Annotated in this window: 52 protein-coding genes, 1 tRNA gene and 1 pseudogene (1 of these 54 running past the window's edge); 40 read left to right on the top strand and 14 right to left on the bottom strand. The window is 64.1% G+C overall.

Features of this window, described 5'->3' with window-relative positions; translation table 11 throughout:
* The 3 genes in view from KVY23_RS18975 to KVY23_RS18965 are tightly spaced (at most 10 nt apart) and all read left to right on the top strand, a layout consistent with a single transcriptional unit that may run on beyond the window.
* Nucleotides 1-974: the 3' portion of an ABC transporter ATP-binding protein gene (locus KVY23_RS18975; RefSeq protein WP_230557803.1), read on the top strand. It extends 175 nt beyond the left edge of the window; the window shows 974 of its 1,149 coding nt (coding positions 176-1,149); its start codon lies beyond the left edge, outside the window; it ends in the stop codon at nt 972-974.
* A gap of 10 nt (nt 975-984) precedes the next feature.
* Entirely contained in the window at nt 985-2,715 is a 1,731-nt protein-coding gene (locus KVY23_RS18970; protein ID WP_230557802.1) for a dihydroxyacetone kinase family protein, read from the top strand.
* Nucleotides 2,712-3,212 carry a ribose-5-phosphate isomerase gene (locus KVY23_RS18965; RefSeq protein ID WP_230557801.1) on the top strand — a complete coding sequence of 167 codons (501 nt, stop codon included), beginning with the start codon at nt 2,712-2,714 and terminating at the stop codon, nt 3,210-3,212. The genes KVY23_RS18970 and KVY23_RS18965 overlap by 4 nt, the downstream gene beginning before the upstream one ends.
* Nucleotides 3,213-3,234: 22 nt before the next feature.
* On the opposite strand, the gene KVY23_RS18960 is transcribed toward KVY23_RS18965, so the two are convergent.
* The 3 genes from KVY23_RS18960 to KVY23_RS18950 form a co-directional block, all read right to left on the bottom strand.
* Entirely contained in the window at nt 3,235-4,050 is an 816-nt protein-coding gene (locus KVY23_RS18960; RefSeq protein WP_230557800.1) for a shikimate 5-dehydrogenase, read from the bottom strand.
* Nucleotides 4,051-4,066: 16 nt separating this feature from the next.
* The gene (locus KVY23_RS18955; protein ID WP_230557828.1) at nt 4,067-4,771 is read right to left on the bottom strand and encodes an HNH endonuclease family protein; all 705 of its coding nucleotides are present in this window, start codon (nt 4,769-4,771) and stop codon (nt 4,067-4,069) included.
* A 159-nt stretch (nt 4,772-4,930) separates the two neighbouring features.
* Complete coding sequence (locus tag KVY23_RS18950; protein ID WP_230557799.1) at nt 4,931-5,836, bottom strand: NADP-dependent oxidoreductase; 906 nt, start codon at nt 5,834-5,836, stop codon at nt 4,931-4,933.
* A 140-nt stretch (nt 5,837-5,976) separates the two neighbouring features.
* Between KVY23_RS18950 and KVY23_RS18945 the strand changes: the two genes are divergently transcribed.
* The 7 genes from KVY23_RS18945 (at nt 5,977) to KVY23_RS18915 (ending at nt 15,033) form a co-directional block, all read left to right on the top strand.
* Nucleotides 5,977-8,784: a DEAD/DEAH box helicase gene (locus tag KVY23_RS18945; RefSeq protein WP_230557798.1), complete on the top strand. Its 2,808-nt coding sequence runs from the start codon at nt 5,977-5,979 to the stop codon at nt 8,782-8,784.
* On the top strand, nt 8,784-9,536 hold the full coding sequence (locus KVY23_RS18940) for an SWIM zinc finger family protein (protein ID WP_230557797.1): 753 nt from the start codon (nt 8,784-8,786) through the stop codon (nt 9,534-9,536). The genes KVY23_RS18945 and KVY23_RS18940 overlap by 1 nt, the downstream gene beginning before the upstream one ends.
* A gap of 91 nt (nt 9,537-9,627) precedes the next feature.
* Nucleotides 9,628-11,172 (top strand): CoA-acylating methylmalonate-semialdehyde dehydrogenase, encoded by a 1,545-nt coding sequence (locus KVY23_RS18935; RefSeq protein ID WP_269418614.1) that lies wholly within the window; start codon nt 9,628-9,630, stop codon nt 11,170-11,172.
* 3 nt (nt 11,173-11,175) lie between these two features.
* A complete protein-coding gene (locus KVY23_RS18930) occupies nt 11,176-12,315 on the top strand; it encodes an isobutyryl-CoA dehydrogenase (RefSeq protein ID WP_230557796.1) in 1,140 nt (379 codons plus the stop codon).
* Entirely contained in the window at nt 12,312-13,355 is a 1,044-nt protein-coding gene (locus tag KVY23_RS18925) for an enoyl-CoA hydratase/isomerase family protein (protein ID WP_230557795.1), read from the top strand. The genes KVY23_RS18930 and KVY23_RS18925 overlap by 4 nt, the downstream gene beginning before the upstream one ends.
* On the top strand, nt 13,352-14,260 hold the full coding sequence (mmsB, locus tag KVY23_RS18920; RefSeq protein WP_230557794.1) for a 3-hydroxyisobutyrate dehydrogenase: 909 nt from the start codon (nt 13,352-13,354) through the stop codon (nt 14,258-14,260). Before KVY23_RS18925 ends, mmsB begins: the two co-directional genes overlap by 4 nt.
* Nucleotides 14,257-15,033 carry an enoyl-CoA hydratase gene (locus tag KVY23_RS18915; protein ID WP_075837477.1) on the top strand — a complete coding sequence of 259 codons (777 nt, stop codon included), beginning with the start codon at nt 14,257-14,259 and terminating at the stop codon, nt 15,031-15,033. Before mmsB ends, KVY23_RS18915 begins: the two co-directional genes overlap by 4 nt.
* Here the strand turns inward: KVY23_RS18915 and KVY23_RS18910 are convergent.
* The 6 genes and pseudogenes from KVY23_RS18910 to KVY23_RS18885 all read right to left on the bottom strand — a co-directional run bounded on the left by KVY23_RS18910 (nt 15,009) and on the right by KVY23_RS18885 (nt 20,238).
* Complete coding sequence (locus tag KVY23_RS18910; RefSeq protein WP_230557793.1) at nt 15,009-15,842, bottom strand: hypothetical protein; 834 nt, start codon at nt 15,840-15,842, stop codon at nt 15,009-15,011. The two genes, KVY23_RS18915 and KVY23_RS18910, sit on opposite strands and share 25 nt — an antisense overlap.
* 78 nt (nt 15,843-15,920) lie before the next feature.
* On the bottom strand, nt 15,921-16,454 hold the full coding sequence (locus KVY23_RS18905) for a MarR family winged helix-turn-helix transcriptional regulator (RefSeq protein WP_075837635.1): 534 nt from the start codon (nt 16,452-16,454) through the stop codon (nt 15,921-15,923).
* 52 nt (nt 16,455-16,506) lie between these two features.
* Nucleotides 16,507-17,097, bottom strand: coding sequence for a bifunctional 2-polyprenyl-6-hydroxyphenol methylase/3-demethylubiquinol 3-O-methyltransferase UbiG (locus KVY23_RS18900; protein ID WP_230557792.1), 591 nt, complete (start codon nt 17,095-17,097; stop codon nt 16,507-16,509).
* Nucleotides 17,098-17,106: 9 nt separating this feature from the next.
* A pseudogene (locus tag KVY23_RS18895) lies at nt 17,107-18,274 on the bottom strand (sulfotransferase).
* A gap of 9 nt (nt 18,275-18,283) precedes the next feature.
* Complete coding sequence (locus tag KVY23_RS18890; RefSeq protein ID WP_230557791.1) at nt 18,284-19,081, bottom strand: SDR family oxidoreductase; 798 nt, start codon at nt 19,079-19,081, stop codon at nt 18,284-18,286.
* The gene (locus KVY23_RS18885) at nt 19,078-20,238 is read right to left on the bottom strand and encodes a hypothetical protein (RefSeq protein WP_075837636.1); all 1,161 of its coding nucleotides are present in this window, start codon (nt 20,236-20,238) and stop codon (nt 19,078-19,080) included. The genes KVY23_RS18890 and KVY23_RS18885 overlap by 4 nt, the downstream gene beginning before the upstream one ends.
* Nucleotides 20,239-20,327: 89 nt before the next feature.
* Between KVY23_RS18885 and KVY23_RS18880 the strand changes: the two genes are divergently transcribed.
* Genes KVY23_RS18880 through KVY23_RS18865 form a run of 4 tightly spaced genes read left to right on the top strand, consistent with a single transcriptional unit; the run spans nt 20,328 to nt 25,187 of the window.
* Nucleotides 20,328-21,224, top strand: a complete 897-nt coding sequence (locus KVY23_RS18880; RefSeq protein WP_230557790.1) for an IclR family transcriptional regulator — start codon at nt 20,328-20,330, stop codon at nt 21,222-21,224.
* A gap of 59 nt (nt 21,225-21,283) precedes the next feature.
* The gene (cysD, locus tag KVY23_RS18875) at nt 21,284-22,231 is read left to right on the top strand and encodes a sulfate adenylyltransferase subunit CysD (protein ID WP_230557789.1); all 948 of its coding nucleotides are present in this window, start codon (nt 21,284-21,286) and stop codon (nt 22,229-22,231) included.
* Nucleotides 22,231-24,072: an adenylyl-sulfate kinase gene (cysC, locus tag KVY23_RS18870; RefSeq protein ID WP_230557788.1), complete on the top strand. Its 1,842-nt coding sequence runs from the start codon at nt 22,231-22,233 to the stop codon at nt 24,070-24,072. The genes cysD and cysC overlap by 1 nt, the downstream gene beginning before the upstream one ends.
* Nucleotides 24,069-25,187: a 3'(2'),5'-bisphosphate nucleotidase CysQ gene (locus KVY23_RS18865; RefSeq protein WP_230557787.1), complete on the top strand. Its 1,119-nt coding sequence runs from the start codon at nt 24,069-24,071 to the stop codon at nt 25,185-25,187. Before cysC ends, KVY23_RS18865 begins: the two co-directional genes overlap by 4 nt.
* Here the strand turns inward: KVY23_RS18865 and KVY23_RS18860 are convergent.
* Nucleotides 25,184-26,074 (bottom strand): hypothetical protein, encoded by an 891-nt coding sequence (locus KVY23_RS18860; RefSeq protein ID WP_230557786.1) that lies wholly within the window; start codon nt 26,072-26,074, stop codon nt 25,184-25,186. The genes KVY23_RS18865 and KVY23_RS18860 overlap by 4 nt on opposite strands.
* Before the next feature lie 78 nt (nt 26,075-26,152).
* Nucleotides 26,153-26,225: transfer RNA gene (locus KVY23_RS18855), tRNA-Arg, on the bottom strand.
* Nucleotides 26,226-26,366: 141 nt separating this feature from the next.
* Between KVY23_RS18855 and KVY23_RS18850 the strand changes: the two genes are divergently transcribed.
* Nucleotides 26,367-28,760: a phosphoketolase gene (locus tag KVY23_RS18850; protein ID WP_230557785.1), complete on the top strand. Its 2,394-nt coding sequence runs from the start codon at nt 26,367-26,369 to the stop codon at nt 28,758-28,760.
* Nucleotides 28,761-28,779: 19 nt separating this feature from the next.
* On the opposite strand, the gene KVY23_RS18845 is transcribed toward KVY23_RS18850, so the two are convergent.
* Complete coding sequence (locus KVY23_RS18845) at nt 28,780-29,505, bottom strand: DUF305 domain-containing protein (protein ID WP_230557784.1); 726 nt, start codon at nt 29,503-29,505, stop codon at nt 28,780-28,782.
* A complete protein-coding gene (locus KVY23_RS18840; RefSeq protein WP_230557783.1) occupies nt 29,502-30,413 on the bottom strand; it encodes a DUF3105 domain-containing protein in 912 nt (303 codons plus the stop codon). The genes KVY23_RS18845 and KVY23_RS18840 overlap by 4 nt, the downstream gene beginning before the upstream one ends.
* Nucleotides 30,414-30,657: 244 nt before the next feature.
* Between KVY23_RS18840 and argS the strand changes: the two genes are divergently transcribed.
* The 23 genes from argS to KVY23_RS18725 all read left to right on the top strand — a co-directional run bounded on the left by argS (nt 30,658) and on the right by KVY23_RS18725 (nt 54,549).
* A complete protein-coding gene (gene argS / locus KVY23_RS18835) occupies nt 30,658-32,310 on the top strand; it encodes an arginine--tRNA ligase (protein WP_230557782.1) in 1,653 nt (550 codons plus the stop codon).
* Entirely contained in the window at nt 32,307-33,728 is a 1,422-nt protein-coding gene (gene lysA, locus KVY23_RS18830) for a diaminopimelate decarboxylase (RefSeq protein ID WP_075837497.1), read from the top strand. The genes argS and lysA overlap by 4 nt, the downstream gene beginning before the upstream one ends.
* Nucleotides 33,725-35,023 carry a homoserine dehydrogenase gene (locus tag KVY23_RS18825; protein WP_230557781.1) on the top strand — a complete coding sequence of 433 codons (1,299 nt, stop codon included), beginning with the start codon at nt 33,725-33,727 and terminating at the stop codon, nt 35,021-35,023. The genes lysA and KVY23_RS18825 overlap by 4 nt, the downstream gene beginning before the upstream one ends.
* Nucleotides 35,020-36,087, top strand: a complete 1,068-nt coding sequence (gene thrC / locus KVY23_RS18820) for a threonine synthase (protein WP_230557780.1) — start codon at nt 35,020-35,022, stop codon at nt 36,085-36,087. Before KVY23_RS18825 ends, thrC begins: the two co-directional genes overlap by 4 nt.
* Nucleotides 36,088-36,104: 17 nt before the next feature.
* The gene (thrB, locus tag KVY23_RS18815; protein WP_230557779.1) at nt 36,105-37,037 is read left to right on the top strand and encodes a homoserine kinase; all 933 of its coding nucleotides are present in this window, start codon (nt 36,105-36,107) and stop codon (nt 37,035-37,037) included.
* A 307-nt stretch (nt 37,038-37,344) separates the two neighbouring features.
* Nucleotides 37,345-39,510 (top strand): transcription termination factor Rho, encoded by a 2,166-nt coding sequence (gene rho, locus KVY23_RS18810; RefSeq protein WP_374108745.1) that lies wholly within the window; start codon nt 37,345-37,347, stop codon nt 39,508-39,510.
* A gap of 166 nt (nt 39,511-39,676) precedes the next feature.
* A complete protein-coding gene (gene rpmE / locus KVY23_RS18805; RefSeq protein ID WP_075837499.1) occupies nt 39,677-39,910 on the top strand; it encodes a 50S ribosomal protein L31 in 234 nt (77 codons plus the stop codon).
* 135 nt (nt 39,911-40,045) lie between these two features.
* On the top strand, nt 40,046-41,122 hold the full coding sequence (gene prfA, locus KVY23_RS18800; protein WP_230557778.1) for a peptide chain release factor 1: 1,077 nt from the start codon (nt 40,046-40,048) through the stop codon (nt 41,120-41,122).
* 27 nt (nt 41,123-41,149) lie between these two features.
* Nucleotides 41,150-41,956 carry an SHOCT domain-containing protein gene (locus KVY23_RS18795; RefSeq protein ID WP_230557777.1) on the top strand — a complete coding sequence of 269 codons (807 nt, stop codon included), beginning with the start codon at nt 41,150-41,152 and terminating at the stop codon, nt 41,954-41,956.
* A 41-nt stretch (nt 41,957-41,997) separates the two neighbouring features.
* The gene (gene prmC / locus KVY23_RS18790; RefSeq protein WP_230557776.1) at nt 41,998-42,957 is read left to right on the top strand and encodes a peptide chain release factor N(5)-glutamine methyltransferase; all 960 of its coding nucleotides are present in this window, start codon (nt 41,998-42,000) and stop codon (nt 42,955-42,957) included.
* A 12-nt stretch (nt 42,958-42,969) separates the two neighbouring features.
* Nucleotides 42,970-43,638: an L-threonylcarbamoyladenylate synthase gene (locus KVY23_RS18785; RefSeq protein WP_075837505.1), complete on the top strand. Its 669-nt coding sequence runs from the start codon at nt 42,970-42,972 to the stop codon at nt 43,636-43,638.
* Nucleotides 43,635-44,918 carry a serine hydroxymethyltransferase gene (gene glyA, locus KVY23_RS18780; protein WP_294638114.1) on the top strand — a complete coding sequence of 428 codons (1,284 nt, stop codon included), beginning with the start codon at nt 43,635-43,637 and terminating at the stop codon, nt 44,916-44,918. Before KVY23_RS18785 ends, glyA begins: the two co-directional genes overlap by 4 nt.
* Nucleotides 44,915-46,129, top strand: coding sequence for a glycosyltransferase family 4 protein (locus KVY23_RS18775; protein WP_075837509.1), 1,215 nt, complete (start codon nt 44,915-44,917; stop codon nt 46,127-46,129). The genes glyA and KVY23_RS18775 overlap by 4 nt, the downstream gene beginning before the upstream one ends.
* 73 nt (nt 46,130-46,202) lie before the next feature.
* Complete coding sequence (locus KVY23_RS18770; RefSeq protein ID WP_187346665.1) at nt 46,203-46,613, top strand: hypothetical protein; 411 nt, start codon at nt 46,203-46,205, stop codon at nt 46,611-46,613.
* A 408-nt stretch (nt 46,614-47,021) separates the two neighbouring features.
* Nucleotides 47,022-47,747, top strand: a complete 726-nt coding sequence (atpB, locus tag KVY23_RS18765) for a F0F1 ATP synthase subunit A (protein ID WP_230557775.1) — start codon at nt 47,022-47,024, stop codon at nt 47,745-47,747.
* A gap of 72 nt (nt 47,748-47,819) precedes the next feature.
* The gene (locus KVY23_RS18760; protein WP_075837514.1) at nt 47,820-48,071 is read left to right on the top strand and encodes an ATP synthase F0 subunit C; all 252 of its coding nucleotides are present in this window, start codon (nt 47,820-47,822) and stop codon (nt 48,069-48,071) included.
* A 6-nt stretch (nt 48,072-48,077) separates the two neighbouring features.
* A complete protein-coding gene (locus tag KVY23_RS18755) occupies nt 48,078-48,638 on the top strand; it encodes a F0F1 ATP synthase subunit B (RefSeq protein WP_206508275.1) in 561 nt (186 codons plus the stop codon).
* 7 nt (nt 48,639-48,645) lie between these two features.
* On the top strand, nt 48,646-49,473 hold the full coding sequence (locus KVY23_RS18750) for a F0F1 ATP synthase subunit delta (protein WP_230557825.1): 828 nt from the start codon (nt 48,646-48,648) through the stop codon (nt 49,471-49,473).
* 93 nt (nt 49,474-49,566) lie between these two features.
* The gene (gene atpA, locus KVY23_RS18745) at nt 49,567-51,210 is read left to right on the top strand and encodes a F0F1 ATP synthase subunit alpha (protein WP_206508276.1); all 1,644 of its coding nucleotides are present in this window, start codon (nt 49,567-49,569) and stop codon (nt 51,208-51,210) included.
* A 53-nt stretch (nt 51,211-51,263) separates the two neighbouring features.
* A complete protein-coding gene (locus tag KVY23_RS18740) occupies nt 51,264-52,238 on the top strand; it encodes a F0F1 ATP synthase subunit gamma (protein ID WP_075837516.1) in 975 nt (324 codons plus the stop codon).
* 3 nt (nt 52,239-52,241) lie between these two features.
* Nucleotides 52,242-53,690 (top strand): F0F1 ATP synthase subunit beta, encoded by a 1,449-nt coding sequence (atpD, locus tag KVY23_RS18735; RefSeq protein ID WP_075837518.1) that lies wholly within the window; start codon nt 52,242-52,244, stop codon nt 53,688-53,690.
* Between the two features lie 29 nt (nt 53,691-53,719).
* Nucleotides 53,720-54,079 (top strand): F0F1 ATP synthase subunit epsilon, encoded by a 360-nt coding sequence (locus KVY23_RS18730; protein ID WP_206508277.1) that lies wholly within the window; start codon nt 53,720-53,722, stop codon nt 54,077-54,079.
* A gap of 32 nt (nt 54,080-54,111) precedes the next feature.
* Nucleotides 54,112-54,549, top strand: a complete 438-nt coding sequence (locus KVY23_RS18725; RefSeq protein ID WP_230557774.1) for a DUF2550 domain-containing protein — start codon at nt 54,112-54,114, stop codon at nt 54,547-54,549.
* 10 nt (nt 54,550-54,559) lie between these two features.
* Here KVY23_RS18725 and KVY23_RS18720 read toward each other — a convergent pair whose 3' ends face one another.
* Nucleotides 54,560-55,147 (bottom strand): cob(I)yrinic acid a,c-diamide adenosyltransferase, encoded by a 588-nt coding sequence (locus KVY23_RS18720; protein WP_230557773.1) that lies wholly within the window; start codon nt 55,145-55,147, stop codon nt 54,560-54,562.
* 55 nt (nt 55,148-55,202) lie between these two features.
* Between KVY23_RS18720 and murA the strand changes: the two genes are divergently transcribed.
* Complete coding sequence (gene murA, locus KVY23_RS18715; RefSeq protein WP_075837521.1) at nt 55,203-56,456, top strand: UDP-N-acetylglucosamine 1-carboxyvinyltransferase; 1,254 nt, start codon at nt 55,203-55,205, stop codon at nt 56,454-56,456.
* A gap of 158 nt (nt 56,457-56,614) precedes the next feature.
* Nucleotides 56,615-57,298, top strand: a complete 684-nt coding sequence (locus KVY23_RS18710) for a pyridoxamine 5'-phosphate oxidase family protein (protein ID WP_230557772.1) — start codon at nt 56,615-56,617, stop codon at nt 57,296-57,298.
* The last annotated feature ends 373 nt before the right edge of the window (nt 57,299-57,671 follow it).

Below are 57,671 nucleotides of genomic sequence, written 5' to 3'. Positions count from 1 at the left end.
AGACCACAACCCTGCGCATGATAGCGGGTCTCGAGACCGTCACCAGCGGTCAGATTCGAATCGGTGACCGGACCATCACCGATCTGCCGCCGGCCAAACGTGAGGTCGGAGTCGGGTTCGAGAGCTACGCGCTCTACCCCCCACTGTCCATTCGGCAGAACCTTGCATACGGACTGAAGGCCCGCAAGGTCAAGGGCGCCGACGCGCTCGTCGACGCAATCGCGCAGCGACTCGAGATGGAGGATCTTCTCGACCTTCGTCCGGCGGGCCTGTCGAGCGGGCAGAAGCAACGCGTCGCACTCGCGCGTGCCCTCGTGCGCAATCCTCCGGTGCTGTTGCTCGACGAACCGCTCTCGCACCTCGATGCCTCTGCGCGTCAGCGTGTTCGGCGTGAACTCAAGATGCTGCAGCGCGAATTCGGCTACACCACTATCGTCGTCACCCACGATCAGGTCGAGGCGCTCAGTCTCGCCGACCGTCTCGCAGTGATGAACGGAGGCGTCATTCAACAGTTCGGTACTCCGGACGAGGTGTTCGACGATCCCGCCAACCTGTTTGTCGCGGGATTCGTCGGTGAACCGCAGATCAACATCGTCGACGGTGTCGTGCGGCGCGACGGTTCGCGAGCATCCGTCGAGATCGGCAACGGGACCCTCGCGGTGAACGTGCGCGAGGTCGTCGACGGCACCGAAGTGAAGGTCGGCATCAGGCCGCAGGACGCCTCGATCCTCGCGGGGGCGCCGACGGAAGGACACATCGCCGTCTCGGTGGACTACTTCGAGCACCTGATGGAGTTCGGTCAGGCCTCTGTTTCCGCTTCGGGCAGCGCCTCTGTGCCTACTGCCGGCAGCGCCTCGATGCTCGTTCAGACTCCCGCCCGCGAGACCTACCGCACCCATGACCGGTGTGCGTTCACGGCTCCGGCCGAACGGATCTACCTGTTCGACCGCGAGTCCGGACTTCGACTTCGATGAAGGATCTGTCATGACCCGACTGTTCAACGATCCAGCGACGTTCACCGAGGACATGCTCGAGGGATTTCTCGACGCGAACTCGCGCTACGTCTGCGGTGTTCCCGGTGGCGTAGTTCGAGCGAGCACGACGCCGACAGGTAAGGCGACCGTGGTCGTCGGCGGTGGATCCGGCCACTACCCGGCCTTCTGCGGTGTCGTGGGTAAAGGATTCGCCGACGGCGCAGTGGTGGGCAATATCTTCACCTCGCCGTCCGCCGAGGACGCAGCCTCGGTAGCGCGTGCCGTCGACAACGGTGGCGGTGTGTTGTTGACGACCGGTAACTATGCCGGTGACGTCATGAATTTCGGCCTCGCAGTGCAGAAGCTGCGATCGGAGGGCATCGACGCGCGGTATCTCGCTGTCACCGACGACATCGCCAGCGCGCCTGCCGACCAGATCGCCAAGCGGCGTGGCATTGCCGGCGACTTCACCGTGTTCCGGTGCGCGTCGGCAGCCGCCGACGCCGGCTCGAACATCGATGATGTCGAACGGGTCGGGATTGCCGCGAATGATGCCACCCGCACCCTCGGTGTCGCTTTCGATGGGTGCACGATGCCCGGTGCCGCCGATCCGCTGTTCACCGTGCAGACGGGAACCATGGACCTCGGCCTCGGCATTCACGGCGAACCTGGAGTGTCATCACACGAGATGCCCTCCGCGGCCGATCTCGCCGCACTTCTTGTCGACGGGGTTCTTGCAGAGAAACCGATAGGCAGCAGTGATCGCATCGCAGTGATCCTCAACGGACTCGGCCGCACCAAGTACGAGGAGCTGTTCGTCGTGTGGCAGAGCGTGGCGCGGCTGCTTCGCGCGGCCGGACACACGATCGTCGACCCGGAGGTCGGGGAACTGGTCACCAGTCTCGACATGGCTGGTTGTTCGCTCACCGTGATGTGGCTCGACGACGAGCTCGAAAAGTATTGGACGGCACCGGCCGACACCCCGGCGTATCGAAAGGGAATCGTTGCTTCGGACACCGGTGAGCGGCGAGCGGCAGGCGCTGCCGCTGCGGCCGGGGTGGAGACCATGCCCGAGTCCGACGAGCAGTCCCGCGAGTGCGCGCGGCTGGCGACACGATCGCTCGAGGCCCTGGCCGAACGGATGGCGACGGCGGAGGGCGAGCTCGGCCGAATAGATGCCGTGGCAGGAGACGGCGACCACGGCCGCGGCATGGTCAAGGGGACTGCGGCGGCCACACTCGCGGCAGCTGATGCAGCCGCCCGCGGCGGCGGCGTGGGCTCGGTGCTGGTCGCCGCCGGCTCCGCGTGGGCCGCAAGGGCCGGCGGTACCTCCGGTGTGTTGTGGGGCGCAGCACTCACCGCCATCGGAAACGTGCTCGGCAACAACGGAACCCCGGACGACACAACTGTTTCGGAAGCACTTCGAGCGGGGTACGACGCGCTGACGGCACTCGGCGGTGCATCGCTCGGCGACAAGACGATGTTGGACGCGCTCGATCCGTTCGTCGGCGCCGTCGAACGCAGCGTTCGCGACGGCAAAGATTGGCGATCGGCCTGGGTGGAAGCCGTTCCCGTCGCACAGTCAGCCGCCGAAGGAACAGCGTCCATGCGCCCCAAGATCGGTCGAGCCCGTCCACTTGCCGAACGAAGCGTCGGCACCCCCGATGCAGGGGCGATCTCGCTCGCGATGTGCGTCGCCACCGTCTCCGCCGTCATCATCGATCAGGAAGTGTCCTTGTGAACAAGCTGCGCATTGTCGTCGGATGTGACGACGCAGGATTGCAGTACAAGCAAGCCCTGCTGGCCGATCTCGAGCAGGACGAACGAGTCGGGTCGGTGACGGATGTCGGCGTCGGAACCGACGAGCACACTGCGTATCCGCACGTCGCGGTCACGGCCGCCCGCTTGATCGCCGACGGTGACGCCGACCGCGCGCTCCTGGTGTGCGGCACCGGACTGGGTGTGGCGATCAGCGCCAACAAGGTCCCCGGCATTCGCGCCGTCACCGCACACGACAGCTTCTCCGTCGAACGCGCCGTCCTCAGCAACGACGCCCAGGTGCTGTGCATGGGTCAGCGTGTCATCGGCATCGAACTGGCGCGGCGATTGGCGAAGGAGTGGCTCGGATACACCTTCGATCCGCAGTCTGCATCCGCAGCGAAGGTCGCTGTCATAGGCGAGTACGAATCCGGCGTACTCGCCACCGCAGAGGATGCAGTGAAGGCGGCCTGCGACTGACGGTTGTGCTGGTTCAACCGGCTCAGCGGCGTGAGAACTCCGAGGCCCGGCGGATCTGATCGTCCGTCGGGCGCACACCGGTGTAGAGCACGAATTGCTCGGCGGCCTGCAGTGCAATGACCTCGGCCCCCGTGACGACGGGTATGCCGGCGGTGCGAGCAGCGGTGATCAACGGTGTCTCCGACGGCATTGCCACCACATCGAACACAGCGCTCGCCGAGTGGATCTGCTCGTCGGTGTACGGCGAGGCGTCGGCATCCGGGCCGCCGGCCATGCCTACGGGCGTGACGTTGACGAGTAGGTCCGCCGGGAGCGCCTCGCGAGAGAAGCGGTAGCCGTAGGCCTGGGCCAGCGCCGGCCCGGTTTCGGTGTTGCGCGCGATCACCGTTCCGTTCGTGAACCCCGAATCGCGGAGTGCGGCAATGACTGCCTTGGCCATGCCGCCGCTTCCCGTCACAGCCACCGAGAAGTCATGGGAGAAGCCGGAGCTTCGCAACAGGCTCGCGACGGCCTGATAGTCGGTGTTGTACGCGTGCAGTTCGCCGTCTTCGTTGACGATGGTGTTGACCGATTCGATGGCGCTCGCCGACTCGTGCATCACGTCCACGAGGTCGATGACAGCCTCTTTGAACGGCATGGACACCGCGCAGCCACGAACTCCGAGAGCGCGCACACCACCCACCGCAGCAGCCAGATCGGTTGTGGTGAAGGCTTTGTAGATGTAGTTCAGCTCGAGTTCGTCGTAGAGGTAGTTGTGGAAGCGGGTGCCCACATTGCTGGGGCGGCCCGACAGCGACATGCACAGTTGGGTCTCACGGTTGAGGAACTCTCGCGACATCGTCGACACCCTACCCTCAGCACCGCTCGGCGACAGCGGCGAGCGTGTGCTGGTCTGCCTCGGTGATCGGCAACGTGTACTGCGCGGCGACGGACAGATACTTGCCCGCATAGAAGCAATGGTAGGCCGCGTTCGGCGGCAGCCATTGTGCCGGAGTGGCGTCGCTCTTGGACTGGTTCTGCGATCCGTCCACCGCCATCAGATTGAACTCGATGTCGTTGGCGAAGCGGATGCGTTGGTCGAGAGACCAACCGTAGGCGCCCATGTCCCAGGCCGCGGCGAGTGGATAGATGTGGTCGATCTGAATCTTCGATGCGTCCGCTTTGGCGAACTGCACGAGCTCGCCCGTGTACGGATCGGCCAGTACACCGGAAATCACGACGCAGTTTCGGGTGCCCTCGCGGAACTGCACCTCGGTCAGCGACAGCGCCAACACGTTGTCGCGGGTGCCACACCCGTCGTGTCCGCCGGGGCCGTCGTAGTCGTCGGTCCAAGCGGGTCCGAACACGCATCCCTCACCCTGTTTGCAGCCGCGCTCGTAGCCGACGGGGTCGGGCCGGGCGGCAACGATCTGCACCATCGTGAGCAGTTCCTCGATCGAAGCCCGTGTGGGGCTGCCCGGCGCCGGTGGCGCCGGTGCCAGGCCGGGGATGCCGCTGGGTGCGCAGGACCCGAGCGAGGACAAAGCCGACAGTGCCACCGCGACCACGATCAACAGCAGCGCTGTACGCAGTTTCTTCACTCACGCCCCATCGTCGAACCGTTCGTCTCGCCGGGTTACCCCGCCGAGACAGCTTCATCGAGACAGAGTGTGCCGCATGGCACCGACAGGATCACCGCCCCGACCCATGCAACTGCGAAACTCATGCAACGGCGCAACTCATGCAACTTCGATGACCACCTTGCCCAGCACGTGCCCGGTCTCGACGAGTGCCAAGGCTTCGCCGGCCCGCTCGAGCGGGAACAGATGATCTATCCGAGGGTGAATCACACCTGTCGAGGCCGATTCGGCGAGACGGGCGAACGCGGCGGTGGATCTATCGCGTTCGACACCCGATCCGCCGAGAGTCATTGCCGTCACCGGATCCGCCACACTGATGATCTTGGCCCCGGACAGCACCAGCGATGCTGCGTTGCGCAGGGTGTCGCCGCCGACGAGATCGAGAATCCCGTCGACGGTCTCGGTTATCTCTGCAGCAAACCTCTCGCCCGATTCGACGAACCGCGCACCGAGGCTTCTCACCCAATCGCGTTTGCTCTCACTCGCCACGGCGATGGTGTCGACCCCGTCGGCGCGCGCGAGTTGTAGAGCCGCCGAACCCACTCCGCCGCCCGCACCGAGCACGAGCAGCGTGTCCTCCTTCCGCAAGGCGAGAGCGTTCAGTGCGTCGTACGCGGTCCCCGCGGCAACTGGCAAGGTGGCCGCCGTGGCGAATGTGATCGCCTCGGGCTTGTGGGCTGTGTTCGAGGCATTGAGCACCGTGTACTGCGCGTAGGCACCGTGACCCGATGCGGTCGCGCCGAAGACGTGATCGCCCACCGAGAACCCGTCGGCGTGCGGTCCTACCTGAACAACTGTGCCGGCCACCTCCCGGCCGAGAACCGCAGGCAGACTCGTCTGCACCGTGTCCTTTCGGTTGCCCGCCCGAACCTTCCAGTCGGCCGGATTGACCCCGGCCGCGTGCACTGCAACCAGTAGCTGCCCCTGACCGGGGTCGGCGATGGGAATGTCGAGAAAGTACTCGGTTTCAGGTCCGCCGTACTCACTGAATCCATAAGCGATCATCTACATACTGTGTCAAATGTCCGAATGGGCAGTTGGTGCGGTGACCCATTCACGCTGCAAATCGGCGAATTCCCAGCATCGCGGTCGGCAAGTGGAACGCCACACTCGGGTGCGTTCGGCTGTGGTGATTGGATGGACGGATGCTTCACGGTCTCTGGTCTCCAGGCGCTGGACTGAAGCTGTGGGACGACGAGACCCACACCGGTTCCGAGCCGGATCTGCCGTCGGCGCACGCACATGTCCTGGGCCGCACGTTCCGTCATCGAGTGGAGGTCTCCTTTCCTCCCGCCGGCGGTCAGTCCCACTCCGCGAAAATTCCTGCAATCGGGCTCGCACCGGCCGATGCCGCGGACCTGCTGCTCCGTACCCCGGAGGAGCACGCCGGAATCTCCGGAGACCTCCGCTACCTGGCGCATGTCGCCCGCGGAATCGAGCGCTGGGTGCGCGGCGGACGCGTCGTGCCGACGCTCGTGCTGCTCGACGGTCAGTGGTGGCCGAGGTGGCGGCTGGTCGGCGGCGAACGCCAGCGCGCATGGGCGAGCGAGCTGGCGGTGGCGATGCCGGCGGTCCAGCGGGCCGTGGGCAGACCCAAGGCGGTGCTCGACGACATCCTTGCCGAGCTCACCGATCCCATCGTCAGATCCGTTCTGGGGCGACCGAGCGCCGAGCATCCTCTGCTGACGGCACTGGTCCGTGACGATGTATACGTCGAGGGCACACAACAGGCCGCCGGCTTGCTCGACAAGTGGCGCGCGAGTCTCACCGTCGACGAACCCTCACTCGTGCTGCGACTACTGGAACCCGATGACGATGCCGAAGGAACCGAGGACGAGGCGTTGTGGACCCTGCAGGTCTGTCTTCGTGCCGAAGGTGAAGCTCCCGTTCCGGTCCCGATGAACCGCAGGATGGACGCGGCTCTGCTGAGCACGGCTGTGCGGAAGCTCGGCGAGGCGGTGAGTGCTTATCCGCTGCTGCGTGAGCTCCCCAAGCAGGAGGGCACCCTGGATCTGCTGTTGCCGACGTCGGTCGTCATCGACCTCGTCGAACACGGAGCCGCGGCCATGCAGGCGACCGGCACCACGATTCTGCTGCCACGAGCCTGGACGCGGCTCGACCCGTCGATGCGTCTACGCGTCGAGTCACCCCCGGTGACCAAGGCCGCAGCCGACCGTGCCGTCGGAATGGACGAGCTCGTGTCCTACGACTGGCAGCTTCAGCTCGGCGACATGGTGCTGACCGAGGCCGAGATGCATCGGCTCGCGGTGGCGAAGGGAGATTTGGTTCGACTGCGGGGGCAGTGGGTGCTCGCCGACGGTGGCCAGCTGGCGCGGGCCGCGAAATACGTTGCCGAACATCACGGTGACGGGACGCCGCTGGGCGCGTTGATGCGCGAGATGACACTGGCCGACCCGCCGCCCGCGCCGGTGCAGGACATTCGCGCGGGTGGGTGGGCCGCGGCGCTGCTCGAACCGGGCGCGGTGCCGGAGCAGATCGCGTTGCCGGCCGGGGTGAACGCAACTCTGCGCCCCTACCAGCAACGCGGCCTGGACTGGTTGGTCTACATGAGCAGACTCGATCTGGGCGCTGTCCTGGCCGACGATATGGGCCTGGGTAAGACGCTGCAGGTGCTGGCTCTGCTCGCGCACGAGCAGAGCCCGACTCCCACGTTGCTGGTCGCGCCCATGTCGGTGGTGGGCAACTGGCAGCGTGAGGCAGCCAAGTTCACCCCGGCTCTGCGCGTGATGGTGCATCACGGGCCGGCGCGTCTGACCGGCGTCGAGTTCGACGCGGCTGTCCTCGAACACGATCTCGTCGTGACGACGTATGCGCTCATGGCCAAGGATCGTGCGCAACTCGGCGAACAGAGCTGGCGCCGACTGGTACTGGACGAGGCGCAGCACATCAAGAATTCCGGCACCGTCCAGGCCAAGGCGGCGGTCGCCATTCCCGCCGAGCACAAGCTCGCTCTGACCGGTACGCCGGTGGAGAACCGACTCGACGAACTACGCTCGATCCTCGATTTCGCGAACCCCGGAATGTTGGGCAAGCCCGCCGATTTCCGCAAGCGTTTCTCGGTGCCCATCGAGCGCGAGCAGGACGAGGGTGCGGTCTCTCGGCTGCGCGCGATCACCTCACCTTTCGTGTTGCGCCGGGTCAAGACCGACCCGTCCGTCATCTCGGATCTGCCGGAGAAGAACGAGATGACGGTGCGGTCCAATCTGTCCGCCGAGCAGGCTGCGCTGTACAAAGCAGTCGTCGACGACATGCTCGCGCAGATCGCCGACGCGAAAGGCATGAAGCGCAAGGGGGCGGTGCTGTCGGCGCTGACACGGCTCAAACAAGTGTGCAACCATCCGGCGCATTTCCTCTCCGACGGCTCGCCGGTGCTCAAGCGAGGCCAGCACCGCTCCGGCAAAATCGCGCTGGTGGAGGACATGCTGGATTCGATTCTCGGTGAGCACGAGAAAGCGTTGCTGTTCACACAGTTTCGGGAGTTCGGTGAACTCGTTGCACCGTATTTCGCGGAGCGGTTCGGCACCGCTGTCCCGTTCCTGCACGGCGGGGTCAGCAAGACCAAGCGCGACGCCATGGTCGAGTCGTTCCAGAGCGAGGACGGCCCGCCGATCATGATGCTCTCGCTCAAGGCCGGTGGCACCGGCCTGAACCTGACAGCAGCCAATCACGTTGTGCATCTGGATCGCTGGTGGAACCCCGCCGTCGAGAATCAGGCGACGGACCGCGCTTTTCGTATCGGTCAGCGCAAGAACGTTCAGGTTCAGAAGTTGCTGTGCGTCGGAACGGTCGAGGAGCGCATCGACTCGATGCTGGTGTCCAAGCAGGACTTGGCCGATCTTGCGGTCGGTACCGGGGAGAACTGGGTGACGGAGATGAACACCGCGGAGCTTCGTGAGCTGTTTCGTCTCGGCGAGGATGCGGTGGGTGAGTGATGGCCGATTTCAGTCAGTACGGGAAGCGTCGAAAGGCCAAGGGGGGCATTGAGTCCCGAAACAAGCGCGGCGCGTTCGGGCAGACCTGGTGGGGACGGCACTTCGTCACCGCCATGGAGGATCTGGCCGATCCGGGGCGGATTGCACGCGGTCGGACGTACGCGCGTCAGGGGCAGGTCCTCAATCTCGGTGTCGAACGCGGTCAGTTCTACGGCGAGGTGCAGGGTAGCCAGCTCGAGCCGTTCTCGGCCTCCGTCACCGTCGAACCGCTCACGCAGGGCGAGGTTGCGGCATTGGTGGGCCGAGTGAAATCCAATCCGGGCATGCTCGCGGAACTGGCCTCCAATGCGATTCCGCAGGCGTTGGCGTCGACGCTGTTGCCGCACGATCGGGGGCAACTCGATTTCGACTGTTCCTGCCCCGACGACGGGTGGCCGTGCAAGCACGCTGCTGCGCTGATGTACATCGCGGCCGAGCACATCGACTCCTCGGCGGCGACCATCCTCACTCTGCGCGGGGTGGACCTCGATGAACTCATCGAAGGTGTCGGAGACGCGGAGGTGGAGTTCGATCGCGACGACTGGTTCGGCGATGCCACGCGGCTGCCCGCGCTGCCTATGGTCGACTTCTCGCCGGCGATGGACGACCTCGACCCGCTGCTTCTGCGGCGGGTGCTTCGCGCGGGCGGCGCTGAGGAGAACGAGGTCAGCCGGGCTGTCGCCGATCTGAAAGCGTTCTACACCCGCCTGTAGGCGCCTTCGGCGCATGTGAGTGGAAGTACATAGCCCGCTATGTACTTCCACTCACGTAGAGAATGGACATACGTGGACATCCAACTATAGGATGAGCACACTTAATTTCTCGTATCTGAACAGGACGGATCTCATGCGCGAACTCACGCATTTCATCGGCGGCAAGCACGTCTCCGGCGAGTCGGGCAACTTCGGCGACGTCTTCGACCCCAACACCGGCGAGGTTCAGGCCAAGGTGCCTCTCGCCAGTGATGCCGAGGTCGAGGCGGCCATCGCCGACGCCGCACAGGCGCAGGTCGAATGGGCGAGCTGGAATCCGCAGCGACGCGCCCGCGTCCTGATGAAGTTCCTGGCGCTGATCAATCGCGATATGGACGAGTTGGCTCGGCTGCTCTCGAGTGAGCACGGCAAGACCATCGCCGACGCCAAGGGTGATGTGCAGCGAGGACTCGAGGTCGTCGAGTTCGCCACCGGCATTCCGCACCTGCTCAAGGGCGAGTACACCGAGGGCGCAGGCGGCGGAATCGATGTCTACTCGATGCGTCAGCCGCTCGGCGTCGTCGCCGGCATCACCCCGTTCAACTTCCCGGCAATGATCCCGCTGTGGAAGGCCGGACCCGCGATCGCCTGCGGCAACGCCTTCATTCTCAAGCCGTCCGAGCGTGACCCGTCCGTACCGCTCAAGCTGGCCGAACTCTTCCTCGAAGCAGGCCTTCCGCCAGGGGTGTTCAACGTCGTCAACGGCGGCAAGAACGCCGTCGACGTGCTGCTCAACGACGATCGCGTCAAGGCCGTCGGCTTTGTCGGATCCACCCCCATCGCGCAGTACATCTATGAGACGGCAGCCAAGAACGGTAAGCGCGCACAGTGCTTCGGCGGCGCCAAGAACCACGCCCTCGTCATGCCCGATGCCGACCTCGACCAGGTCGCCGACGCGCTGCTCGGTGCCGCGTACGGATCCGCAGGCGAGCGTTGCATGGCCATCTCGGTTGCCGTTCCCGTCGGCGAGGAGACCGCAGACGCCCTGGTCGCCAAGCTGACCGAGCGTGTCGCGAAGCTGAAGATCGGCCGCTCCGACGACGAGGACGCAGACTTCGGTCCGCTTGTCGGCAGCGACGCGTTGAAGCGGGTCAACGACTACACCCAGATCGGTGTGGACGAGGGCGCCGAGCTCGTCGTCGACGGCCGTGGCTTCAGTCTCGAAGGCCACGAGAACGGATTCTTCGCCGGTGCAACGCTGTTCGACAAAGTGACGACCGACATGCGGATCTACAAGGAAGAAATCTTCGGACCGGTCCTGATCGTCGTGCGGGCGAAGGACTACGAGGACGCGCTGCGTTTGCCGTCCGAGCACGAGTACGGCAACGGCGTCTCGATCTTCACCCGAGACGGTGACACCGCTCGTGACTTCTGCTCGCGGGTCCAGGTCGGCATGGTCGGGGTCAACGTTCCGATCCCCGTGCCGATCGCGTACCACACGTTCGGCGGCTGGAAGAAGTCCGGATTCGGCGATCTGAACCAGCACGGACCGGACTCGGTGCGGTTCTACACCAAGACCAAGACCGTCACTCAACGCTGGCCGTCCGGCAAGAAAGAGGCTGCTGCAAACCACTTCGTCATCCCGAACATGGACTGACGCATGTTCACACTCACGGAGGACGAGCGGGCGATCAACGAGACGGTCAGGGACTTCGCCGACGAGTTCCTCGCCCCGAACGCTGTCGAATGGGACCAGAGCAAACACTTCCCGGTGGACGTGCTGCGCAAAGCCGCCGGCTTGGGAATGGGCGGAATCTACATCGGCGAGGACGTCGGTGGTTCCGGGCTGACCAGGCTCGACGCGGCCCGGATCTTCGAGCAACTCGCCACGGGTGACCCGTCCATCGCTGCGTACATCTCCATCCACAATATGGTCGCGTGGATGATCGACACCTACGGCAACGAGGAGCAGCGTCGCCGCTGGGTGCCGGGCCTGTGCTCGATGGACCAGTTGGGCAGCTACTGCCTGACCGAGCCCGGCGCCGGTTCGGATGCGGCGGCATTGAGTACCAAGGCTGTGCGCGACGGCGACGACTACATCCTCAACGGCGTCAAGCAGTTCATCTCGGGCGCGGGAACATCGGATGTCTACGTCGTGATGGTGCGGACCGGTGACGCCGGACCGAAGGGGATTTCGGCGATCATCGTCCCGAAGGAGTCGGAGGGTCTGTCCTTCGGCGCCAACGAGAAGAAGATGGGATGGAACGCCCAGCCGACGAGGCAGGTTGTCTTCGAGGATGTTCGGGTGCCGGTGGCGAACCTGCTGGGCAACGAGGGGGACGGCTTCCGGATCGCGATGAACGGCCTCAACGGTGGCCGGCTCAACATCGCGGCATGTTCGATCGGGGGCGCGCAGAGTGCACTCGACAAGGCTGTTGCGTATCTGCTCGAACGCCGGGCATTCGGTGCCCGGTTGCTCGACGCGCAAGCGTTGCAGTTTCGTCTCGCTGACATGAAGACCGAGCTCGAAGCCGCGCGCACGATGCTACTGCGCGCTGCCGACGCGTTGCAGAACGACGCTCCCGACAAAGTCGAACTGTGTGCAATGGCAAAGAGATTCGCCACCGATACCGGTTTCGAGGTCGCGAACGACGCACTGCAGTTGCTCGGCGGCTACGGTTACCTCGCGGAGTACGGTGTGGAGAAGATCGTTCGCGATCTGCGTGTGCACCAAATCCTCGAAGGAAGCAACGAGATCATGCGAGTCGTCGTGGCTCGCTCGATTGTGGGAGCAGCATGACAGAGCCTCAGGTTATGTTCGACGAGCGTGGTGGTGTCGGCCGTATCACGCTGAACCGCCCGAAAGCCATCAATGCGCTGAACCATGCGATGGTGCGTGAGATTGCGCCGCAGCTCGACGCGTGGGCCGCGGACGAGAGCATCGACACGGTGCTGTTGGTGGGAGCCGGCGAGCGCGGTCTCTGCGCGGGCGGCGACATCGTGTCGATCTATCACGACGCGAAGGATGGCGGGACCGGGACGAAGGACTTCTGGCGTGAGGAGTACATCCTCAATGCGGCGATCGCTCGGTTCTCCAAGCCGTATGTCGCGATCATGGACGGCGTCGTCATGGGTGGTGGCGTCGGATTGTCTGCGCATGCGAACACTCGCATCGTCACCGAACGCTCCAAGATCGCGATGCCCGAGGTCGGGATCGGTTTCATCCCCGACGTCGGTGGCACGTACCTGCTCGCCCGTGCGCCGGGTGAACTCGGCACGCATCTCGCTCTGACGACGGCGCGTATGGACGCAGCCGACGCCATCGCGGCCGGCTTCGCAGATCACTTCATGCCCTCGGAGAACTTGGAGAAGTTCTACCAGGCGCTGGAGTCCGGTTCGGTCTCGGATGCATTGTCCGAGTTCACCGAGCCTGCACCGGAATCGACGCTGGCCGGTGCTCGCGCATGGATCGACGAGGCCTACAGTGCCGACACCGTCGAGGAGATCCTCGATCGTCTTCGTCGCAGCGCCGCGCCCGAGGCACAGAAGGCAGCCGGCGACATCGAGTCGAAGTCGCCCGTCGCCCTCAAAGTGACGTTGAAGTCGCTGCGCAGTGCCGCCCAGGCATCCTCGCTCGAGCAGGTGTTGAACGAGGAGTACCGGGTTTCTCTCGCGAGTCTGAGCTCACACGATCTCGTCGAAGGGATTCGCGCGCAGGTCGTGGAGAAGGACCGAAACCCCGCGTGGTCACCGGCGACTCTCGCAGACGTGACACAGGACGATGTCGATCGGTACTTCGAGCCCCTGGGCGACGCCGAACTGAAACTGGAGACAGCATGAGTGAGAAGACAATTGGGTTCATCGGTCTCGGCCATATGGGCGGACCGATGGCGGCGAACCTCGTCGCAGCCGGGTACACCGTGCAGGGTTTCGACCTGGTGCCGGCCGCGCTCGAGCAGGCGAAGTCCGACGGGGTCACCGTCGTCGACTCGGCGCTCGCGGCCGTGCAGGATGCTTCCATCGTGGTCACGATGCTTCCCAACGGGCGTCTCGTCCTCGACCTGTATGCGGATCTGCTGCCCGCTGCGGCGCCCGGCACGTTGTTCGTCGATTCCTCGACAATCGATGTCGCCGATGCGCACGCCGCGCACAAGATGGTTCAGGCGGCCGGTCACCGCGGGCTCGACGCACCTGTCTCGGGTGGCGTCGGGGGAGCGGCGGCCGGAACACTGACGTTCATGGTCGGTGGATCGGAGGACGATTTCGCCTCCGCTGCTGAGATTCTCGATGTCATGGGCCGAAAGGTCGTGCACTGCGGCGCAGCAGGGAACGGTCAGGCGGCGAAGATCTGCAACAACATGATTCTCGGTGTCTCGATGATCGCGATCAGCGAGGCCTTCGTTCTCGGCGAGAAGTTGGGTCTGAGCAACCAGGCGTTGTTCGACGTTGCCTCGACCGCTTCGGGCCAGTGCTGGGCCCTGACGACCAACTGTCCGGTACCCGGTCCCGTTCCCACCAGTCCCGCCAACAATGACTACAAGCCCGGTTTCGCGGCGGCGTTGATGGACAAGGATCTGTCACTCGCGGCGAACGCGCTGCGAGACAACGGAGTCGACGGTGTGCTCGGTCTGCAGGCCGCCGAGTTGTACGCGCGGTTCAAGGGTGAATCGGGTGGCGGCACCGACGTCGATTTCTCCGGCATCATCAACGATATCCGCGCACGATCGACAGGACCCAATTCATGAGCGAGTACGAGACCATCCTGGTCGAACGCCGGGGACGCGTAGGAATCATCACGCTCAACCGTCCGAAAGCACTCAACGCGTTGAACTCGCAGTTGATGCGTGAAGTCGTCTCCGTCGTCGACGATTTCGATCGTGACGAGGGCATCGGGGCGATCCTCGTCACCGGTTCGGAAAAGGCATTCGCGGCCGGTGCGGACATCAAGGAGATGCAGCCGAAGTCGTACATGGACGTCTATCTCGACGATTTCTTCACTGCGTGGGATCGGCTGTCTGCGGCGCGCACTCCGCTGGTGGCCGCGGTTTCCGGTTACGCCCTCGGCGGCGGATGCGAGTTGGCGATGCTGTGCGACGTGCTCATCGCGGCTGACACCGCGGTGTTCGGTCAACCCGAGATCAAGCTGGGTGTCATCCCGGGTATCGGTGGTTCGCAGCGCCTCACTCGTGCGGTGGGCAAGGCCAAGGCCATGGAGATGTGCCTGACGGGTCGCAACATGAAGGTCGAGGAGGCCGAGCGTGCGGGCCTGGTGTCGCGAATCGTTCCGGCTGCGGATCTACTCGACGACGCCATCGCCACCGCCACCACCATTGCCGAGATGTCGCTGCCGATCGCGATGATGGCCAAGGAAGCGGTGAACCGTTCCTACGAGAGCACTCTCGCCGAGGGTGTTCGGTTCGAGCGTCGGTTGTTCCACTCGACATTCGCGACGGAGGACCAGAAGGAAGGGATGGCGGCGTTCGTCGACAAGCGTCAACCGACGTTCGTCAACCGCTGACCGCTCGACAGTAGGGCCGCCCCGCGCGCGGACACGAGCTCGGGGCGGTGCGGAATCACGATGCGAGGGCCGAGTTTCGACTCGAAGGCCACCGCGATCGATGCGATGTTCGCGCCGCCCCCGAGCAGCACGATCGATGCCGGTTCGATACCGGACAGTTCGATGGTTTGCTCGACGATCATCCTCGCGTACCGAACCGGCCCGGCGGTGATGTCGTCGAAATCTCTGCGCGTGAACACGTGATTGCCACGGCCGTCCAGGTCGCGAGCATTGACGACCCCGCCCTCGCTCAATCTCTCCTTGATCGACCGCGCCGTATCGACATCGGTGCGAACACCGTGGACGGCGAGGTGGCGTCGGACCAGTTGGTCGAGGTCGTCTCCGCCGAAGGACGTGGCCCGCTGCGAGGTGACCATGGCTCCCCTCGCCAGATCGACGACGGATACGCTCATCCCGGTGCTGCCCAGATCGCACAGCACTGTGGCCCCGTGTGCGGGAACGGTTCCGGTGAAACGAAGGTAGCGGAGCTGAGCTATGGTATCGGGCACCAACTGGGCCGAACCCACATCTTCACGCGCATCGAACTCGTCGCCCGAGCGGTAGGCGATCGCCGAATGCTCGACGTGCACATCGAGTGTGGACGCAACTGCATGAAGAGCTGAAATAGCGTCGACGACGGTCGATGGCAGCGATCGGTCTCGTCGGCGACGAACCGTCCGGGTCGCAAGCGGCGCGCGGTGCGGACTGTCCAGGTGAGTCAGAATTGCTCGCGCACCGTGTGCACCCGCCCCGACACCCACTACCAACATCGAGCTACTCCCACCTGGCGCGACCCCCCGCCGCGTTCCGGATTCATTTCATCACGGATCGACGCCGGTCGGCGCGTCTCACCAGGTAGGCGCCGTGCCGGTGTCGTCGAAATCACCGGCTGCCCTCCTGAGTTCGGCAAGGATTCGAACCAGCGAGGTGAGCTTGTCGTCGCTGAGGCCCGGCTTCGCGAACACCTGATCGTTGAGCCTTTCCGTGGCATCGACCGCCAGCTTGCGACCGGATTCGGTGATCTCCACCAGCGTCGTCCGACGGTCGCTCGGATGCGGCGTCCTGCGAACGTATCCTGCTGTCTCGAGCCGGTCCACCGCATTGGTGACACTGGTGGGATGAACCTGTAAGCGTGCGCTGGCCTTCGCCATCGGCAGGGCGCCGTTCTTGGTGAAGGTGAGCAAGGTCAGCAACTCGTATCGCGAGAACGTCAACCCGGTGGGTTTGAGAACTTCCTCCACACGGGCGAGCATGATCTGCTGAGCACGCATCAGCGAGGTGACTGCAGCCATGCCGTCGGCGACATTTCCCCACCCGTGCTTGGTCCACTGACGATGAGCCTCTGCGATGGGGTCGAGTGGAAGGCGCGACGAAGCAGACATGCTGTCCATCCTCCCACGACGATGGCCTGTGAGACGCTTCCGATGGCTCGGGTCAGCGCGCGGCGGAAGGCTTGCGCGCGACGCTGACGGCGAACTTGGCATCGCCGTGCCACGGCCTCAGATCCCACGTCGAAAAGCGGTGCTCCAATTCGAGCCCGACCGCGGCCAGATCCTCGTCGAACTGGCCCACGGTGTACCCCCGGTCGGTGGCGAACCCGGCGACGAACACCCCGCCAGGAACGAGATGAGCGGCGAAGTTCGACAGCGCCGCGCGCTCGGTCCCCGGCGTCATGAACACCATGACATTGCCGGCAGTGACGACGGCATCGAACTGAACGCCCAGGTCGAGCTCGGTCAGATCGGCCTGGTGGACGGTGAGGTCGGTGTGCGCTCGGGCGGCTTCGACGAACACCGGATCGAGGTCGACGGCGGTAACCCGATGGCCCCGACGCGCCAACTCGGCGCCGAGTCGTGCGGTGCCGCAACCGGCATCGAGCACCGAACTCTTTCGCGCCAGCAGCGCATCGAGCATCCGCGCTTCTCCGTGCAGATCCGCGCCGCGCTTTTCGAGCTCCGCGAACCGTTCCACGTACTGCCGGGATTGGGCCTCGGTGTTTTCGCTCTGCCAGCGTGTGGGGGCCATGCATCGAGCTTATCGGTGCTCCCCGGAACGCCGCTGCTCCCCGAACCGCCTGTCCACCTCGTCGCCGTCGAGCCCGAACTCTTCGAGGGTGTACTTGTGCGAGGGACGTCTGGCACCTGTTCGACTCTCGGCGTCGATCGCGTCCATCGCGAGACGCGCGTCCTCGCTCATGCCCAGTCCGAAATGCCGATACACCTGTTCCACCGTGCCGAGCGGGTCGGCGACGAACTCGTGATAGTCGACGTCGAAGAACTGTGCGGGGTTCGCTTCGGCCCTCGCGGCGGCGAAGGTGTGCAACCCGCGTTCCCAGAGGTCGAGCTGTGTTCGCCCGATCACGCTACCGGTGAACTTGGTGCTCCAGCCCGCGGTTGCGTGCTCGGCCAAGCTGCAGGTAGATGGCATGATCGTGCGGGCCTCCCGGTGTGTCTGGATTACCAGGGCGTCGGGATAGACCGTCAAAAGGTCCTCCAGCGCGAACAGGTGGCTCGGATTCTTCAGCACCCACCGCCGCTCCGAGTCGTGCAATCCGATCAGCTGCAGGTTCCGGCGGTGACGTGCGTAGGCATTAGTGCCAACTTTGCTCGGCCAGCCACGAGGAGTACGTCGGCAGGTACGCCAGGCACTCGTAGGCGACCGATTGCACCGATTGGCGCAGCAGCTGCCAGCATTCTTCGACCTCGCCGGCAGACATGTAGTGCACCCCCATGAACTCGGGATGTTCTGTGTGGTGTTGCGCGAAGCCCTGCTCGATGTGTGCGAACACCGGATTGGTGGCCCACGTTTCCCGAGGAGGTCGAGGCTGTGGCACCTCGGTGAGCCACATCTCGAGTCCCTGATGAGCGGGGTCGGCCGTCAGCAGCCGATGCAGCGCAGTGGTACCTGTTCGGGGGAGCCCGGTGACGAAGATCGGGCGCTCGATCGAGACCTCGGCATGCTCGGGGTACTGCTTCCACGCCGATTCGCTCAACAGGCGGGCGACCAACGCCCCGCGTAGAAAGAAGCGACTCATCTTCGACCCGAGCGGAGTGAGCTCGGCATCTCGCCGGTACGACTCGAGCAGCACTTCCAGCGCCTCGCTGTAGTCGTCGGTTCCGAAGTCGGTGAGGCCGCTGGCCCTGCTCGCCGAGGCGTGCAGGTCCTCTGCGGTGCCGACATCCGTGCGTTCGGTACTGGTCACATCGAGCTCCTAGTGGTGGTATTCGCCGCAGTTGACGTCGAGGCATTGACCGGTGATGGCGCGGGCCCCGGGCGAGGCGAGAAACACCACGGCGTCGGCGATCTCGTCGGGTTCGGGTAGGCGTCGCAGGTCGATGCCGGCGGCTGTCTGCTGGTAGATCTGTTCGCTGGTGGTGCCGTACTTGCGCGCCGCGTGCGCGAAGTACCCCTTGAGTGTTTCGCCCCAGATGTAGCCCGGTGCAACGGTGTTGACGCGGATGCCCTGTGGGCCGAGCTCGCTGGCGAGGGTCTGCGACATCGCGAGCAACGCCGCCTTGGCGATCTTGTAGCTCCCGTACTTGGGCTGCGAGTGCCGGATGACGGCGGAGTTGATCATCACTATCGAGCCGCCGGATTCGGCCAAGGCCGGGGTGAACAGCTGGCAGAGCCGAAGTGTGCCGAACAACGACAACTCGAGGCCGTTGCGGATGACAGAGGGATCGGTGTGCGCGAAATCCTTCATCGACGGGTTCGCGAAGGCATTGTTGACCAGGGCATCGACATGGCCGAATGCGTCGATGGCCGCGGTGACCAGGGCCGCCGACGAGTCCTCGTCCGTGATATCGGTGGTCACCGTGACTGCTCGGCGCCCCAGCGCGCCCACTTCCCCGGCCACCGACTCCATACACGTGGTGGAGCGAGCCGCGAGGACAACATCTGCGCCGGCGGCGGCGCTTTGTAGCGCGATCGATCGACCGAGGGAGGGGCCGACGCCCGAGACCACGACCACCTTGCCGGCGAGCGCGCCGGTTCCCATTCCGCCGGTCATCCCAGCATCCGTTCGTCGACGCCCCGGCGTCGGGCGGCGATTCTTCGTGCGAAATCCTCGGGGGTGATCGTGTTCTGCTCGTAGTAGGGCAGTCGCGAGGGCACATCGTCGATGTCGACGACTTCGACGGTGGGGCCGTCGGCCGAGGTCAGCTCTCGTGACACTCGTTGCCAGCGGATCTGCGCGTAGCCGCGTGCGTGTCCGGTGGTCTCGATCCAGTTCGCCACATGCGGGTTCTGCTCACTGACAACGAGTCTCATCATGCCGTCGGGGTCGGTCTGAGCTTGATCGGAGGTCAGCGAGGTTTGGTGGTGGATGTAGTCGAGCGAGACGTACCACATGCTGCCGAGCTGGAATCCCTGATACGGCGCATCGGATTTCGGAACGGTGACGATCATGGCCTGGTCCGCCTGCAATTGGTAGTGACCGGCCGAGGAGTATTGGGTGCTCAAGCCGCCTGGTGTCAGGCGTGGTTCGGTCAGGGTGTTGACCTCGAGCTTCAGGTAGAACCAGTGCGGAAACTGCAGAAACGTGTTCAACCTGCCGAGGAGCATCTTTCCGGCCGTCGCATATCGTTTTGCCACGTCGTTCTTCGTCGGCCGGTTCGGTTCCTCGCGCTCCTCGCCGACGCGGCGAATGGTCAGCGTGCCGCGCGCGGCCGACCAGTCGTTGTACACCTCTCGCACCACGAGCATCGACGATCCTTCACCCAGGGTGAAGTGGTTGGCCTGCTCGGACGGGCGGCCGAAGTGCAGCTCGAAGGTGCCGTCGGATGCGATGTCGATGGAGCGATCGTCGAATGCGGTGAGACTGTCGGGAACGTCGACGGGCGAGTAGTCTCCCGCCAGAATTTGAAAACTCAGATCTGTTGTGGTGCCTCGTCTTCCGGCGACGACATACTCGTGATCGGCGTCGATGTTGGCGTGGAAGTACAGGGTGTCGGGGTTGTCCAACCCCATCTTGGTGTAGGGCCCGGTGGAGGAGGCGAAGAAGGGGAATCGGGGGTCGTAGGCCCACGCCATCTGAATCGACGCGCGGATGCTCCCCGCCAGGTACTCGTAGCCTTCCACCAGGTCCTGCTCGGTGAGTATGTGTGGCGCGGCTTCGATGATCTTCTCGGCTGCTGCGATCGCGTCGGTCAGGGGGTCGGTGGGCACGCCCATCTCCTCGGATTATTGGTACATATATGTACCGGTGTGGTAGAACTGGTTCGAATCGACAATAGAACTTGTTCTAGTGAGGGTCAATGAGTACGCGCTCGTCTCCACCCACCGACCGTGTCGTGTCGGTCCTGAACTACCTCGTCGCGCGGAGCGGGCGCAGGTTCGGGCTCTCGGAACTCGCGCGGGCTCTCGAGCTGAGCAAACCGACATGCCTGGGCATCCTCACCTCGCTGGTCGAGGCGGGCTACCTGGTCCGCGACCCGGTCTCGGTCACCTACGGTCTGGGTCCGGCGCTGATCGCCGCCGGTCGCGCCGCACAGAACGGTTTCGCCATCGGACCGGTGGCGCGCAAGCATCTCGCCGAACTCAGCGAGAGGTACGACACGACGTGCACGGCATCTGCGGTCGTATCGGATCGGATCACCGTGCTCGAGTCGGTCGAACCGAATTCACGCCGCGGGTCGGGACGGATCGGTCAGGCGTACCCGTTCGCCCCGCCCATCGGTCTGATGTACGTCCTGTGGGATGCCGACGACAGGCTCGAGGCCTGGTTGAATCGCGAACCGACACTGCCCGTGCGCATCGACACCGAGCACCTTGCGCGGGTGGTGGAGGAGTGTCGCAGCAGCGGCTACCTCGTGGAGACGCTCACCGCGGTCGGGCAGAAACTGCATTCGGTGATGGCAGGGGTTGCTGCCGACGAATTACCGAAGGAGGTGCGTGAACTTCTCGGAGAGATGGTTTCGGGGTTGGGGGAACGGGTCTACCTGGGAATGCGGGAGGCGCAATCGGACGCGGTGCACGAGGTCAGTGTGATCGCCGCCCCCACCTACGACGCCCACGGTGCACAGGCGTTGGTGCTGACGTTGCATGTCGGAGCCGCCATCACCGGCGCGGAGATCGTCGAGCGAGGGCAGTCTCTCGTCGCGGCGGCGGAGGCGATCACCCTCGAAGTCGGAGGGCATTCGCCGAACCGTTGATTTGTGCAGGAACACGTTCTATTGTTCTCCTCATAGGAATCTACCGGGGCGGTCCAAATATGGACCGAAAGGCAACGGAAGGGCGGCCAGTGGCGACGTCGATCCACCACGAACTCACGCACCTCGCGGCTCTGGAAGCCGAGGCCGTGCACATCTTCAGGGAGGTTGCTGCCACTGCGGAGCGTCCGGTTCTGCTCTTCTCCGGCGGCAAGGACTCGGTCGTGATGCTCCATGTCGCGGCCAAGGCGTTCTGGCCGGCCCGTGTGCCGTTCGCTGTGATGCACATCGATACCGGTCACAACTTCGACGAGGTGATCGAGTTCCGCGACCGCGCCGTCGCCGAGTCCGGTGTCAAGCTGATCGTCGCGAGTGTGCAGGACGACATCGATGCGGGGCGCTCACAGGAAGAGATCGGGCCTCGGGCCTCTCGAAATCGCTTGCAGACCCGAACCCTGCTGCGCGCAATCGCGGAGAACTCCTTCGATGCCGTCTTCGGCGGCGCACGACGCGACGAGGAGAAGGCGCGTGCCAAGGAGCGGGTGTTCAGTTTTCGAGACGAACACGGGCAATGGGATCCACGCGCGCAACGACCCGAGCTGTGGCAGCTGTACAACGGACGACACCGGCGCGGTGAACACATCCGTGTATTCCCGCTGTCGAACTGGACCGAGCTCGACATCTGGCAGTACATTGCCGCGGAGGGTATCGAACTGCCGAACATCTACTACGCACATCGGCGTCCGGTCGTCCCGAGAGACGGAATGCTCCTGGCCGCAACCAGATTCGTGACACTGCTACCGGGCGATGAAGTCTTCGACTCGACCGTACGGTTCCGCACCGTCGGTGACGCGACCTGCACCGGGTGCGTGCAGTCCTCCGCCGCCAACGCTACGGAGGTGGCGGTGGAAGTGGCCGCGAGCAGAATTACCGAGCGCGGTGCCACGCGAGCCGACGATCGAATCTCCGAGGCCGGTATGGAAGACCGAAAGAAAGAAGGGTACTTCTGATGTCCGAGTTGCTGAGGGTGGCGACGGCAGGGAGCGTCGACGACGGCAAGTCCACGCTGATCGGGCGGCTGCTCTACGACTCGAAGTCGATCTTCGAGGACCAGCTCGAGGCTATCGAGAAGACGAGCAGGGAACGCGGAGGTACCAGCGCAGACCTGGCTCTGTTGACGGATGGGCTGCGCGCCGAACGCGAACAGGGCATCACCATCGACGTGGCACATCGTTACTTCGCCACCCCCAAGAGAAAATTCATCATCGCCGATACGCCCGGGCATGTGCAGTACACCCGCAACATGGTCACCGGCGCCTCGACTGCCGACCTGGCCCTGATCCTCGTCGATGCGCGCTACGGCATCGTCGAGCAGACCAGGCGACACGCCTTCCTATCGTCTCTGCTGGGAATCGCGCACCTGGTGCTGTGCGTCAACAAAATGGATCTCGTCGACTGGTCCCGAGAACGATTCGACGAGATCCGATCCGACTTCGAATCGTTCGCAGCCAAACTGGATGTACCGGATCTGACGTTCATACCCATGTCCGCGCTCGACGGCGACAACGTGGTGCACCGGACCGCGAGAATGAGCTGGTACGAGGGTGGTTCGCTACTGCACCACCTCGAAGAGGTCCACATCGCCTCCGATCGCAATCTCATCGACGCCCGATTCCCGGTGCAATACGTCGTGCGCCCCCGGACCGGATCGAGCGAACACGCCGACTTCCGTGGCTACGCCGGAACTGTGGCCAGTGGCGTATTCGCACCGGGAGACGAGGTCGTGGTGCTGCCTTCCGGCTTCACCACGACCGTGGCTGCGGTGTGGGGCCCGGGAGGCGTCCCGCTGGAGCAGGGTTTCGCCCGATCCGCGTTGTGTCTGGAGTTGACGGACGCCATCGACGTCGGACGTGGGGACATGCTGTGCCGCCCGAACAACCGGCCCATGGTGGGTACGGATATCGACGCGATGATCTGCTGGATGTCCGAGAGTGCGCAGTTACGGCAGGGCGACAGATATCTGCTGATGCACACCACCGCCACGACCACGGCTCGAATCGATGCACTCGAGTACCGGCTCGACATCGACACACTGCACCGCGACGTGTCAGCGCAGTCCCTTGCACTCAACGACATCGGCCGCATTCGCATTCGAACGACCCAGCCACTGCTGTTCGATCCGTACCGACGCAACCGGGTCACCGGAAGCTTCCTGCTCGTCGACGAGGCAACCGGTGCCACCGTTGCCGGCGGAATGATTTCCGGCCCTGCACTTTCCGCGTCGAAGGTGGTATGGCATTCATCGAGGGTCGCGCGCGGCGACCGCGCGACCCGAGGCGCGACGGTGTGGCTCACCGGGCTCTCCGGGTCGGGCAAGTCCACGATCGCAGCAGAGGTAGAGCGGTTGCTCGTCGCGTCCGGTCGACCCGCCTACCTGCTCGACGGCGACAACGTGCGGCACGGGTTGAACTCCGACCTCGGCTTCGACGCACGTAGCCGGGACGAGAACGTCCGTCGGGTGGCGGAGGTTGCGCACCTGTTCGCTGATGCCGGTCTGATTGCCGTCGTGTGCTTGATCAGCCCGTACCGAGACGGCCGAGACTCCGCTCGCAGGCTGCACGAGGGGGCGGGTCTGCCGTTCTACGAGATTTTCGTCGACACACCGCTCGACGTATGCGAGACCCGAGACCCGAAGGGCATGTATGCGAAAGCCCGCGCCGGCGAGATCACCGGTTTCACCGGAGTCGACGATCCCTACGAGGCTCCGCAGCGAGCCGATCTCGTGATTCGCCCCTCCGACGGTGATCCGGCGGCGCAGGCAGCCCGCATCGTGGAACTGTTGAGCTCATGAGTACACCGTTCACCGAAGACACACTTCTCGCCGACGACGCACTTCTTGCAGCCGAGATGGCGGGGGCCGCGGGACGGCTACTGCTCGAGGTCCGCGAACGTGAGCGCGGAAGAACCACCGGACGCGAACTAGGGCGACTCGGCGACGCCGAGGCCAATGACCTCATCGTCTCCAGGCTCGGGCGCGAACGTCCGGATGACGCGATCCTGTCCGAGGAGTCCGCCGACGACCCGGCCCGGCTCGATGCCTCTCGAGTGTGGATCATCGATCCACTGGACGGGTCGCGCGAGTACGGAATGGAGGGCCGTGACGACTGGGCGGTCCACGTCGGACTGTGGGAGACCGGCCGAGGCATGACGGCGTGCGCGGTGGCTCAGCCAGCGCTCGACACGGTGTATTCCACTGCGCAGGTTACTCTTCCGTCCCAGCGTACGAGCCGACCGACGCTGGTTGTCAGTGACAGTCGTCCGCCCTACTACATCGATGCGCTCGCTGCTGAGGTTGGCGGCGAGGTGATCCGTATGGGATCTGCAGGTGCAAAGGCGATGGCCGTCGTACGCGGCGATGTCGATGCGTACGTGCACTCCGGTGGGCAGTGGGAGTGGGACTCCGCGGCCCCGGTGGGGGTGGCGCTCGCTGCGGGACTGCACTGTTCGCGTATCGACGGATCGCCCCTGCTCTACAACCGATCGCACCCGTATCTACCTGATCTGCTGATTTGTCGGCCCGAGTTGGCGCAGGCGCTCGTGTCGGGCATTTCCATCCATGCGACGCGCGAGGCCGATTCCGGACGCGTCGCGATGGCTCGTGAATATATCGACGCCCTCGTCAGTCACGACGCCACGAAGCTACGTTTGGGTCAGGCGTGCCTGCGCGTGGAGAACGGCAAGAATACCGGTGACACAGGGCAATTCATCAGCAATGATCTGGAACAGGGCCAGCAGTACAGGCCCATCTCCGGAGTGCGTGACGTGCGGTTTCGGGAATGGGGTACCAGTGTCGTCGCACGCTACCTTCTCGATCTCGACGGCGGAATGACGGTTGCGGTCACCGAACACTTCGAGATACCGGCAGGCGACATCACGGCGATCACCGCCGTCATCGAACCCGGTTAGCCACCCAGCTCGTCGACTGTGCGTTCCAACTCGGCCGTCCTGGTCCGTGCGTCGTCCAGAACACGTGCCAGACGACGTGATTCGCGATCGGTCGACTTCTCCGCTTTGCGCGCGTCGGCTTCCTGGGTTTCGAGTTCGTGGAGCTCCGCGCGGAGCCGAGTGAGACGATCCTTGATTTCGGCGAGCTGCGTGACGGCGCTCTCCGCATCCGACTGCGCGTCCTCGGCCGCGATGCGCGCGGCGTCCTCGTCCTCGCGTGCCTCTTCGAGGTTCGCGAGCTCCTCGATGAGGGCCTCATTGTTGCGCGCGTCCTCGCTGTTCGAATCCGATTCCTCTGCGGCAACTTCGAGGTTTTCGTCTTCATGATCATCCGACTCGTCGGGTTCGGGCGCCAAAGCCAATATGGCGGGTCCGAAGCCGCTGTAGGACTCCGCGGTGACCACCCTCCCTGCGCGGACACGTTCAGCGATTTCGGGATCGGCGAGAGCGGCGCCGAGCGTCTGTCCGACCTCCCTGACCGCATCCTCGGTGCTCGACCGCCCGTGCGCGGCTGCCAGTTCCGCGGCACGGCGAGACAACAGCCGAATCGACTGCTGACGTCGGGCGGAGAGCGATCGGAGTTCTTCGGCATCCGAACGTCGTTGCGCGCTACGCAGGCTGTCACCCAGATCGAACAGTTCCGCAATGTCCTCGGGCTCTGCGCGCACGAGTAGGTTGACCATCCATCCGACGGTGGTGGGTTTGCGTAGCTTCCCGATTGCTGCTGCCAGTCTGCGATCGCCGGACTTCTTCGCCGAATCAGCGGCAGCCTTACGCGCGGCGACGAACTCGGTGGGATCGACGGAATAGATCTCGAATGCTGCGTCGTCGAGTTGGGAATCGGACACCGTGCAAGTCTCGCATCATCGGTGCCTCTCCGGAGAGACTGCAGTAGAGATGCTTACGGTAGCGCAAGAGTAGATGGGTGCCCCCGGCAGGATTCGAACCTGCGGCCTTTCGCTCCGGAGGCGAACGCTCTATCCCCTGAGCTACGGGGGCCCGCCGTGGTCGGCGCGCCTGTGGGCGGGTCCAACAGTAGCGCATCGCATGCGTCACCTGAAATCACCCTCGTTGTCACATGGGAGGAGGACAGTACAGAGGTACGCCACAGACGAGGCCTGCACATCGAAGGGATGCCCGATGACCGAGCACGTGTACTCGAACGAAGATCTCGACCTCGATCTCGACTGGTGGTCGGCCGCGAATTACCTGACGGTGGCACAGATCTACCTGTTGGAGAACACGCTGCTGCGTGAACCACTGACCCCCGCGCACATCAAGCCTCGGCTGCTCGGGCACTGGGGTACCAGCCCGTGTCTGTCGATGATCTACACGCTGCTCAACCGGCATATCGTGGCCACGGACTCGGACTGGCTCTACGTCACCGGCCCCGGCCACGGCGGTCCCGCGCTCGTCGCGTCGACCTACCTCGAGGGGACGTACTCGGAGATCTATCCGCACATCTCGCGCGACAACGACGGCGTCCGTCGACTGTGCCGCCAGTTCTCCGCACCAGGCGGTATACCGAGCCACGTGAGCGTGCAGACCCCGGGCAGCATCCACGAGGGCGGAGAATTGGGCTACGCGTTGGTGCACGCAGGCGGCGCGGCATTCGATCGGCCCGACTTGACGGTGGCCTGTGTCATCGGCGACGGCGAGGCCGAAACCGGTCCGCTCGCCGCATCCTGGAAGCTCCCGGCATTTCTCAATCCTCGACGTGACGGCGCCGTCCTGCCCATACTCAACGTCAACGGGGCGAAGATCGCAGGCCCGACGGTGTTGGGGCGCAGCCGCGACGAGGACATCGTCGACTTCTTGCACGGTCAGGGCTGGGAGCCCGTCGTCGTCTCCGGCGACGATCCACGTCTCGTGTTTCCCGAACTCGCGCGGGTCCTCCACGATGCACACGAGAGAATTCGTGCCATCCAGACCGCAGCTCGGAGCGGGGGAGACGTCTTCGGTGCGCGCTGGCCGGCGATCGTGCTCCGCACTCCGAAGGGATGGACGGGGCCGCACACGGTCGACGGGGTCCTCGTCGAAGGCACCTACCGTGCACACCAGGTGCCGCTGTCCGGTGTCCGCGACAACCCGGAGCATCTGGCGCAACTGGAGTCGTGGCTGCGCTCGTACCGGCCCGAGAAGCTGTTCGACGAGCGCGGCGCGCTGGTTCCCGAGCTCGCGGAGCTGGCGCCCTCCGGGGACAAGCGGATGGGGTCCACGCCCTACGCCAACGGTGGCCGGCTGCTGCGCCCGCTCCGGATGCCGCCGCTCGAGCAGTACGAGATTTCGATCGATTCGCCGGGCGCGGCGTTCCATCCGACCACCACTGTGCTCGGTGAACTCATGCGCGACATCTACGCCCACAATCGGCGCGAGGACGGTGGCGGAAACTTCCGGCTGTTCTCACCGGATGAGACGGCGAGCAACAAACTGTCGGCAGTGTTCGAGGTGACGGATCGATGCTGGCAGCTACCGACGAACGAATGGGACGACCACCTCTCGCCCGACGGCCGCGTCATGGAGGTCCTCAGCGAGCACCTCTGCGAGGGCTGGCTGGAAGGATATGTTCTCGCCGGCGGCCACGGCCTGTTCGCCAGCTACGAGGCTTTCGCGATGGTGAGTGTGTCGATGATGATCCAGCACGTCAAATGGCTGCAACACGCTGCCGAGCTGGCGTGGCGGGAACCGGTGGCCTCGCTGAACGTGCTGCTGACGAGCACGTGCTGGCGCAACGATCACAACGGCTTCTCGCATCAGGGGCCGGGGATGATCGACGCGATACTCCCGCTTGCGCCGGGCGTCGTGCGAGTCTTTCTGCCGCCGGATTCCAATACGCTTCTTTCGATCTCCGATCACTGCTTCCGCAGCCGTGACCACGTCAACCTCATCGTCGTCGACAAGCAGCCGCACCTGCAGTACTTGACCCTCGAGCAGGCGCACGCGCATTGCGTGGCAGGTGCGTCGGTGTGGGACTGGGCAGGCACCGAGTCGCCGTCGGGAGCAAGTCCGAGCGAGCCCGACGTCGTTCTCGCCGCCGCGGGCGATGTCCCGACCCAGGAAATTCTCGCTGCCGCGCAGTTGCTCCGCGAGTGGGTGCCCTATCTGAGGGTGCGTGTGGTCAACGTGGTCGATCTGTTGGCGCTGCTCACCGTCGACGAGCATCCGCACGGCTTCACCGACAAACAGTTCATCGATCTGTTCACTGCCGACACCGATGTGGTGTTCGCCTTCCACGGTTACCCGCGTGCGGTCCACCAGTTGCTGCACGGGCGTCCCAATGCAGGTCGGTTCCACGTGCGCGGCTTCGTCGAGCAAGGCACCACCACGACAGCGTTCGACATGGTTGTCCTGAACAAGATGAGCCGTTACCACCTGGTCCACGAAGCGCTGCGCCGCGCGCGTCGCGTGCCCGAGCGGGGACACGAACTTGCCGACTACTGCACCGCACAACTCGATCGGCACGCCAGCTATGTCATCGAGCACCTCGAAGACATGCCTGAGGTGACCGACTGGACCTTCACGGCCAAGGGCTAGCCGTCGTGCCGCGCGTGAATCAGGGGAAGGGGAGCGGTTCCGCGCCTCGTGCGGCGAGCATCTGCGTCATCAGCGTGGATTCGCTCTCCTGCGTCGAGACCATCGACTCCGCCAGTCGGGCGAGAGCCGGGGTGTCGGCATTGTCGATTGCATACTCCATCATCGACAGGCCGCCTTCGTGGTGTCGCAGCATCAGTTGCAGAAACAGCACGTCGACGTCGGTGCCGGTGGCCTGCCGAAGAGCTGTCAAATCGTCCGAGGACGCCATCCCCGGCATGGCCGACACCGAGCCTCCCCCGTCTGTCATGTCCCCGTCTGTCATGTCGCCGTCTGTCATGGCGTGCGAGTGGTCGCTACCGGTCATCCAACCCATGTAACCGTCGGCTCCGACGGGGGCTCGATCCCAGATTGCCAACCATCCCTGCATCTGACCGACTTGGTTCTGCTGAGAGGTCAGCATGTCGAACGCGAGGTTCCGCACGAGTGGGTCGGACGCGCTCGTCAGCGCGATCGCGGACATGTCGATGGCTTGGTTGTGGTGCACGGACATGTCCTGCGCGAACCCGACGTCGACGGAGTCGGCCGCCGGGACGGCGTCGTTGCCGCCGATCGTGGTCGTACGGGCGAGAAAACCCAGCGCGAACCCGATGGCGAGCGCGGCGACGAGACCCAACAGCAGCAGTGCTGCCCGCTGCCCGCCGCCCACTCGGCGCAGGCGGGCGGGCTCGGTGCTCTCTGCCGTCATGAACCGGGCACCGGCGCGACCGGCTGCTCGACATCGCTCGGTAGCTGAAGATCACTCGGCAGGCTGAGGCCGGACGGCAGTGCGCCCATCTCGGTGGGGTCCGGGGTGATTCCTCCGCCGTCCATCGGGACCGCATCAGTGCCGGGCTCCGAGGCGTCGAACGGCGGTGGGTTGTCGGTATCGAATCCTCCGACACCGGGAACCGTCGAGCAGCTCGCGCCGACCTCCGGGTAGGCGTAACGGTTCAACCGGAGTGCATTGATGAACTGGTCGACGCGCTCGTCGTCGGCGCTGTCCACCTTCACCTGGTGACCCCACGACTGCAGTGAAATCGGCGAATCCAGGCCGGGATACGGCGACATCATCATGTAACTCTCGCCGTCGACCTTGTCGGCCAGCGTGGCCACCTGATCCTGCGACAGCTCATCGGGGTTGTACGTGATCCACACTGCGCCGTGCTCGAGTGAATGCACGGCATTCTCGGTGCGGATCGCCTCCGGATAGACCACGCCGGTGCACGTCGCCCACACGCTGTCGTGTGGTCCGCCGAACGGCGGTGACTGGTCGTAGGCGACTCGCTGGGTGTCGGCGACGTGCAGCGCCGCCGGGTACTCCTGGATTGCGATGTCGGCGATCTCAGTCGACGGGTCCTGGTTGCTCTCGCTGGGTTCCCATCGCTGCAGTTCGGCTTGATTCTGATACTTCGGAAAAAGATTGACCGCGAGGATGGCGACCAAGCCGACCACGACCACCACGGCGCCGACGGTCAGCCAGGGGATCTGACGTCCCGTGACGAGCCCCGACTTCGCAGCGGGCACGCCGCTCTTCTTCTGTGCGGCCTTGATGGCCTTGTTGGCTTTGGCAGCCGACTTCTTGCCGCTACCGCCGTTATCGGAACCCGTGGGCATCGCTGTCGTTGCTCTTTCGGTTGTCGTTGGTGCGCCGAAGCGCACATTGCTGCCGGTGATATCTGCTGGTCGGTGCCACGTGCCGGACCACCGACCCCTCGCGATCTCGTGAAAAGCAGAACGCCATCACTGTACGTTCCGGAGGTGAGGGGACGCTTCGAGGTGCTTGCGGTGGGCGCGTGCGTACTCGCCGGGAGGCACTGGCTGCCGACCGGCCGTACCTCAGACCATAGGATAGTCACCTGTGACTCCCGCCGATCTTTCCGAACTACTACGTAGCACTGCCGCCGAGGTGCTGACCGACCGTGGCCTCGACGTGTCCGTGCTGCCCGAAAAGGTGACGGTCGAACGTCCGCGTAACCCTGAGCACGGCGATTACGCCACCAACGTCGCACTACAGGTTGCCAAGAAGGCCGGTGCGAACCCACGCGATTTCGCAGGCTGGCTGGCCGAGGCGCTCGCCTCCGAGGCGACCATCTCCAGCGCCGATGTGGCCGGTCCGGGATTCCTCAACATCCGCCTCGCAGCAGACGCGCAAGGCGCCATCGTCGCGCAGGCACTGGCCGCGGGCGATGCCTACGGGAACGCGAACGGCCTCGAGGGGAAGAAGGTCAACCTCGAGTTCGTTTCCGCAAATCCGACCGGGCCCATTCACCTGGGCGGTACTCGGTGGGCGGCCGTCGGCGACGCGCTCGGGCGGATTCTCACGGCACAGGGCGCCGAGGTGGTACGTGAGTACTACTTCAACGATCACGGTGAGCAGATCGATCGGTTCACCCGATCGTTGATCGCCGCGGCCAAGGGCGAACCGGCGCCCGAGAACGGCTACGCCGGCGCATACATCGACGAGATCGCCAGGGCTGTGGTGGAGAAGAGCCCCGACATTCTCGCCATGGCTGCCGAGCCTCAGGCGGAAACGTTTCGGTCGATCGGCGTCGAGCTGATGTTCGAACAGATCAAGCGCAATCTGCACCAGTTCGGTGTCGACTTCGATGTCTATTTTCACGAGAACTCCCTGTTCGAGTCCGGCGCGGTGGAACGCAGTGTCGACTACCTGAAGAACTCGGGAAGTCTGTACGAGGAGGACGGCGCCTGGTGGTTGCGCAGTACCGACTTCGGCGACGACAAGGACCGCGTCGTAATCAAGAGCGACGGAAACGCTGCCTACATCGCCGGTGACATTGCTTACTTCCAGAACAAGCGCCAGCGCGGATTCGACCTGTGCATCTACATGCTCGGTGCCGATCACCACGGTTACATCGGTCGACTGAAAGCTGCAGCGGCTGCGTTCGGCGACGACCCCGACACGGTCGAGGTGCTGATCGGTCAGATGGTGAACCTGGTTCGTGACGGCGTGGCGGTCAAGATGAGCAAGCGCGCCGGAACCGTCATCACTCTGGACGATCTGGTGGACGCGATCGGCGTCGACGCCGCCCGGTACGTGCTGGTCCGATCGTCGGTGGACTCGAGTATCGACATCGACCTCGAACTGTGGGCGAGTGCCAGCAACGAGAACCCCGTGTACTACGTCCAGTACGCGCACGCACGCCTGGCCTCATTGGCCAGAGGCGCCGCCGAACTCGGCATCGATGCCGACGACCCGGACTTGAGCCTGCTCACCCAGGAACAAGAAGGCGAACTGATCAGAACCATCGGTGATTACCCCAGGGTCGTCGCCAGCGCCGCCAACCTTCGCGAACCACACCGGATAGCGCGATATCTGGAAGAGTTGGCCGGCGCGTACCACCGGTTCTACGGAGCATGCAGAGTACTTCCCCAAGGAGACGAGGAGCCAGGGCCTGTGAACACCGCTCGTTTGGCATTGGGCAATGCAACCCGCCAGGTTCTGGCCAACGGCCTGCGCCTGCTCGGCGTCAGTGCACCGGAGCGGATGTGAGCGCGCATCCGGCCGGCCCGAAGCACGCCGACGCCCCCGCCCAGGACACTGCCTTCGCGAAGCCCGCAACCGCGTCGGAGATGACGACGCTCCCCGAACACGTCTATCCGCGTCACGCTGCGCGCGGCGAGGACGGCGTCGTGACGTTGGCGGGGGTGCCGGTCACGGAGCTTGCAGAGCAGTACGGCACGCCGCTGTTCGTCATCGACGAGGACGACTTCCGTATGCGTGCCCGCGACATGGCGGCGGCATTCGGTGATCCTGCGCGAGTGCACTACGCCTCGAAAGCATTCCTGTGTGGCGAGATCGCCCGTTGGGTCGACGACGAGGGCCTCTCGCTGGACATCAGTTCCGGTGGCGAACTCAGTGTCGCTCTGGCAGCAGGGTTTCCGGCTGCCCGCATTGCCATGCACGGCAACAACAAATCGATCGAGGAGCTGACTGCGGGCGTGCGCGCCGGCGTCGAACACGTGGTCCTGGACTCGATGATCGAGATCGACAGGCTCGACACCATCGCCGGTGAGCTGGGCGCCGTGCAGGACGTTCTCGTTCGTGTCACCGTCGGAGTCGAGGCGCACACGCACGAGTTCATCGCAACCGCACACGAGGACCAGAAGTTCGGCTTCTCCCTCGCCGACGGGTCGGCACTCGAAGCAGTACGCCGCGTCTTCGCAACGGACAACCTGCGGCTCGTCGGCTTGCACAGCCACATCGGCTCGCAGATCTTCGAGGTCGACGGTTTCGAGTTGGCGGCACACAAGCTGCTCAGGATGCTGCGCGATGTGGTCTCGGAGTTCGGCGTCGAGAAGACCGCCCAGATCTCGACGATCGACCTCGGCGGGGGCATGGGAATCGCGTACATTCCCAGCGACGATCCGCCTCCGATCGATCAACTCGCCGCGAAGCTGAAGGCGATCGTGGCAACCGAATCCGCGCAGGTCGGCCTGCCGGTTCCGACCATCGATGTCGAGCCGGGGCGTGCGATCGTCGGTCCGGGAACCGTGACGCTGTACGAGGTCGGGACCATCAAGGACGTGACGGTGGACGCGCAGACGCGTCGCCGGTACATCAGCGTCGACGGCGGTATGAGCGACAACATTCGTACCTCGCTCTATCAGGCCGAGTACGACTGCCGGCTCGTCTCCCGCGGAAGCGAGGCCGATCCGGTGCTTGCGCGCGTCGTCGGAAAGCACTGCGAGAGCGGTGATGTGGTCATCAAGAACACCTGGATGCCGGCCGATGTCGGTCCCGGTGACCTACTGGCCGTTGCGGCCACCGGTGCGTACTGCTACTCGATGTCCAGCAGATACAACCTGTTGACGCGACCCGCTGTCGTCGCGGTGAAAGACGGAAAGTCCCGGCTCGTTCTGCGCCGGGAGACACTCGAAGATCTGCTCAGCTTGGAGGTGCAGCCATGACATCGAAGCCGATAGGAATCGCCGTTCTCGGACTCGGAAACGTCGGAAGCGAAGTAGTTCGCATCCTGACCGAGAACGCCGAGGATCTCGAAGCCAGAGTTGGTGCGCCACTGAAGATCCGAGGCATCGCCGTGCGGCGTGTCGACGGTGACCGCGGCGTCGACCCCGAGCTGTTGACCGATGATCCGGCCGCGTTGGTCGATCGCGACGACGTAGACATCGTCGTCGAGGTACTCGGGGGAATCGATGTCCCCCGTGCGCTCATCTACTCCGCGCTGAAACAGGGCAAGTCGGTCGTCACAGCGAACAAGGCGCTTCTCGCCGAGTACACCGGTGAGCTCGCCGACGCAGCCGAGGAGTCACGTGCCGACCTCTATTTCGAGGCTGCTGTCGCCGGAGCAATTCCGGTGGTGCGACCCCTGATGCAGTCGTTGGCCGGCGACCGAGTGACCAAGGTTGCGGGAATCGTCAACGGCACCACCAACTTCATCCTCTCCGCGATGGACGAGACAGGTGCCGACTACGCCGAAACGCTTGCCGAGGCGGGACGCCTGGGCTACGCCGAAGCCGATCCGACCGCCGACGTCGAAGGCTACGATGCTGCCTCGAAGGCAGCGATCCTCGCCTCCATCGCATTTCACACGCGGGTAACGGCTGGTGACGTCTACCGCGAGGGAATCAGCAACATCACCGCGGGCGATCTGGAGATGGCACGTTCGCTGGACTGCACCATCAAACTGCTCGCCATCTGCGAACGCATCACCACGCCGACGGGTAAAGAACGCATCTCGGCGCGCGTGTACCCGGCGCTCGTGCCGCGGGACCATCCCCTTGCAACTGTCAACGGCGCGTTCAACGCCGTGGTGGTCGAGGCCGAGGCCGCGGGAAGACTGATGTTCTACGGCCAGGGCGCAGGTGGATCACCCACCGCGTCCGCGGTTCTCGGTGATCTCGTGATGGCGGCTCGAAACAAGTTCTACGGTGGCAGAGGACCTCTCGAATCGAAGTACGCGAAGCTGAAGGTGGCACCCATGGGCGACATCCTCACTCGCTACTACGTCAGCATGCAGGTCGCGGACAAACCGGGTGTCCTCGCGACGGTCGCCGCGGAGTTCTCCAAGCGCGATGTCAGTATTTCGACGGTGCGGCAGCAGGGTTCGGGCGACGGAGCCAGGCTCGTCGTCGTCACCCACCTGGCCGCGGACTCGGCGCTGTCCGAGACGGTGTCCGCCCTGGACAGCCTCGACGTCGTCACCTCCGTCGCCAGTGTTCTCAGATTGGAAGGCACCGAATGACCGTGCACACCCCGTGGCCAGGCTTGATCGAGGCCTATCGCGAGCGCCTCGCGATCGGGCCCGATTGGAAGACTGTGACCCTGCTCGAGGGTGGGACGCCGCTCATTCACGCGGAGCGACTGTCCGAGATCACCGGTTGTGAGGTGCACCTGAAGGTCGAGGGCCTCAATCCGACCGGTTCGTTCAAGGACCGCGGTATGACGATGGCCGTCACCGATTCGCTGGCTCGTGGTCAGGAAGCGGTTCTGTGTGCCTCGACGGGCAACACCTCGGCGTCCGCGGCTGCATACGCAGCCAAGGCGGGCATGGGGTGTGCGGTACTCGTGCCGCAGGGCAAGATCGCGATGGGCAAGCTTGCCCAGGCAGTGATGCACGGCGCGAGGATCATCCAGGTGCAGGGGAACTTCGACGACTGTCTCGAACTGGCGAGAAAGACCACCGCGGAGTTTCCGACCATCGGTCTGGTCAACTCCGTCAATCCTGTGCGGATCGAGGGGCAGAAGACGGCGGCCTTCGAGATCTGCGACGCACTCGGTGACGCTCCCGACGTGCACGCACTTCCAGTGGGTAACGCGGGCAACATCACCGCGTACTGGCGCGGTTACTCGGAGTACTTCCGTGACGGGCTGACCACACGCCGGCCGCGCATGCTCGGTGTGCAGGCCGCAGGCGCTGCTCCGCTGGTGCACGGCGCACCGGTGGCGGACCCGGAGACGATTGCGACCGCAATCCGCATCGGTTCTCCCGCATCGTGGAACGGCGCAGTTGCAGCAAAGGAAGAATCCGACGGCGCGTTTCGTGCGGCCACCGACGACGAGATTCTGGAGGCCTACCGTATGGTCGCCAGGTTGGAGGGCATCTTCGTCGAGCCCGCGTCGGCCGCCAGCATTGCCGGGCTCCTCGCCGCACGCAAGGAAGGTTGGCTCGACAGCGGACTCCGGGTCGTCTGCACCGTCACCGGTAACGGCCTGAAGGACCCCGACACTGCACTGTCGGGTATGCCTGTCGTCGAACCGATTCCGGTCGATCCCGTAGCGGTGGCCTCTGCACTCGAGTTGGCATAGTGACGGAGCCCCAGGTCATGACGACAACACTTCCGCTGGGTGCGACGGTCACCGCCCGCGTCCCTGCATCGAGTGCAAACCTCGGTCCAGGATTCGACACGCTCGGTATCGCGCTCGGCCTCTACGACGAGATTCGGGTGACCATCACGTCATCCGGACTCGGTATTCACGTAGAGGGGGAGGGCGCCGACGACGTGCCGTGGGGGCCGGCGCACCTCGTCGTGCGGGCCATCGAGCGCGGGCTGGAGGCCGCCGGCGTGTGGGCTGACGGCTTGGATGTGTTGTGCAAGAACGTCATTCCTCATTCGAGGGGTCTGGGATCCTCCGCTTCTGCAGTGGTAGGCGGCTTGGCTGCCGCGAACGCTCTGGCCGCAAAGGTCGATCCGTCGCTCGCGCTCACCCCCGCGCAGCTGGTGCAACTGTCCTCCGAGTTCGAGGGGCACCCCGACAATGCTTCCGCGAGTGTTCTGGGCGGTGCCGTGGTCTCATGGAGCGAGCCGGCCAGTGCCAGCGTGACTCAGCGACACTATTCGGCAGTCCGGCTGCAGGTTCACCCCGACATCCACGTGGTGGCTCTCGTTCCGTCCGAACGCTCCTCGACTTCGCACACTCGTGGCCTGCTGCCTGAGTTGGTTGCCCATCGTGACGCTGCATTCAATGTCAGTCGCGGCGCTCTTGCCGTCGTCGCGCTGACACAACGCCCGGACCTTCTGATGCCCGCCACCGAGGATCTTCTTCATCAGGGACAGCGGGCAAGCGCGTTGCCGTCGGCCACGAAGTGGATCTCGGCACTCCGTCAGCGCGGCATTGCGGCAGTGTTGTCCGGTGCAGGTCCGACGGTCCTGGCCTTGTGCACGCAGCAGTTTCCGCCGGAGTTGAAGGAACAGGCAGAAAGCGAAGGCATGCGCGTTCTCGAGCTCGAAGTCGCCGACGGAGTGTGCGCGTCGTAACTCGCCGGTAGGGGGTTCTTGCCGACTGCGCAGTTCAACGCTATTGTGGTGATCGTCCGTACATCGTGCGCTTCAGACGCCGGTTTTCACCAGGGCAATCACGTCATCGTGTTCGGGGGGTCTTACGCCCTGGTCGGGTGACGCTCCTGGCTTCGATCCCTCCGCGTAGTACCTGCGGTTTCGGTTCGACCGTCCGTCCGCGGCAGTTCGATAGTGAAGCGGCAATATCCGTGTTCGAAACGAAATTCGAGCTACGGAACGAACCCTTGGCTGCGCAGACTGCGAGCGAGGGAAGGAAAGGACCTCCGTGACCGATACGGAACTGATCTCTGCACCCGAAAAGACACGTCGCGGAGCTGGCCTGTCCGGAATGGTGCTCACCGAGCTGCGTAGTCTCGCGGGTGAACTCGGAATCAAGAGCATCTCCGGAATGCGCAAGGGCGATTTGATCGCCGCCATCTCGGAGCGTCAGGGTGGCAGCGGTGCGGGCCCCGCAGGGGCAACCAAGGCGCCGTCGCGGCGTTCCGCCGTCGACAAGACACGCACCAACGATGCGGCTGCGCCCACCGAAACAACACAGCCCACCGAAGCAACTCAGCCTTCTGCGGCAACACCGCCTGCCGAGGCCACACCGTCCGCCGACGCGGCGCCGGTGGCCGACGCCTCGGCAGAAGTACCTCGCCGCACACGCGCACGCCGTACAGCGGGTCGGCGCGCGGGTGCGCCGGACCAGTTGCCGCTGGACGAGTCGAACGCACCGACCGGCGAGTCTTCGGCTGTGGAGCCGAAGATCGAGAAGTCACAGGCAGCCGAATCGCAGGGTGCCGAAGCTTCGAATGCAGGCAGCACCGAGTCCGATGGTGACAGCAGCGATCGGCCGCGACGCAGCCGTACCGAGCGCGACGCTCGCAACGACAGTGGAAACCGCAACGACGCTGGAAACCGCAACGACGCTGGAAACCGCAACGACGGCGGAAACCGCAACGACGGCGGAAACCGCAACGACGGCGCGGACACCGATGGTGGTCGGTCCGAAGGCAGCCGCGGCGAACGCAACCGAGGCCGCGGCCGGGGCCAGAATCAGAACGACAACCGTGGCGACAACCGTGGCGACGACCGCGGAAACAGCCGTGGCGACGACCGCGGAAACAGCGGCGGAGGCAACGCCGGAAGTAACAATGGTCCCCGCGACAACAGGGACAACAACCAGGACGACGAAGGCGAAGGCCGGGGTCGGCGCGGGCGCAGGTTCCGCGAGCGGCGTCGTGGACGCGACCGCGGCGAGGTCGGCGGTGGCTCCGAGCGCGAGCCCGAGATTCGTGACGACGATGTCCTGCAGCCCGTCGCGGGCATCCTCGACGTCCTCGACAACTACGCGTTCGTACGGACCTCCGGCTACCTGGCCGGGCCCAACGACGTGTACGTCTCGATGAACCTGGTTCGCAAGAACGGCCTGCGTCGCGGCGATGCCATCACGGGCGCCGTGCGCGTTGCTCGCGAAGGTGAGCAGTCCAGCCAGCGTCAGAAATTCAATCCTCTGGTGCGTCTGGACACTGTCAACGGCGGAGACGTCGAGGCTGCTCGCAAGCGTCCCGAGTTCGGCAAGCTCACGCCGCTGTACCCGAACCAGCGACTGCGGTTGGAGACGACGCCGAACATCCTCACCACGCGCATCATCGATCTGGTGATGCCGATCGGCAAGGGACAGCGTGCGCTGATCGTCAGTCCGCCGAAGGCCGGAAAGACGAGCGTTCTGCAGGCGATCGCCAACGCAATCTCGGTCAACAACCCGGAGTGCTACCTGATGGTCGTCCTCGTCGACGAGCGTCCGGAAGAGGTCACCGACATGCAGCGCTCGGTGAACGGCGAGGTCATCGCCTCGACGTTCGACCGCCCACCGGGTGATCACACCTCGGTCGCCGAGCTTGCGATCGAGCGCGCGAAGCGTCTCGTCGAAGCAGGCCAGGACGTCGTGGTGTTGCTCGACTCGATCACCCGGCTCGGCCGCGCGTACAACAACAGTTCGCCGGCCTCGGGCCGAATCCTCTCCGGTGGCGTGGACTCGACAGCTCTGTACCCGCCGAAGCGGTTCCTCGGTGCTGCCCGCAACATCGAGAACGGTGGATCGCTCACCATCATCGCCACCGCGATGGTCGAGACCGGTTCCACCGGCGACACCGTCATCTTCGAGGAGTTCAAGGGCACCGGCAACGCCGAGCTCAAGCTCGATCGCAAGATTGCCGAGCGTCGCGTGTTCCCGGCTGTGGACGTCAACCCGTCGGGCACCCGCAAGGACGAGCTGCTGCTCAACCCTGACGAGGCCGCGGTGCTGCACAAGCTGCGTAGAGTCCTATCGGGGCTCGATTCTCACCAGGCGATCGATCTGCTGATCGACCGCCTGAAGAAGAGCAAGAACAACCTGGAGTTCCTGATGCAGGTGTCGAAGACCGCGCCCGGCGCGCTCGACGACTGACATGCGGCTTCGCCGCATGTGCGCGGAAATACATAGCCAACTATGTATTTCCGCGCACATGCGCGAAGCGCCGAGGGAACAATCTGGCATACTGAACGGCTGAGTCCGGTTCCGGTTCACGTCCTCGAACGGCGAGGACGACCCGGCGACCATTGAAAGGGACACCATGAAGGCAGGAATTCACCCCGACTACACCATGACCACGGTCGTGTGTGGTTGCGGAAATACTTTCGAGACGCGCAGCACCACCGACAAAGAGCGCATCACCGTCGAGGTCTGCTCGCAGTGCCACCCGTTCTACACGGGCAAGCAGAAGATTCTCGACACCGGTGGCCGCGTCGCGCGCTTCGAGGCTCGCTACGGCAAGCGCGCCGGCAAGAAGGCCGACGCCGACAGCTAGCAGTTCTCCCGACGCCCGTCCTGTGCATGTCGCAGGGCGGGCGTCGGCATTTCCACACCCTCATTTCCACACCCTCATTTCCAACACCCTTGAAGATTCACCAGTCTTTCCGATTCACCGGAGCGGAGCGCAACAATGGCGAGGACGAAGCCGTCGGCCATCGACGATATTCTGGCCGAACACTCGGGGCTCGAGCACCAGCTGGCCGATCCTGCGTTGCACAACGACCCCGCTGCCGCCCGCCGGGCCGGCAAGCGTTTTGCTGCGCTCGGTCCGATCATGTCGGTGCACTCGAAGCTGACCTCGGCCCAGGATGATCTCGCGGCTGCCCGAGAGCTCGCCGCCGACGACGCGTCGTTCGCCGCGGAGATCCCGGAGCTGGAAGCCACCGTCGAAACGCTCGAGCAGACGCTCGCGGACCTGCTCGCACCGCGTGACCCGCACGACGGCGACGACATCGTCATGGAGGTCAAGTCGGGCGAAGGTGGCGAGGAGTCGGCGTTGTTCGCCGCGGACCTCGCTCGCATGTACGTCCGATACGCGGAGCGTCGCGGTTGGCGCGTGGAAGTTCTCGACGCGAACGTCTCCGACCTGGGCGGCTACAAGGACGCGACACTGTCCATCAAGGCCAAGGGTGATTCGCTCGACGGTGTCTGGGCGCGGTTGAAGTTCGAGGGCGGGGTCCACCGGGTGCAACGTGTCCCGGTCACCGAATCTCAGGGCCGTGTGCACACCTCCGCGGCCGGAATTCTCGTCTATCCCGAACCCGACGAGGTCGAAGAGGTCCAGATCGACGAAACCGATCTCCGCATCGACGTCTATCGGTCGTCGGGCAAGGGCGGTCAGGGTGTGAACACGACGGATTCTGCGGTGCGACTGACGCACCTGCCGACCGGCATCGTCGTCACCTGCCAGAACGAACGCTCGCAGTTGCAGAACAAGGCACGCGCCATGCAGGTCCTCGCAGCACGGTTGCAGGCGGCCGCCGAGGAAGCCGCAGACGAAGAGGCGGCAGCAGGTCGGGCCAGTCAGGTACGTACTGTCGACCGTTCCGAGCGCATCCGGACATACAATTTCCCCGAGAATCGCATCACCGACCATCGAATCGGCTTCAAGTCACACAACTTGGACGCCGTTCTCGACGGTGAGCTCGATGCGCTTCTCGACGCTTTGAGGAAGGCTGATCGCGAAGCACGCATGCAGGCCGAATAGCGGCGGAGCCGCACAAAGGAGACACCGATGCACCACGGACTGACACCTGCGGGTGAGAATGCCGTGTCCGAGCTGGCCGGTAAGTATGCGATCTCGACCGACGCTGTTCGCGCGATGCTCGACGCGGTCAATTCAGGTCGCGGGACGATGGCTCAGTTCAATGTGGCCGAGCTCGGCGGAAGCGGGCAGTGGATGCGGGGCGGCATGACCATGGTCGGCAACATGTTCGATCACGGCCTCAAAGCGCGTGTCGACGGCCTGTGCCGCGACCTGTCGGAGTTGTTGGCCAACAACCAGGTGTACCCGCCCGCCCATACCAACTCGCGTCCGGCTGGCTCGTGGTGGCCGAACGAACTCGGCAGCCCCAGCTCGAGCGGCGGCCAGAACGGCTCGCAGTACGCCTATTTCCCGAGTGCGCGTCGCCTCGCGATCCTCGCCAACGGGCGGTTGTCGGTATTCGACACCCTCGACCATTCCATCGGCGGTGTGCAACAGGCACAGGGCGCTGGGCCGGGATCGCTCGAGTTCACCAGTCAGTTCGGCACGTTTACTGCGGCGAGCTTGCCACTGGTCGACCCAGGAAACCAGAACACGCCAGCTCCCCAGCAACCAGCACCCCAGCAACCAGCACCCCAGCAACCAGCACCCCAGCAACCAGCACCCCAGCAGACCTTTTCTCAGCCAGCGCCTCAGGCGTCGGGAAGCAGCGAGGGTTCGATGAGTCTCGACGAGGTGACCTCGGCGATCGAAGCGTTGGCGTCCTTGCACAACAAAGGCATCCTCACCGACGCCGAATTCGAGACGAAGAAGGCTCAGCTCCTCGGGCGTATCTGACGCGTGCGATACGCGTCGGTACGGCGTGGCACGCTGTACGGGTGACTCGGAAACCGCTGCGCTTGGCCATCCTGGAAGCTACTGCAACGCTCGAGGCTGCCGGGGTGCCGAGCCCGCGAGTGGACGCAGAGCTTCTCGCGTCGCATCTCGTCGGCGTCGAGCGTGGGCGGTTGGGTCTGGTGCCACTTGTCGAACCGCAGGTGATCGAGGCCTATCGCAAGACAATCGAGCAGCGAGCCAAGCGGATCCCATTGCAGTACATCACCGGTACGTCGGCGCTGGGCAATATCGACGTCGAGGTTGGCCCGGGGGTGTTCGTGCCGCGACCGGAGACCGAACTTCTGCTCGGCTGGGCTCTTGCATTCATCGAGGGGATCGACCGAAAGCCACCGGTCGTCCTTGATTTGTGTACTGGTTCCGGCGCCTTGGCCTTGGCCATTGCAAATGCAAGACCCGACGCGCAGGTTCACGCCGTCGAGCTCGATCCGTCCGCCTTGGCGTGGGCGCGCCGCAACGCCGACTTCCGCGCCGAGCGGGGTGACACGCCGATCCTTCTGCACCACGGCGACGTCACCGACCGATCGTTGCTCACCGAACTGGACGGTCTCGTCGACGTCGTCGTCGCCAACCCGCCGTACATTCCCGAGGGAGCCGACCTCGAGCCCGAGGTCATCGATCACGATCCGCACGTGGCATTGTTCGGTGGCGTTGACGGGTTGTCGGTGATCGATCCAATGATCAACAACGTCGCACGATGGCTACGGCCCGGTGGGGGAGTGGGCATCGAACACGACGATTCGCACGGTGACCGAGTGGTCGCTCTGTTGGAGGGCCGGCGCGTGTTCACCGATGTGACCCCGCATCCGGATCTGTCGGGGCGACCGCGCTTTGTCGTCGCATCGCGCGCTTTGTCGTCGCATCGCGCGCCTTGTCGGCGCAGCGCTGAGAGCGTCCCAGCCGACACCGGACGAGCCTTCTCGCATCCTTTGCGGGCAGAGTGACAGGATAGAAGCGTGAGCACCGTCTACGACTGCCAGCAGGCCGATTCTCGAGTCGCCGGATTGACCGCAGCCAGGGGCGCACTCAAATCCGGCCGCCTCGTCGTCATGCCGACGGACACGCTGTACGGGCTGGCTGCCGATGCGTTCGACAGCAGTGCCGTCACCGACCTCCTTCGTGCGAAAGGGCGAGGCCGTGACATGCCGGTCCCGGTGCTCGTCGGCTCCTGGACCACCATCGACGGCCTGGTGGGTAGCGTCCGGCCACGTACGCGAGATCTCATCCGTGCCTTCTGGCCCGGCGCGCTGAGCCTGGTGGTGCGGCAGGCTCCATCGCTGGCCTGGGATCTCGGCGACGCACAGGGAACGGTCATGCTGCGTATGCCGCTTCATCCCGTGGCGCTCGAACTGCTGCGTGAGGTGGGCCCGCTGGCGGTGTCGAGCGCCAACATCTCCGGACAGTCCCCGGCGACGACGGTGACCGAGGCCAGGGACCAACTCGGCGGATCGGCGGCGGTTTACCTCGATGGAGGGCCCGCCGAACATGCACAGGCCTCGACCATTGTGGATCTGACGTCCGAACAACCGAAGATCTTGCGTGCGGGAGCTGTATCCGTGGACGCCGTCGCGGAAGTTCTCGGTATGAGCGTCGAGTCCCTCACCCAGGCAAGTGCGGCGCGGTGACGCAGTCGCGTTTCTACGGGCCAGATTTCGACGAGTTGGAGGCCGCCGATCCGGACATCGCCGGGCTCCTACTCGAAGAACTGGGCCGGCTGCGCGGTGGGCTGCAACTCATCGCGAGCGAGAATCTGACGTCCCCCGCGGTACTCGCTGCGCAAGGCAGCGTGCTGACCAACAAGTATGCCGAGGGCTATCCCGGAGCCCGCTACTACGGCGGTTGCGAGGTGGTCGATCGTGCCGAGAACCTGGCGATCGAGCGAGCGAAGACCCTGTTCGGCGCCGAACACGTCAACGTGCAACCACACTCGGGCGCACATGCGAACCTGGCAGTCTATGCCGCGTTCGCGCAGCCGGGGGACACAATTCTTGCGATGAGCCTGCCGCACGGCGGGCATCTGACCCACGGCGCCAAGGTCAATTTCTCCGGTCGCTGGTTCAATACGGTCCCGTATCACGTGCGGCGCGATACAGAGCTCATCGACTACGACGACCTCCGCGAACTGGCTATGCTCCATCGGCCCCGCATCATCGTCGCCGGCGCCACCGCCTATTCTCGCGAGATCGACTTCGCGACGTTCCGGTCCATCGCCGACGAGGTCGGGGCAGTGCTGTGGGTCGACGCCGCGCACTTCATCGGTTTGGTTGCAGGCGGCGCCATCCCTTCTCCGGTCCCGTACGCCGACGTCGTCTCTGCCACTACGCACAAGGTGCTGCGTGGACCGCGCGGTGGCATGCTCCTGTGCAAGCAGAAGCATGCGCGAGCCATCGACAAGGCGGTTTTCCCCTTCAGCCAGGGCGGCCCCCTCATGCACGCGATCGCAGCGAAAGCGGTCGCGTTCCGCGAGGCACACACCGCACCGTTCCGTCGTTACGCCGCACAGGTCGTGACCAATGCGCGCGCACTGACCGCATCACTGGCCGAAGCCGGGATTCGAACGGTATCGGGCGGCACCGACACGCATCTGGCGTTGCTCGATCTGCAGGCACTCGGCGTCGACGGCCGCACCGCCGAGGCTCGATGCGCGGCGGCCGCGATCACCTTGAACAAGAACGCGATTCCGTTCGACCCGGCACCTCCCGCCGTCGCATCGGGGATTCGAGTCGGCTCGGCGGCAGTGACGACCCAGGGCTTCGACGCCGCCGACATGGGGGCGGTCGGAACCCTCGTCGCCCGGGCCGTGCGGGCAGATCTCGACACATCATCGGGCGCCGCTGAGTTGGCCGCAGTGCGAGAGGAAGTAGCGACGTTGGTGGCCCGCAAGCCCGCATACCCCCGAGCATGACGGTCGACATTCTCGCCCAGTCCAGTCAGGGGGCGGGTGTTCCGATCAGGGAACTACTGCTCGTATTCCTGACGGCCGCGGTGGTGACGTTCCTGGCCACCGGCGGTGTGCGCGTTCTCGCCATCAAATTCGGAGCCGTCGCAGCGCCGCGTGAACGAGATGTGCACACGACTCCGACCCCGCGCCTCGGCGGCACGGGCATGTTCCTCGGGATGCTCATCGCCATACTGTTCGCCTCCCAGCTGCCGGCGCTCACGCGCGGGTTCGAATCGCAGTACGGCTCCCAGGACATCCCCGCAGCGCTGGTAGCGGGGTTCGTGATCGTCGCCGTCGGCGTCATCGACGACCGGTGGGGTCTCGACGCGCTGACCAAGTTCGTCGGGCAGGTCACGGCCGCGGGAGTGCTCGTGGTCATGGGGGTCAGTTGGTACATCATCTATGTTCCCTGGTCGGACGGTGGGATCAATGTGGTGTTGGACCAGCTCCAGGGCGGGTTGGTCACAGTCGCCGTGACTGTCGTGATGGTGAACGCGATGAATTTCGTCGATGGTCTCGACGGCCTGGCCGCGGGCCTCGGTCTGATCTCGGCCCTCGCCATCTGTGTGTTCTCGGTCGGACTGTTGCACGAGCAGGGCGGGGACACCGGCGTCTATCCGCCTGCAGTGTTGGCTGCGGCCTTGGCCGGCGCCTGCCTGGGTTTTCTGCCGCACAACTTTCAGCCGGCCAGGATCTTCATGGGAGATTCGGGTTCGATGCTCATCGGTTTGATGTTGGCGACGATCGCCACCAGTGCTTCCGGGCGAATTCCGTTGGTGGCGTACGGACCGCGTGACCTGCTCGGGCTGCTTTCTCCGCTCTTGCTTGTCGGCGCGGTGATGTTCATTCCGATCCTCGACCTGCTGCTCGCGATCATCAGGCGTACCCGAGCCGGCCGAAGTCCGTTCAGCCCGGACAAGATGCATCTGCACCACAGGCTGTTGCAGATCGGCCACTCGCATCGCCGGGTGGTCCTGGTCATCTACCTGTGGGTGGGTGTGCTGGCTTTCGGAGCCGTCGGGTCCTCCCTGATCGACCGCCGAATCGTCGTACTCCTCGTCGCTGCAGGACTCGTGTTCGCGCTGGTGGTCACCGCAGTGCCATCGATTCGGATGGACGCAGCCGTTCAGCGCCGTCGCGCCAAGAAGTCAGGTCGCCGAGGGCGACGGTCCTGATGCAGCGCTGCGCTGGGTAGTCTGTGCGGCTGTGAGCTTCTCTCCTGCGCCCGTGCCCGATCAATCCGATTCGATGCGCGCTGCCGTTCGATACGGCGTCGTCGGATTGGTGGTTCTCACAGTCGTTGGTGCGGTCATCGCCACGCTGGTTGCCGGACTCCCGGGCCTGTGGGGGGCCTTGATCGGTGCAGGGCTGGGCGGCGGGTTCATTCTCACTACGGCATTGTCGATATCGCTGACGGCGAAGTTCCCTCCCACGATGGCTGGAGCAGTGCTGCTCGGCGGGTGGTTGTTGAAGATGCTGCTTGCCATCGTGGTGCTCGGCGTGCTCAACGACATGGACTTCTACAGCAAGAAGGCGCTTGCGCTGGTGGTGGTGTCCGCACTGGTACTGGTACTCGGCGCGGAGGTGTACGGCGTTGTACGAACCAAGGCGCCGTACGTCGATGATCGGCCTGCAGGGAACGACTCCGACGATGCGTAGTACATCGCACGTATGGATCCGTCCAAGAAACGGCCCCACCTACACAACGTCGTAGTTGTGTTGATAAAGTTCCGATCAAGTGAGGGTGAGACTGCCGCGAATGAGACATTTCGCGTGCACGACGGCCCTTGCAGGTAACCACTGGGCGCGTGAGTTCCGCTACAGATACGCTCCTGGAGTTACCGAGTCGACGTGAGTCGCCGACACCCGACAGACGCTGGCCGAGCAACAACTGGCCTCAGCTGCTGACGACCTCGAGCCGATATCGTCGACTTGATAGATCGTCAATGTCCGATCGAACCGCAGTCTTAGCCGTCTGCGGCCCGAACACGGGAGAGACCGCTGAGCGTCACCTACCTGGCTGCGGAGTTCCAACCGCCGTCACTATCCGACTTCTTTCCTCCCGCTTTGTTGTTCGAGGGCACCCCCTTCGAACTCGACCGGCTGATGCTGATCCGCATCTTGATGACCCTCGTTCTGGTCGTGCTGTTCGCATTCGCGATGCGCAGCCCCAAGGTGGTGCCCAGGGGTCTGCAGAACGTCATCGAGTACATGCTCGACTTCGTCAAGGTGCAGATCGCCGACGAAATTCTCGGCAAGGAGCAGGGAAAGCGTTTCTTGCCGATCATCATGACGATCTTCTTCGCCGTGCTGTTCATGAATCTCTCCGGAATCATCCCGTTCCTGAACATCTCACCGAACGCCCGAATCGGAATGCCGATCGTGCTCGCGCTGATCGCCTACGTGACGTTCAACTATGTGGGAATCAAGAAGTACGGTTTCTTCAAGTACGTCAAGAGCAGCGTCGTGGTTCCCGATGTTCCGCCCGCGCTCCACGTGATTCTGATCCCGATCGAGTTCATCTCGACCTTCATCCTTCGGCCGTTCACGCTCACAGTGCGTCTCATGGCCAACATGCTGGCCGGCCACCTCATGCTCGTGCTGTTCTTCAGCGCAACGCAGTTCTTCTTCTTCCAGGCAGCGGGCGGAATGAAGATTTTCGGCTTGTTCTCGCTCGCAGCAGGCTTCGGCTTCACGCTGTTCGAGATGCTAGTCATCGCACTGCAGGCGTACGTGTTCGCGCTGCTCACCGCGGTGTACATCGACCTCGCGCTGCACGCCGACTCTCACTAGACCGCACGAGACCAGATCGACCTGACCCACGCACCGACCGGTGATGGGCAACAGAAAGGGAACGGAATTCAAATGAGCCTCGCGTACCTGGCACAGGAAGTCACCGAAACCACCATCACCGGTGGCGGCTACGGCGCAATCGGTTACGGCCTCGCAGCCATCGGACCTGGCATCGGTGTAGGCATCGTGGTCGGTAAGGCCATCGAGGGCATTGCGCGCCAGCCCGAGCTTCAGGGCACCATCCGTACCAACATGTTCCTCGGCATCGCGTTCACCGAAGCGCTTGCGCTGATCGGTATCGTCGCCGGCTTCCTGTTCGGTTAATCCGACATGGCAACCACTATCGCTATCTTGGCGGCAGAGGAGGGGGAATACAATCCTCTCCTCCCGGCCACATACGACATCGTTTGGTCTGCGGTCTGTATCGCGGTCATCGGCTTCGTCTTCTGGAAGTACATTCTTCCGAAGTTCCAAGCTGTCATGGCGGAACGTAGCGAGCTGATCGAAGGCGGCATCAAGAGGGCCGAGGAAGCTCAGGCAGAAGCGAAGGCTGCTCTCGAGCAGTACCAGAAGCAGCTGGCCGACGCACGATCCGAAGCTGCGCAGATCCGTGAGGAAGCGCGAACGCAGGGTCAGGCGATCCTCGCCGAAATGAAGACGAAGGCACAGGAAGAGAGCGACCGGATCGTGGCCGCAGGTCACAACCAGCTCGTTGCTCAGCGTCAGCAGATCGTCACGGAACTTCGCGGCGACCTCGGACGCACAGCAGTCGAACTCGCCGAGAAGGTCATCGGAGAGCAGTTGTCCGATGAGGCGAAGCGAGCAGGATCGATCGACCGATTCCTCAGCGAACTCGACTCCGTCACCGCTGACTCTGTAGCGGGGAAGTGAGATGACCATGTACGCAACGTCTCGTGAGGCTCTTGCCCGCACGCGTTCGGTTGCGAACGATGCACTGGGGTCTGCGTCGGCAGGAGATGCTACAGCTGCTGCCGCTCAGACCGGTTCCGAGCTCTTTGCCGTCGTGGAGACCCTCGACGGGCAGCGCACGTTGCGTACCGCGCTGGCCGACGCGTCAGTGTCCGGTGAACGACGCAGCGAGCTGGCTGGGAATCTGTTCGATGGCAAGGTATCCGAGATCACGGCGAAGATCGTGAAGTCGGCCGTGTCCGACAGTTGGTCCAAGCCATCGGATTTGCTGAACTCGCTCGTCGAGCTCGGGCGCGAAGCTCTGCTTCGCGCCGCCGCAGACCAGGACCAGCTCTACACCGTCGAGGACGAGCTGTTTCGTCTTGGCCGCATCGTGGCTGCGAATCCGCAGCTGGAGCAGGCGATGTCGGATCTCGGCAAGCCAGTTCAGGCCAAACGCGAGCTGCTCGGACGGCTGCTCTACGGCAAGGTCACCGCAGTGACCGAGGCTCTGGCCATCCAAACCGTGAGTCGTCTGCGACGGTCGGCACCTGCCGACGCGCTTGACGAACTTGCGGGGCTGGCGGCGTCGGTCCGCGACCGAGCTGTCGCGCACGTGCGCAGTGCGGCTCCGCTCAGCGACCGCCAGCTCGAAAAGCTGACCGCGACGTTGACACGAACCTATGGCAAACCCGTCACTGTTCACATCGAGGTCGATACCGAACTGCTCAGCGGACTCGTGGTCCGGGTAGGCGACGAGGTCATCGACGGTAGCGGGGCAGGTCGCCTCGCTGCATTGCGAAAGACTCTCAAGTAGTCCGAGTAGGGACAGCACAGTCTCCACACGAAGCGTTTCGAAATGTCGAAGCATTTCAATACCGCGATCATTGAAGGAAGAGCAGGAAAAAATATGGCGGAGCTGACGATCTCCTCCGACGAGATCCGTAGCGCGATCGAGAACTTCACCGCGAGCTACTCACCGGAGTCCTCCCGCGAGGAGGTCGGCACGGTTACCGACACGAGCGACGGAATCGCGCACGTGTCCGGACTCCCGTCGGCTATGTCCAACGAGCTGCTTGAATTCCCCGGTGGCGTGCTCGGTGTGGCGCTCAACTTGGACGCCACCGAAATCGGTGCCGTCATCCTCGGTGACTACGAGCACATCGAAGAAGGCCAGGAAGTCAAGCGCACCGGTGACGTGCTCTCCGTGCCGGTCGGCGACGGCTACCTCGGTCGCGTCGTCAACCCCCTGGGCCAGCCTATCGACGGCCTCGGCGACATCGAGTCCAGCGAGAACCGCGCACTCGAACTGCAGGCTGCTTCGGTGCTCGAGCGCCAGCCGGTCGAAGAACCGCTGCAAACCGGTATCAAGGCCATCGATGCGATGACCCCGATCGGCCGTGGACAGCGTCAGCTCATCATCGGTGACCGCAAGACGGGCAAGACCGCCGTATGCATCGACGCCATCCTCAACCAGAAGGCCAACTGGGAGTCCGGAGACGACAAGAAGCAGGTTCGCTGCATCTATGTCGCAATCGGCCAGAAGGGCTCGACGATCGCCGGCGTCAAGGCCGCACTCGAAGAGCGTGGCGCAATGGAGTACACGACCATCGTCGCTGCTCCCGCCTCCGACTCGGCCGGCTTCAAGTGGCTCGCCCCGTACACCGGCTCGGCCATCGGCCAGCACTGGATGTACCAGGGCAAGCACGTCCTCATCGTGTTCGACGACCTGACCAAGCAGGCCGAGGCGTACCGCGCTATCTCCCTGCTGCTGCGTCGTCCGCCGGGCCGCGAGGCATACCCCGGTGATGTCTTCTACCTGCACTCCCGCCTGCTCGAGCGTTCGGCCAAGCTGTCCGACGAGCTCGGCGGTGGATCTTTGACGGCGCTGCCGATCATCGAGACCAAGGCCAACGACGTCTCGGCGTACATCCCCACCAACGTCATCTCGATTACAGACGGACAGGTCTTCCTCGAGTCGGATCTCTTCAACAAGGGCGTCCGTCCCGCGATCAACGTCGGCATCTCGGTCTCGCGAGTCGGCGGCGCGGCACAGACCAAGGGTATGAAGAAGGTCTCCGGTTCGCTTCGTCTAGAGCTCGCTCAGTTCCGTGAGCTCGAAGCCTTCTCGGCGTTCGCATCTGATCTCGACGCGGCTTCCAAGGCGCAGCTCGAGCGTGGTGCGCGTCTGGTCGAGTTGCTCAAGCAGGATCAGTACTCGCCGGTGGCCGTCGAAGATCAGATCGTGTCGATCTGGCTCGCCGGACAGGGCACCTACGACTCGGTTCCCGTCGGCGACGTTCGTCGCTTCGAGAGCGAACTGCTCGAGGATCTGCACCGTAACGCCGGCGGCGTCTACGACAGCATCTCCGGCGGCAAGGTTCTCGACGCCGATGCGCAGAAGGCGCTGCTCGCGGCCACCGACAAGTTCAAGGACGGCTTCCTCGACTCCGAGGGCAATCGCGTCGTCAACGAGGCGGAGGCGGACACGCTGAACCCGGACGAGGTCAGCCAGGAGCAGGTCACCGTTACTCGCAAGACAGTCAGCAAGTAGGTCAGCGAGATGTCCAGTGTCTTTACGAGTAGAGAAGGGAGCGTGAACAGCTGATGGCAAGCATTCTCGAGCTGCGTTCCCGGATCAAGTCGGTCAATTCGACGAAGAAGATCACCAAAGCTCAAGAGCTGATCGCCACGTCGCGGATCACCAAAGCGCAGGCCCGCGTCGCCGCGTCCAAGCCCTATGCCGAAGAGATCACCAAGGTCCTCTCTTCGCTGGCAAGCGCATCCAGTTCGCTCGATCATCCGTTGCTCAACGAGCGTGCGGAGCCCAAGCGTGCGGCAGTCCTGGTCGTCACCAGTGACCGCGGCATGGCCGGCGGTTACAACGCGAACGTCCTCAAGGAAGCGGAAGAGCTGTTCCAGCTTCTTCGCAAGGAGGGCAAGGATCCGGTCATCTATGTGCTCGGTGCAAAGGGCCTCGGCTACTACACATTTCGCGAGCGCGACGTGAAGGGTGCTTGGACGGGATTCTCGCAGGAGCCCGGGTACGCCGACGCAGCGAAGGCCAGCAGGCATCTGGTCGAACTGTTCATGGCTGGTTCCGGTTCCGAGGTGGACGCGCCCAACGGCGAAGGCACTGTCGAAGGCGTCGACGAGCTGCACATCGTCTACACGCGTTTCGTGTCGATGTTGACGCAGAAGCCCGAGGTTCGTCGGATGGCCCCGCTGGAAATCGCGTACAACGACGAAGAGATTCAGATGGGCGAGGATTCGCTCACCGATTCTCCCAACGCGTCGGAAGTGCAGGCCCAGTACGACTTCGAACCCGAAGCCGGAACGCTTCTGTCGGCTCTGCTGCCGAAGTACATCAGCACGAGGATCTACTCCTCGCTGCTCGATGCGGCTGCTTCCGAGTCGGCCGCACGTCGTACGGCCATGAAGGCTGCGACGGACAACGCGAACGAATTGGTCGAGACTCTGAGCCGTCAGGCGAACCAGGCTCGGCAAGCCCAGATCACCCAGGAAATCAGCGAAATCGTCGGTGGCGCAAACGCGTTGGCTGACAGCGCAGGAAGTGACTAAGCAATGACCGCAGCAGTAGCCCAAGAGAACGCGAGCGGAGCGGACACGCAGTCCGGCCGTGTCGTTCGGGTCATCGGCCCCGTTGTGGACGTCGAGTTCCCGCGCGGCGCGATCCCCGCCCTGTTCAACGCCCTCCACGCCGAGATCACCCTCCCGACGGTCGCGAAGACACTGACGCTCGAGGTCGCACAGCACCTCGGCGACAACCTCGTTCGCACCATCTCCATGCAGCCGACCGACGGTCTCGTTCGAGGCACGCCGGTAGCCGACACGGGCAAGCCGATCTCGGTCCCCGTTGGTGACGTCGTCAAGGGCCACGTGTTCAACGCCCTCGGCGATTGCCTCGACACACCGGGACTCGGTCGCGACGGTGAGCAGTGGGGCATCCACCGCAAGCCACCAGCCTTCGATCAGCTCGAGGGCAAGACCGAGATCCTCGAGACCGGCATCAAGGTCATCGACCTGCTCACCCCTTACGTCAAGGGTGGAAAGATCGGACTGTTCGGTGGTGCCGGCGTCGGCAAGACCGTTCTGATCCAGGAAATGATCACCCGTATCGCCCGCGAGTTCTCCGGCACCTCGGTGTTCGCAGGCGTCGGTGAGCGCACTCGTGAGGGCACCGACCTTCACCTCGAAATGGAAGAGATGGGCGTCCTTCAGGACACAGCCCTCGTCTTCGGCCAGATGGACGAGCCGCCCGGCACACGTATGCGCGTCGCTCTGTCTGCACTGACCATGGCGGAGTACTTCCGCGATGTGCAGGGCCAGGACGTGTTGCTCTTCATCGACAACATCTTCCGTTTCACGCAGGCAGGTTCGGAGGTGTCGACCCTTCTGGGACGTATGCCTTCTGCCGTGGGTTACCAGCCGACGCTGGCGGACGAGATGGGTGAGCTCCAGGAGCGCATCACCTCGACCCGTGGACGCTCGATCACCTCGCTGCAGGCGATCTACGTTCCCGCCGACGACTACACCGACCCCGCGCCTGCAACGACGTTCGCCCACCTCGATGCAACGACCGAGCTGTCGCGTCCGATTTCGCAGATGGGTATCTACCCCGCTGTGGACCCGCTGAGCTCCACGTCGCGAATCCTCGAGCCCGGCATCGTCGGCGCCGAGCACTTCCGCGTCGCCAACGAGGTCAAGCGCATCCTGCAGAAGTACAAGGAACTGCAGGACATCATCGCCATCCTCGGTATGGACGAGCTTCAGGAAGAGGACAAGGTTCTGGTCGGCCGCGCACGCCGTCTCCAGAAGTTCCTCGGCCAGAACTTCATCGTCGCCGAGAAGTTCACCGGTGAGCCCGGTTCGGTCGTATCGCTGACCGACACCATCGAGGCATTCGACAAGGTCACCAAGGGCGAGTACGACCACCTTCCCGAGCAGGCCTTCAACAGCTGCGGTGGTCTCGATGACGTCGAGGCAGCAGCCAAGAAGATGTCCGGAAAGTAGAAGACGTGGCATCTTCGGAGACGAACAGCATGAAAGTTTCACTCGTCGCGGTCGAGCAGAAGCTGTGGTCGGGCGATGCGACCCTGGTGAGTGCTCAAACCACCGAGGGTGAGATCGGCATCATGTTCGGTCACGAGCCGGTTCTGGGTCAGCTCGTCGAGGCTGGAACGGTATCCGTCACAACGACCGATGGTAAGAGAATCGTGGCCGCGGTCCATGGTGGGTTTCTCTCGGCCACAGGTTCAGAAGTTACCGTGCTCGCCGAGTCCGCAGATTTCGCGGAGGACATCGACGTCGAAGCCGCTCGCGCGGTGTTGGACGCAGGTGGCGACGACAAGGAAGCCCTCGCAATAGCGAAGGGCCGAATTCGCGCTTCCGAGCGGGCATAGGTTCTTCGGAAAGCCGCGACGGGGCCAGCGAGATGCATACCGGAGTGATTGTCCTTATCATTCTGGTAGTGCTGCTCGTCTGCCTCGTCGCGGCTTTTCTGTATCGACTGGTGATTCTTCGTCGCGGCGGTACCGCGGCAATCATGCGGACCGCGCCGGCGGCTGGTGGGAGCGGGTGGCGTCACGGAGTGATCCGCTACGGCGACAACTCACTTGTTTTTTTCAAATTGTCGAGCTTGCGCCCCGGTCCGGACCATCGGATCACCCGTCAGGGTGTCGATTTGGGTGAACGCCGTCGTCCGCGTAGCGACGAATTCGACATCATGACCGAGGACATCGCGATACTCGAACTCACCGATGGTGGGCGTGAATACGAGATCGCACTCGATCGCGGCGCGCTCACCGCGTTTCTGTCTTGGCTCGAATCGCGGCCGTCGGGTAGATCCAAACGCGGTCGCCCCGCAGCGTAAACGGTTTCCGCTACTCGGCCTCCGTCGAGCGAGAAGCGCCCGGTGTCCATTGCACGTCGCCGTCGGGGTTGGCGTACCTGCTCAGAATGAAGAGCAGATCCGAAAGCCGGTTGAGATACTTCGCCGGTAGATCACTGGTGTTCTCCGGGCTTGCCTCCACGGCGGCCCACGCAGCCCGCTCTGCGCGGCGAGAGACTGTTCGGGCAACGTGTAGTAGCGCCCCGAGTGCTGTACCTCCCGGAAGAATGAAGGAGGTCAGCGGCTCGAGTTCGTCGTTGAACTCGTCGCACCACTTTTCCAGGCGGTCGATGTAGGACTGGTCGATACGAAGTGGGGGATACTTCGGATCATCGACCACGGGTGTCGACAGATCGGCTCCGGCGTCGAACAGGTCGCTTTGGATCGTCCGGACAATTTCGATTATCCGTTCGGGCGGGTTGCCAAGGGCGAGTACCACTCCGAGGCTCGCGTTCGTCTCGTCGCAATCGGCATACGCAACGAGACGCGGATCGTTCTTCTTCACCCGGGAGAAGTCGCTGAGCCCGGTGGTTCCATCGTCTCCGGTACGTGTGTAGATACGAGTCAAGTGCACAGCCATGGCGCTACGGTACCGCTCGGGTGCACGTACGGGACCCTGGCTACGCTGTCGAACTGTGAGTGAACGCTTTTTGGTATCCGGTGGCAACCGGCTCGTCGGCGAAGTGTCGGTGGGCGGCGCGAAGAACAGCGTTCTCAAGCTGATGGCTGCGGCTTTGTTGGCCGAGGGCACCAGCACCATCACCAACTGCCCAGACATTCTCGACGTCCCGCTGATGGCCGAGGTGCTTCGCGGACTCGGTTGCGAGGTGGTACTCGACGGGTCGGTTGTGCACATCACCACTCCAGCCGAGCCCAAGCATCATGCTGACTTCCCCGCAGTGACGCAATTCCGCGCATCTGTTTGCGTGCTGGGTCCGCTCGTCGCGCGGTGCAAGCGCGCCGTGGTGGCACTTCCAGGCGGGGATGCGATCGGTTCACGTCCCCTCGACATGCACCAGTCCGGGCTCCGACTGCTCGGTGCCCGCAGCGAAATTCAGCACGGCTGCGTCGTCGCCGAGGCCGACGAACTGCGCGGCGCGAACATCCGGCTCGCGTTCCCGTCGGTGGGCGCAACGGAGAACATTTTGATGGCGGCGGTCCTCGCCAAGGGCGAGACGGTGATCGACAACGCAGCGCGCGAACCCGACATCGTCGATGTATGCAACATGCTCAATGAGATGGGTGCCCAGGTCAGCGGCGCTGGCACGTCGACGTTGACCATCAAGGGCGTCGAGTCTCTCGAGCCCACTACCCACCGTGTGATCGGCGACCGGATCGTCGCTGCGACCTGGGGGATAGCGGCGGCGATGACACGTGGCGACGTCCGTGTCCGGGGGATCAATCCGAAGCATCTGTCTCTGGTGCTCGACAAACTGCGTTCGGCAGGTTCGGAGGTGACATTGGAAGCGGATGGCTTTCGAGTCGTCCAACACGACCGGCCCACTGCCGTCAATTTCGCGACCCTTCCGTTTCCCGGCTTCCCGACGGATCTGCAGCCGATGGCGATCGGACTGGCATCGGTCGCGCACGGGACCTCGATGATCACGGAGAACGTCTTCGAAGCCAGATTCCGATTCGTCGAAGAAATGATTCGCTTGGGTGCAGATGCGCGCACGGACGGACACCACGCTGTGGTTCGCGGCGTCCCACAGCTGTCGAGTGCACCGGTCTGGTCCTCGGACATTCGCGCCGGTGCCGGTCTGGTCCTCGCCGGCCTGTGCGCCGACGGTGTAACCGAAGTGCACGACGTCTACCACATCGATAGGGGATACCCGCGATTCGTCGAGAACCTCACCGACCTGGGTGGGAGCATCGAGCGCGTCCAATAGCTTCATCCAGCGCGGTCGTGAGTTGATCCAGGCCGTAGAGGACGTGACCTTCAGGGACGAGGATGCATCGGTGGCTCCGCGGGGGTGCCGAAAGTGGCCTGGAAATTGACGCCGATTGGACCACGGCGATGGAACAGTTGCGCAGCAATAATGCAGTGATGAGCACCCAGCAAAACCCACTCTCGCCCACGTTGCGCACGACCATCGCGCGCGGTCGGGCGCGAGCCCGGACCGACAGAAAAGACCTCGCGGACGTTCTCGGCGCGGCGCGGGTCTGCCATCTAGGCGTCGTGGTCGACGGGACAGTGCGCGTGCTGCCGACGGTGTTCGGCTTCGACTTCAACGGCCCGGACCGCGGTGGGACGCTGTACCTGCACGGCTCGGTGGCCGCGCGCAGCCTCGTTGATGCTCCCGCGGCCGATGTTTGCGTCACCATGACTGTCGTCGACGGCCTGGTGCTTGCCCGGTCTGCCTTCAACCATTCGATGAACTACCGAAGTGCCGTGATTCTGGGCCGGCCCCGTTTGGTCAACGACGAGACCGAACGGCTGCGCGCACTCGACGCGATCGTCGATCACGTGGTGGAGGGACGGAGTGCGCACCTACGTCCCCATTCCAAGAAAGAACTGGCGGCGACGGTTGTGCTGGCTCTGCCGCTACACGAGGCGTCGGTCAAGGTAAGGGAGGGCGATCCCGTGGACGACGCGCGTGATGTCGAGGTCGGGGGAGTGTGGGCCGGAGTTGTGCCGTTGCAAGAACGCGCAGGGCCCGTGCGGTCCGCCGTTGATGTGGACCCAGCAGTTGCAGTGCCGGAGCACGTTCGGGCGATTGCCGGCGGCTGATGTTGACGGGTATGTCCGGCGTCACAGTCTGGATCGCCCCGCTTCGCAATCCGACTGTCCCTCGCTCGAGCCCGTGGCCACGGTAAACGTGCAAGCTATCGCGTGTGACCTGCAGATTTGCGTCGGGCGATCCCCTCGCGTAACTTTTCTCCAGTCAGAGCGACACGGACACCGACCAGGTCTTCACGGACATGGCAACGAGGTTGTACGGGGATCCTGATGAGCGTGTAGGACAGTCTTTCCCCCAAGAGTCGGGCCTTGTGTCCGAGACCAAGTTGGGTTAGGCTGGAACGGTTGCCCCAGACTCCCGGAGATAGTGTTTTTCGGGTTGTGTGGTGTGTGCGTGTTCTTTGAGAACTCAACAGTGTGTCGA

The sequence above is a fragment of the Rhodococcus sp. I2R genome (assembly GCF_020889545.1).
GTDB lineage: Bacteria > Actinomycetota > Actinomycetes > Mycobacteriales > Mycobacteriaceae > Rhodococcoides.
Note: the sequence above shows the minus strand (reverse complement) of the source record. Positions and strands in the feature narration are given on the sequence as shown.

Bases quoted from the DNA above. Each gene is read 5' to 3' on its own strand.
- KVY23_RS18970 (WP_230557802.1), top strand. From the start codon at position 985: ATGACCCGACTGTTCAACGATCCAGCGACGTTCACCGAGGACATGCTC.
- KVY23_RS18960 (WP_230557800.1), bottom strand. From the start codon at position 4,050: ATGTCGCGAGAGTTCCTCAACCGTGAGACCCAACTGTGCATGTCGCTG.
- KVY23_RS18950 (WP_230557799.1), bottom strand. From the start codon at position 5,836: ATGATCGCTTATGGATTCAGTGAGTACGGCGGACCTGAAACCGAGTAC.
- KVY23_RS18945 (WP_230557798.1), top strand. From the start codon at position 5,977: ATGCTTCACGGTCTCTGGTCTCCAGGCGCTGGACTGAAGCTGTGGGAC.
- KVY23_RS18940 (WP_230557797.1), top strand. From the start codon at position 8,784: ATGGCCGATTTCAGTCAGTACGGGAAGCGTCGAAAGGCCAAGGGGGGC.
- KVY23_RS18935 (WP_269418614.1), top strand. From the start codon at position 9,628: ATGAGCACACTTAATTTCTCGTATCTGAACAGGACGGATCTCATGCGC.
- KVY23_RS18930 (WP_230557796.1), top strand. From the start codon at position 11,176: ATGTTCACACTCACGGAGGACGAGCGGGCGATCAACGAGACGGTCAGG.
- KVY23_RS18925 (WP_230557795.1), top strand. From the start codon at position 12,312: ATGACAGAGCCTCAGGTTATGTTCGACGAGCGTGGTGGTGTCGGCCGT.
- mmsB (WP_230557794.1), top strand. From the start codon at position 13,352: ATGAGTGAGAAGACAATTGGGTTCATCGGTCTCGGCCATATGGGCGGA.
- KVY23_RS18915 (WP_075837477.1), top strand. From the start codon at position 14,257: ATGAGCGAGTACGAGACCATCCTGGTCGAACGCCGGGGACGCGTAGGA.
- KVY23_RS18910 (WP_230557793.1), bottom strand. From the start codon at position 15,842: ATGTTGGTAGTGGGTGTCGGGGCGGGTGCACACGGTGCGCGAGCAATT.
- KVY23_RS18905 (WP_075837635.1), bottom strand. From the start codon at position 16,454: ATGTCTGCTTCGTCGCGCCTTCCACTCGACCCCATCGCAGAGGCTCAT.
- KVY23_RS18900 (WP_230557792.1), bottom strand. From the start codon at position 17,097: ATGGCCCCCACACGCTGGCAGAGCGAAAACACCGAGGCCCAATCCCGG.
- KVY23_RS18890 (WP_230557791.1), bottom strand. From the start codon at position 19,081: ATGACCGGCGGAATGGGAACCGGCGCGCTCGCCGGCAAGGTGGTCGTG.
- KVY23_RS18880 (WP_230557790.1), top strand. From the start codon at position 20,328: ATGAGTACGCGCTCGTCTCCACCCACCGACCGTGTCGTGTCGGTCCTG.
- cysD (WP_230557789.1), top strand. From the start codon at position 21,284: ATGGACCGAAAGGCAACGGAAGGGCGGCCAGTGGCGACGTCGATCCAC.
- cysC (WP_230557788.1), top strand. From the start codon at position 22,231: ATGTCCGAGTTGCTGAGGGTGGCGACGGCAGGGAGCGTCGACGACGGC.
- KVY23_RS18865 (WP_230557787.1), top strand. From the start codon at position 24,069: ATGAGTACACCGTTCACCGAAGACACACTTCTCGCCGACGACGCACTT.
- KVY23_RS18850 (WP_230557785.1), top strand. From the start codon at position 26,367: ATGACCGAGCACGTGTACTCGAACGAAGATCTCGACCTCGATCTCGAC.
- KVY23_RS18845 (WP_230557784.1), bottom strand. From the start codon at position 29,505: ATGACGGCAGAGAGCACCGAGCCCGCCCGCCTGCGCCGAGTGGGCGGC.
- KVY23_RS18840 (WP_230557783.1), bottom strand. From the start codon at position 30,413: ATGCCCACGGGTTCCGATAACGGCGGTAGCGGCAAGAAGTCGGCTGCC.
- KVY23_RS18825 (WP_230557781.1), top strand. From the start codon at position 33,725: ATGACATCGAAGCCGATAGGAATCGCCGTTCTCGGACTCGGAAACGTC.
- thrC (WP_230557780.1), top strand. From the start codon at position 35,020: ATGACCGTGCACACCCCGTGGCCAGGCTTGATCGAGGCCTATCGCGAG.
- thrB (WP_230557779.1), top strand. From the start codon at position 36,105: ATGACGACAACACTTCCGCTGGGTGCGACGGTCACCGCCCGCGTCCCT.
- rpmE (WP_075837499.1), top strand. From the start codon at position 39,677: ATGAAGGCAGGAATTCACCCCGACTACACCATGACCACGGTCGTGTGT.
- prfA (WP_230557778.1), top strand. From the start codon at position 40,046: ATGGCGAGGACGAAGCCGTCGGCCATCGACGATATTCTGGCCGAACAC.
- KVY23_RS18795 (WP_230557777.1), top strand. From the start codon at position 41,150: ATGCACCACGGACTGACACCTGCGGGTGAGAATGCCGTGTCCGAGCTG.
- KVY23_RS18775 (WP_075837509.1), top strand. From the start codon at position 44,915: ATGACGGTCGACATTCTCGCCCAGTCCAGTCAGGGGGCGGGTGTTCCG.
- KVY23_RS18770 (WP_187346665.1), top strand. From the start codon at position 46,203: ATGCGCGCTGCCGTTCGATACGGCGTCGTCGGATTGGTGGTTCTCACA.
- KVY23_RS18760 (WP_075837514.1), top strand. From the start codon at position 47,820: ATGAGCCTCGCGTACCTGGCACAGGAAGTCACCGAAACCACCATCACC.
- KVY23_RS18755 (WP_206508275.1), top strand. From the start codon at position 48,078: ATGGCAACCACTATCGCTATCTTGGCGGCAGAGGAGGGGGAATACAAT.
- KVY23_RS18750 (WP_230557825.1), top strand. From the start codon at position 48,646: ATGTACGCAACGTCTCGTGAGGCTCTTGCCCGCACGCGTTCGGTTGCG.
- atpA (WP_206508276.1), top strand. From the start codon at position 49,567: ATGGCGGAGCTGACGATCTCCTCCGACGAGATCCGTAGCGCGATCGAG.
- KVY23_RS18740 (WP_075837516.1), top strand. From the start codon at position 51,264: ATGGCAAGCATTCTCGAGCTGCGTTCCCGGATCAAGTCGGTCAATTCG.
- atpD (WP_075837518.1), top strand. From the start codon at position 52,242: ATGACCGCAGCAGTAGCCCAAGAGAACGCGAGCGGAGCGGACACGCAG.
- KVY23_RS18730 (WP_206508277.1), top strand. From the start codon at position 53,720: ATGAAAGTTTCACTCGTCGCGGTCGAGCAGAAGCTGTGGTCGGGCGAT.
- KVY23_RS18725 (WP_230557774.1), top strand. From the start codon at position 54,112: ATGCATACCGGAGTGATTGTCCTTATCATTCTGGTAGTGCTGCTCGTC.
- KVY23_RS18720 (WP_230557773.1), bottom strand. From the start codon at position 55,147: ATGGCTGTGCACTTGACTCGTATCTACACACGTACCGGAGACGATGGA.
- KVY23_RS18710 (WP_230557772.1), top strand. From the start codon at position 56,615: ATGAGCACCCAGCAAAACCCACTCTCGCCCACGTTGCGCACGACCATC.